Below are 54,506 nucleotides of genomic sequence, written 5' to 3' on the forward strand. Positions count from 1 at the left end.
GCTGGCAATTGACGAGCGGCAACGGCTGGCGGGTCGCCTTCTTCGTTTTCCTGTTCCTGATCGTCCTGATCGTCATTTCGCTGATCGTTCAGCAGGTGACAGGCATCTTCGGTGCCCGCGGCTCTTTCGGCTATCTGATCGGCAGCGTGATCAATTCGGCCGTGTCCGCGGGATTCGGCTTGCTCAACACGGCGGTGCTCGCATCGGTCTATCGGCAATTGGCGGTGCGGGGCGCGGGGGATATTTTCCAATAATCCGTCCCATCGGGACGAAAGATGTAAAGGGCAGTCGGGGTTAACAACAGGGGAAGAGACATGGCCAAAATGAGCATAGGGGCGGCTTTTTCGGAGACGTTCGCCTTTCTGAGCGCCAATTGGGCGCGGATGCTGCTGTATCTGGGCGGGGCGCTGGTGGCGATCGCATTGCTGGGCTGGCTGTTGCTCGGCAGCACCTTCGCGTCGATGATGGCGTCGCCCAATGATCCCTCCATGGTGCTGGGCATCTTCGGCAAGATCTTCTTCTTTGCGATCATCGCAGGGGCGGCGATGTTCGCCGCGAGCCTTCTCGTCTGGCGCAGCGGCCTGGTCGGCGGCGATCCGGCCGCGGACATCGGCTGGTCGCTCGGCGCCGGGGCCGCCTATGTCGGGGCGCTGTTCATCCTCTACATCGGGATGGTCATCGCCATGTATATCATCCTCCTGATCGTCGGACTGTTCGCGGTCGCGCTGTTCGGGGTGAGTGGCCTGTCGCCCGAAATCTTCATGAACGGCGGCGTGTCGGGCGGACTGATCGTCTTTGGGATCATCGTCTACATCGCGATCATCGTCTTTTTCCTGTGGCTGTTCGGGCGGCTGGGGGTCGCGGGACCGTGGATGGCGGCGCACCGCCGGTCGAACCCGTTCGCTGCCCTGGGCGCGTCCTGGAAATTGACCGGCGCGTCGCAGTGGACGATCGTCGGCTTCAACCTGATCATCGCGATCCTGTCGTTCGTTTTCCTGATGGTCGCCAACCTGATCTTCGGCGGCATCGCGGGAGCGGCGGGGGGCATCTTCGGCGCGATGGGCAGCCCCGGCGCGGGCGCGGGCACGATCCTGTTCGCCGTCATTTTCGGCCTGCTGATCTATGTTCCGCTGATCCTGCTGTCGGTTGCGACGCCGGCAGCGATCTATCGCTGCGTCAATACCGACAGCAACGCCGGCGTTTTCGCCTGACCGGGCGCTAATCCGAAACAAGGGCGCTCCGCAGGCGGGGCGCCCTTCTTCCCGTCAGCTCCATTTGGCGAGCGGCGGCAGGCTCATCAGGATCGCGTCGATATTGCCGCCGGTCTTGAGCCCGAACAAGGTTCCGCGATCGTAGACGAGGTTGAACTCGGCATAGCGCCCGCGCCAGACGAGCTGTTCCTCGCGGTCGGCGTCGGTGAAGGGCAGGCCCATGCGCCGCCGCACGACCTGCGGGAAGATGTCGAGGAAGGCTTCGCCGACTCCTTGCGTGAAAGCGAAATTGCGGTCGAACTCGGCATCGTCGCCGCATTCGAGATGGTCGTAGAAGATGCCGCCGACGCCGCGATGCACGCCGCGATGCGGGATATAGAAATAATCGTCGGCCCATTTGGCATAGCGTTCGTAGACGTCGGGGCCATAGGGCGCGCAGGCGGCGCGAAAACGCGCGTGAAAGGCGTCGGTGTCTTCCTGATAAGGGATCGGCGGATTGAGGTCGGCGCCGCCCCCGAACCAGCGCTTCGTCGTCGCGAGGAAGCGCGTGTTCATGTGCACCGCAGGCACATGCGGGTTCGCCATATGCGCGACGAGGCTGATTCCGGTCGCGAAAAAGCTGGGATCCTCGCCCGCGCCGTGGATCGACGCCGCGAAATCGGGCGCGAATTCGCCGCCGACGGTGGAGACGTTGACCCCGACCTTTTCGAAGACCTGCCCCGTCATCACCGCGCGCACGCCGCCGCCGCCCGCGCCGGGCGCGACCCCTTCGGCCTCGCGGTCCCATGGCGTGTAGGTAAAGTGCGCGTCGCTGCCGGCTTCGCGCTCGATCGTCTCGAACGCGGCGCAGATGCGGTCACGCAGCGACTCGAACCAGCCTCGCGCCGCCTGTTGCTGGGGATCGAGCGAGATCATACGGAAAAGCCTTTCGTTTGGCGAAGCGCCTCGGCGAGCGCGATGCCAGCCGCGACCGCGACATTCAAGGAGCGAAAGCCGGGCTGCATCGGAATCGCGACCCGCGCGGCGACGGCCTCGTGGACATGGTGCGGAACGCCGGCGCTCTCTGATCCGAAGAGCAGCACATCGCCTTGATCGAAATCAAAGTCGGGAAGCGGAGTCGCGCCTGCGGTCGAGAGCAGGACGAGGCGTTGGCCGCCGATCTGTGCCCATTGGCGGAACGCGTCCCAGTCGGGATGCCGCCGGACATTGGCGCGCACCGCATAATCCATTCCGGCGCGCTTCAGCGCCGCGTCGCCGAAGGGGAAACCGCACGGCTCGATAATATGCGCGGGCGCCCCGAAACAGGCGGCGGTGCGCAGGATCGTGCCGACATTGCCGGCAATATCGGGCTGAAACAGGGCGATTTCCATGCCGTCGCCATAGTCCCGGCGGGCGAAGGAATCGAGAGCTTAGGGTCCGAAGGGCCGATCGATGGGACGAAGGGGAAATTGCCTGTTGGCAAGCCCGGACTGTGCGGCTATCAGGCCCGCAATTCCCGGAGGGGCCGCCGGGCTGCGCCGTTTTGTGCGCGCGCAACGGGGCGGGCCATCCTTCTTCGGGAACTTTGTCAGTTCACCCATGCAAGGGCAGTCGAATGGCCAGTGAAACCGAAACTACCGCCGGCATCGAAGATGGCGTGCGGCGCCGGGACTTCATCAATATCGCGGCGGTCAGTTTCGCCGGTGTCGGTGCGGCCGCGGTGGTGCTTCCCCTGGTCAACCAGATGAATCCTTCCGCCGACGTGCTCGCGCTGTCGTCGACCGAAATCGACATTTCGGCGATTCAGCCGGGGCAGGCGATCAAGACGAGCTGGCGCAAGCAGCCGGTGTTCGTCCGCAACCTGACCCCGGTCGAGATCGCGGAGGCGAAGAAGGTTCCCTTGAGCGAGCTGCGCGACCCGCAGACAATCGACGAGCGCACCAAGCCCGGCAAGGAAAACTGGCTGATCACGCTCGGCGTCTGCACCCATCTCGGCTGCGTGCCGCTCGGCGCCGCCGAGGGCGAGAATCGCGGCGATTACGGCGGTTATTTCTGCCCCTGCCACGGGTCGCACTACGACACCGCGGCGCGCATCCGTAAGGGCCCGGCACCCAAGAATCTGGCTGTGCCGCCCTATGAATTCAACAGCGACACCGTCGTGACGATCGGCTGAGGAGCGAGATAAGATGAGCTTTCCCTGGGCCAAGCCATATGAACCCCAGCATCCGCTGATGAAGTGGATGGACGAGAAGCTGCCGATTCCGCGGCTTGTCTACAATGCCACCGGTCCCGGCTATCCGGTTCCGCGCAACCTCAACTATTTCTGGAACTTCGGCGTCCTCGCGGGCGCCGCGCTGGTCATCCAGATCGTCACCGGTATCGTGCTGGCGATGCATTATGCCGCCAATGCGGGCGTCGCCTTTAACTCGGTCGAGCATATCATGCGCGACGTGAACGCCGGCTGGTTCATCCGCTACGCGCATATGAACGGCGCGAGCATGTTCTTCATCGTCGTTTATCTGCACATCTTCCGCGGCCTTTATTACGGATCGTACAAGGCGCCGCGCGAAATGGTGTGGCTGCTCGGCGTCGTGATCTTCCTCCTGATGATGGCGACCGCCTTCATGGGTTATGTCCTTCCCTGGGGTCAGATGAGCTTCTGGGGCGCGCAGGTGATCACCGGCTTCTTCTCGGCGATTCCGGTCGTCGGCGATCCGATCCGCGTCTGGCTGCTCGGCGGCTTCGCGCCCGACAATGCCGCGCTCAACCGCTTCTTCTCGCTCCACTATCTGCTGCCGTTCGTGATCGCGGGGGTCATCATCCTGCACATCTGGGCGCTGCACATTCCGGGGTCGTCGAACCCGACGGGCATCGAGGTGAAGGACGAACAGGACACCGTCCCGTTCCACCCCTATTATACTGCGAAGGACGGCTTCGGCGTCGGCGTGTTCCTGCTCGTCTTCGTCGCGCTGACCTTCTTCAGCCCGAACCTGCTCGGTCACGCGGATAACTATATCCCCGCCAACCCGCTCTCGACCCCCGCGCACATCGTGCCCGAATGGTATTTCTGGCCCTTCTACGCGATCCTGCGCGCCTTCACCTTCAACTTCCTGTGGATCGACGCGAAGCTGTGGGGCGTCATCGCGATGTTCGCGGCGATCGCGCTGCTGTTCTTCCTGCCGTGGCTCGACAGCTCGCCGGTGAAATCGTCGAACTATCGTCCGCTCAACCGCATCTTCTTCTGGGTCCTCGTCGTCGACGTGCTGATCCTGGGTTTCTGCGGCAAGAGCCCGGCCGAACAGCCGTACGTGATCATGAGCCAGCTCGCCGCGGCTTATTATTTCGCGCACTTCCTGATCATATTGCCGATCGTCTCGCGGATCGAACGGCCGCTGCCGATGCCGAACTCGATCACGGAAGCGGTCCTCGCAAAGCATGCCGACGAACCGTCGGCGGCCACGGCCTGAGCGCCGGACTTTAATAGGAGCTGATACAGCCATGGTTCGTCCGCTCGGTTTTCTCGTCGGTCTGGGTTTCATCGCAGCCCTGCTGTGCGCGATCTTCACGACACCGCTCTCGAATGAAGCCAATGCTTCGCACGAATTCCACAAGGAGCCGAAGCATCTGGCGCTGTCCAGCGACGGCCTGCTCCCGCATTGGGACAAGGCCAAGCTGCAGCGCGGGATGCAGGTGTATAAGGAAGTCTGTTCGGCGTGCCACAGCCTGAACCTCGTCGCCTTCCGCGACATCGCGGATCTCGGCTATAGCGAGGGGCAGATGAAGAGCTTCGCCAAAAGCTATGACACGATCCCGTCGGTCAATCCCGACACCGGCGAACCGTCGACGCGCACCGGCCTGCCGTCGGATCATTTCCCGGCGCCCTATGCCAATGAAACCGCGGCGCGCGCGGCGAACAACAATGCGCTGCCGCCCGACCTGTCGCTGATCACCAAGGCGCGCGAAGGTGGCAAGAACTATGTCTATTCGCTGCTGACCGGCTTCCAGAATCCCCCGGCGAACCTGCCGAAGGAGCTGCAGCCGCCGACGGGCCTGCACTTCAACCCCTATTTCGCGAACCTCAACCTCGCGATGGCGCCGCCGCTCCACGACGGCCAGGTGACCTTCGCCGACGGTTCGCCGAACGATGTGAAGGCGATGGCCAGCGACGTCGCCGCCTTCCTGGTGTGGACCGCCGAGCCGAAGCTGGTGAAGCGCCATCAGGTGGGCTGGGCAGCCTTCATCTTCCTGCTCATCTTCACCGGCCTGACCTATATGTCGTACCGGAACATCTGGGCCGACAAGAAGCATTGAGGACAGCCGAGGGTTTCCTGGGGGGATGGCGATTGTCACGATGATCGCCCTCCCGCCTCGGCCCGAGCTCGACCTTGCGTCGCTCGTGCGCACGATCCCGGACTTTCCGAAGCCGGGCATCCAGTTTCGCGACATCACCACCCTAATAGGCGAGGCGGCGGGCTTTTCCGAAAGCGTGCGCCGCCTTGCCGTGCGCGCGGCCGCCCATCGCCCCGATTATATCGTCGCGGTCGAAGCACGCGGCTTCCTGTTCGGCGCCGCAATGGCGACCGCGATGGGGATCGGGCTGGTCCCGGTCCGCAAGGCGGGCAAGCTGCCCGGCGTCACGATCGGCGTCGATTACGAACTCGAATATGGCGTCGATCGCCTCGAACTGCACGAGGGCGCGGTAACCGCGGGGCGTCGCGTGGTGCTCGTCGACGATTTGCTGGCGACGGGCGGGACCATCCTTGCCGCCGCGAAGCTGATGCAGAGCGTAGGTGCCGAGGTCGCGGCGGCGCTGTTCGTCATCGATCTGCCCGATCTTGGCGGGTCGCAGCGACTTGAAGCGGCAGGCCTTGCTTGCGAGACGTTGATTGCTTTCGATGGCGATTAGGGTGATGCCGGCTTTGGATTGAAGAACGAGTTGCCACCTCCAAAGTTCAGGAAAGTTCAGCCCAACGCGCGCGCCGGTTTGGAGCTTGCGGCGTGTTGGACGCGCGCAGCACGCCTCGATGTGGCCGCGTCCGGCAAGCCACGCTGCATCCGTCTTATCGACCAGTTGAAAGAGCCGGGTAAAGGCTGACACAGCCGCATAATGTAGGAAAGGCCTATTTGAAGGCGACGGCCGTTTTGGGGTGGGAAGCTGCCCCTGCCCACCTTCGTCATTCCCGCAAAAGCGGGAATGACGAAGGCAAGGGATGAAAGCTGTCGCTCCCGTGCCGCCTATAATCTCTCGTCATCCCGGACTTGATCCGGGATCCATTCACCCGGCACTGAGAGAATGGATCCCGGATCAAGTCCGGGATGACGATGCAAGTTAGGTCCGCTTCCGGTCGTTAGATGCCGCAGGCAAAGAAAAAGCCCGCGCCGAAGCGCGGGCTATGCTCGCCCCCTTGGCAAGCTCTCGGGGCCTTAGAAGGGCACCCAATTCTGCTTCTTGCGGATCTTCATATAGCCGACATTGACCCCCAGTCGCGCGCCGACGCCGACCCGGATCGGGATCAGCACGACGTCGCCGCGGCGCAGATAGCTCGCGTTGAAACCGCCGACGAGATAGGCTGCCCCTTCGCCCGCCGGATAGCGCTTGTAGATATCCTCGGTGTCGAAGAGATTGTAGACGAGGACGAAGGTGCTGCCCGCGTTGGCGCCCGCGTCGAAGCCGATCGACGGGCCGGTCCAGTAAACCGGCCGTTCGCCCTCGATCTTGTGGTGGAGCGTGCCCGAGCCATAGCGAACGCCGATGCCGAGCGCGCCGCCGGCCTCGCGCCCGACGATATAGGCGTTGGGCTCGCCCTGCTTCTTGAGGATGTCCTCGATCAGTCCGGCCAAGCCCTGCGCGCCCTTGCCGAACACGCCTTCGGCGGCGCCGATCAGGTCGTCCTTCTTGTAGGTCGAGCCATCGGAGGCGGCGGTCGTCGCGCCATCGGCGGCGGTGGTCGCGGCACCGGTGTCGGGCGCCGTCGAATATTGTTCGTCGCCGGTGGCAAGGTCGCTGTTCAGGGTCGGATCGGCGGGTGCCGGATCGTTCACCGAAGGCGCCGGAGTCACGGGCTGGGGGTTGTCGAGATCGGAATCGATCGCGGTGTTGGGGTCGACCGAGGTCATCTGGCCATTCGCCGCGACCGGCGCGAGCATCAGCCCGATCGATGCCAGGGTGGTGGCGGCAAAAGTGGCAAGCGTCTTACGCATATGTCCCCCAAATCGGTCGGCGCCTGATGCGCCGGACGGGTTAACCATGACTCCGACTGTGAATCGCGGGCAATGAACGGGCGATGACTTGAGTCGATTTTGCGTTGGACCGAATCCTTTTTGCCGTGAAGCCGTCAAAATAAGGTCGAAAGGGAGCAATGTTAGGCGTTGCGGGGCGCGAAGCGCATGGCTATAGCGACCCGCCTAAGCCAGCCTGCCGTTAGCGCGGCAGACCATGCGGAGACGTGGGTGAGTGGCTGAAACCAACGGTTTGCTAAACCGTCGTACTGGTAAATCCGGTACCGAGGGTTCGAATCCCTCCGTCTCCGCCACCTTTCCCAACACCTTTGCTTTTGAAGTCCGGCCAAAACGGTCATAGGGCTCGCCCATGGCCCGCCACGATCTCCTCTCGCTTCTCGGCATCGATCTGCCGATCGTCCAGGCACCGATGGCGGGGGTGTCGTCGCCCGACATGGCGGCGGCAGTCAGCGAGGCGGGGGCGTTGGGGTCGATCGGGGTCGGCGCGAGCGATGTCGATGGGGCGCGGGGGATGATCGCCGCGGTGCGCGCACGCACGGCGCGGCCGTTTCAGGTCAATCTGTTCTGCCACCGGCCCGCGATCGCCGATACCGGGCGCGAGCGCCGGTGGATCGAACGCTTCCGCCCGTTGTTCGCCGAATTCGATGCCGAACCGCCGGAGACCCTCGGTGAAATCTATCGCAGCTTCGTCGGCCATGACGCGATGCTGAAAATGCTGATCGACGAGCGCCCGGCGGTCGTCAGCTTCCACTTCGGTCTGCCCACGGCCGAAGCGATCGCGGCGTTGCGTGCCGCCGGGATCGTCCTGCTCGCCACCGCGACGAGCCTCGCCGAGGCAGAGGCCGTGACGGCGGCCGGAATCGACGCCATCGTCGCGCAGGGATGGGAGGCAGGCGGCCACCGAGGGATGTTCGACCCCGATGCGCGCGACGACCGGCTCGGGACAGTGGCGCTCACCCGCCTGCTCGCGCGGTCGCTCGACCGGCCGGTGATCGCGGCGGGCGGGATCATGGACGGCGCGGGCATCGCCGCCGCGCTCAGCCTTGGCGCCTCCGCCGCGCAGCTCGGCACCGCTTTCGTCGCCTGTGACGAGAGTTTGGCCGATGCCGCTTACCGCGCCGCGCTGCTCGGCGAGGCCGCGCGTCATACCGCGATGGTGTGCGCCGTTTCGGGCCGGCCCGCGCGTATCCTGTCCAATCGCTTCGCGGCGCAGGACGTCGCGATCGATCCGAACGAAATGCCGGCTTATCCGATCACTTATGATCTGGGCAAAGCGCTGCATGCCGCCGCCAAGGCGCGGGGCGAGCATGGGTATGGGGCGCAATGGGCGGGGCAGGGCGCGCCGCTGGCGCGCGCGATGTCGGCGGCCGATCTCGTCGCGGCGCTGGCGGCGGAGCTCGAAGCGGCGCGGCGCGCGTAGCGGTCAGCGCGCGGTTTTCAATCGCGCCAGTTCGTCGCGCGCGACCGTCTGCAACGCGGCCGCCTGCGCGTCCGACAGGCCGAGCGCATCGGCGCTCTTTTCGTGAGCGCCAAGGCCGGTCGGATCGATGCCGGTGATCGCGCCAAAGGTGACCAGCGCCGACAGATAATAGCCCGCAACGCTCGCGTGATAATGGTCGTAGGTCCAAAGATCGAGCTGGCCATAGGCGATGCCGTCATAGGGGTCGGGGTCGGCGACGCCGGTCGCCATCGCTCGGTTCCACGCCTCGCCCACGGGTAAGATGCCCCGGACGCCGGGGTTGGCGGCGCGGGCCTGTTCGGCGGCGGCGCGCAGGTCGTCGGCCATCGCGCTCACCGGCTTGCCGTACCAATGCCCCTTGGGCGTATAGGTCTGGTCGGCGCGCGTCCAGGTCGCGGCGAGCCGGATGTCGACCGCCGGATTGCGCTTTTCGAACAACGCAGCCATCCGGCCGACGTCGCGGACATAGGCCGCCGGATCGCCGGGCCGGGCGCGGTCGAGAACGCTATATTCCTGGAGGACGACGACGTCCCACGGCTTGTCGAACAGCGCGCGCCGCTCGTCATAATGAAAGCCGAGCGACTTGCCGCCCTGCGTCTCGAGGCTGACGGCGTAGTCTAGCCCCATCTGCTCGCAAAAGGCCTTGAACAGCGCCGGAACCCCGCCAAAGCCGGCGCCGTTGAGGTCGGTGACCGTGTCCGCGTGCCAGTTGCGCGCCGCCGAATGGGCGCCCTGGGTGAAGCTGTTGCCGATGAACAGGATCGTTCGCGGCGCCGCTTTTGGTGCAGGGGCTTGCGAGGCGGGGGAAGTCGCGCCGGCGGCGGTTGGCGCGGGCGCGCTCTCCTTTGCCGTGACCGCCGGCGCGACGGCGAGCCCGGCGCAGCCAATCAGGAGCCAGATACCGGACCCGTGTTTCATCGTCAGAACTCCGTGGTGATCGAGCTGTACCAATAGCGGCCATAGGGGCTGTAGAGCGACCCCAGATAGCCCTCCGACGACAGCGGTGGTTTCTTGTTGGCGATGTTGCGGACGCCGACGCGCCAGCGCATGTCGCCGCCGATCCCGTCCCGGTCGCGGATGCGGACCTGGGCATAGAGGTTCGCGGTAAGCTGCGACTTGACCCGCCACGGATTGCCGTCGGCATCGACGAAGCCGGTTTCATCGACCGCGCCGGTGTAGCGCGCGAAGGCGCCGAGCTGGAACTGGCCGAGCGACCAGGTCAGCGATGCCGAGCCGCGCCATTTCGGGCGGCCGTTGGCCTCGATCAGATCCTCGGTCTCGGGCAGCGGCGTTGCGGCGTTGATGTCGCCCGCCTCGCGCGCGGCGACGAGCATGTCGACCGCGTCGCCCGGCGCGCGGGAGAATTTGAGCAGCCGCGTCGCGTTCACAGCGAGGTTGAACTTGCCGATGCTCGTCTTCGGCGATTGCCAATAGAAAGCGAAATCGAGCCCGCGCACCGTCTGCGGCAACAGGTTGATGAACTGGTCGCGCACCGTCAGGATACGGCCGACCGGCGCGATGCCGGTTCCCGCAAAGGCCGCGACATCGTCGGCGTTGGCGGCGTCGCGGACGACGTTGGGATTCGACGATCCTTGCAGACGCAGCAGATAGTCGAGCGCGATCGCCGTGTCGTTGCCGAGGATGCCGACGATGCCCTTTTGCCGGATCGACCAATAGTCGACCGTGAAGGTCACCCGGCCGAGGTCGGCGGGGAGGAAGGTCGGTTCGAACACTGCGCCGAGATTGTAATTGGTGCTCTTTTCGGGCTTGAGGTCGGGGTTGCCCGACACGCGGCGCGAATAGCCGACATTGTTCCCGCAGGCGGTGAAGCTGTCGATCCGCCCGGCGCGCAGGTCGACCTCGCAGCGCAGGAAATCCTGGCTGGTCGCGAGGCGGGCATATTCGACCGCGTTGACCTGTTCGAGGTTCGGCGCGCGGAAGCCTTGCGAAAAGGAGCCGCGAAAGCGGAGACCGTCGAACACGTCCCACGCCGCGGCGATCTTCGGCCGCGCGACGCTGCCGAAATCGCTGTAATGCTCATAGCGGCCGGCGAGTTGGAGGTCGAAGCGCCGCATCAGCGGGATGTTCATATCCTCCGACACCAAAGGCACCGCCAGTTCGGCATAAGCGGCGGCGACGGTGCGCTTGCCATAGGTGTCGGGATTGTCGCTGACCGCGGCGGCATCGCTGATCGTGATCGCGCCCGACACCATGTCGACGAAGGGATCGGAGCCGTCGACCGCGGCGTCGCGGTCGTCGCGCTGGGTCTCGCGCCGGACTTCGACGCCGAACGCCACGCCGACATCGCCGCCGGGCAGCTTGAACAGGTCGGGGCGCGAGGCGCGGAAATCGCCCATCGTCAGCGTCGTCTTCGACCGGCGCTGAAGCTGGAAGCCGATCGCATCGAGCGCGACCTGCGAACTGGGCGTGCAGTCGCCATAGGTCGTCGCCGTCGCGCAGCCGCCGTTGAACGGATTATAGGCGTCGGGGGTCGACAGCGCGAGGCTCTGCTGCAGCGCCGAACTGCGCACCGCAAAGCTGCTGTCGTGCGCGCTCGCCTCCGAATAGGTGAAGGCGCTGTCCCATTTGAAACCGGCGGTCTCGCCCCGGATGCCGAGCAGCGCGCGAAGCTGCTCGCCGGTGACATGCACCGTCTGCGGTCCAGCATCGACATAGCGGTAGTTGGTGAGCAGCACCGGCAGCCCCTCGTCAGGGACGTTGGTCAGCCCCGGGATGCGGTTGGGGCTGCCGACAGGCCCGAAGGGATTGTAATAGTTGGTCGCCGGAATCCAGATCTGATTGAGGTTGATCACCGCCGGTTGGCCCCGCAGCGTATCCGAATAATAATAGCCGAATTCGCCGAACAGGGTCAGCGTGTCGGTCAGGTCGTAATGCCCGTTGGCGAAGCCGTTGTAGCGCTTGACGCGCGGCATGACGGTGGTGCCGATCGCGGTGTCGTAACGCAGGTTGCGGAACGTATTGTTCGTCGCGAGCGAGGTGTTCACCAGGCAGAGGTCGGGCGAAAGCTGATAGGTGCAGCCGCCGAAGCTCGGCGGGCGGACGGTGAAGGAGCCGGCCGCCGTCGTCATGTTGGTCGAGCCGAGGCGCGGCCGGCCGCCGGCGATCTGAACCTGCAGAGCGGGCCACGGGCCGCGCGTCGCGCGTCCGTCGGGCGTCGTCGAACCGGCGAAATCGGGATAGTCGGCGAACAGCGGACGGAGGTCGGCCGAGGCGGTGAAATCCTGATCCTCCGCGCGCAGGGCCGAGCGATCGGTAAATTCGAACGAGACGGTGATGTTACCGCGATCGAAGCTCTTGCCCGCCAGGATATTGCCCTGAAACTCGCGCAAATGGGTGCCCTCGGCGCCGCCATATTGCGCCTGTAGCCTGAGGCCGTCGTAATTGTCCTTGAGCACGGTGTTGACGACGCCCGCGACCGCGTCCGAGCCATAAAGCGCCGCGGCGCCGTCGAGCAGCACCTCGAACCGCTGGAGCCCGGTCGTCGGGATCGCGTTGGAATTATAGCTCAGCACCGGCACGGTGCCCGTGTCCGACAGTCCCTGACTGGCGGGATGGGTAACGATACGGCGACCGTTGAGCAGCACCAGCGTGTTGCCGACGCCGAGCGAGCGGAGATTGACCGAACCGACGTCGCCGCGCGCCGCATTGCTCGTCTGCGCATTGTTGCCGGGGTTGAAGCTGACGTCGCCCATCTGCGGAATGCTGCGGATCAGTTCGTCGCCGCTGACCACGCCGGCGGCGTCGATCCGGTCCTGATCAAAGACCACCACCGGCAGCGCCTCGGTGACGCGCGCGCCCTCGATCCGCGTGCCGACGACGACGATGTCGGAGCTGTCGCCGCCCTGGCTCTCGCCATCGGCCGCGTCGTCCTGCGCGGTGGGTGCGTTATCCTGCGCCCGGGCGGGAGCACCAGCGAACAGGCAGATCGCCGTGCTCGCGAGCAGCAATGCCGATGTGGAACCCCTCATTATCCTTCTCCCTTTGCTTTCAATCCATGTCCTGTTCGACGGGCGGCGCGGCCAGCGGAGACGGTGCGCCGCCGTCCAGCGCCAGTCGCAGCCGATCGCGATCGAGCGCATTGTCCCAGCGGGCGACGACCACCGTCGCGACCGCGTTGCCGATGAAATTGGTGAGGCTGCGGCATTCCGACATGAAGCGGTCGATGCCGAGGATCAGCGCCATGCCCGCGACCGGAACCGACGGCACGATCGACAGCGTCGCGGCCAGCGTGACGAAGCCCGCGCCGGTGACGCCCGCCGCGCCCTTTGAGCTGATCATCGCGACGAGCAGCAGCGCGACCTGCTGGCCGAGCGACAGGTCGACGTTGCAAGCCTGCGCGATGAACAGCGCGGCGAGCGTCATATAGATGTTGGTGCCGTCGAGGTTGAAGCTGTAGCCCGTCGGTACCACCAGCCCGACGACCGACTTCGCGCAGCCGGCGCGCTCCATCTTTTCCATCAGGCTGGGCAGCGCGCTTTCGGATGAGGAGGTGCCGAGCACGAGCAGCAGCTCGGCGCGCAGATAGCGGATCAGCTTGAAGATCGAAAAGCCCGCGAGCCGCGCCGCGATGCCGAGCACGACCACCACGAAAATCGCCGACGTGAGGTAGAAGGTCGCGAGCAGTCCGGCGAGGTTCGCGAGAGATCCGACGCCATATTTGCCGATGGTGAAAGCCATCGCGCCGAACGCCCCGACCGGCGCAGCGCGCATCAGGATCGCGACGAGCCGGAAGATGACGAGCCCGACGCGCTCGAACAGATCGCGCACCGGCGCGGCGGGTTCGCCGACCATCGACAGCGAAATCCCGAACAGGATCGATACCAGCAAAACCTGGAGCAGCGAATCCCCGGTGAGCGCCGAGACGAGCGTCGTCGGGATCGCCGACATCACGAAATCGACCAGTCCGCTGTGCTTCGCCTTCTCGACATAGCCGGTCACCGCGCCGGCATCGAGCGTCGCCGGGTCGATGTTCATGCCCGCACCCGGCTGCACCGTGTTGGCGACGATCAGGCCGACGATCAGCGCCAGCGTCGAGAAAAAGAGGAAATAGGCGAAGGCCTTGCCCGCGACGCGGCCGACCGAACGCAATTCGGTCATCCCCGCGATGCCGGTAACGAGGGTGATGAAGATCACCGGGGCGATGATCATCTTGACGAGCTTGATGAAGCCGTCGCCGAGCGGCCGCAGCGCCTCGCCCGTCGCGGGCCAGAGATGGCCGATGATCACGCCCAGAAGAATGGCGGCGAGCACCTGGACATAGAGGTGGCGGTAAAGCGGTGTCGCTCCCGCCGGCGCCCGTCCGGTCTCGTCGATTATGATGGCTGCCACGTACATCCTCCCGAGCACGGCCTTTCGCCGTTGCTTCCCTAAAATTATGGCCGGCCCCATCGCCGGTCCACGAACTTCGCATTATCCGAAAAACGGCAGAAAATAAGGCCATTGCGGAGAGGACGGCAATATTCCCCAATTTCAAACGTGCGAATTTCCGCTTATCATGAACTAATATGTGCGATAATCCGCACATATGACGACTCCGGTCATCCTCGATGATTCGCACGCGCCGGGTGCTGGGCGGCGCCTGATCTGGGCGGCCCTGCTCGCCTTGCTGCTGCTGGCGATGATCGCGGTCGCCGCCTTCGGCTGGGCGGCGGGCCATGCGCGCGTCGCATCCGACGCCGCCGCCGAGCAGCAGGCGCGAAGCGCGTCGCGCCGCCTGGCGGGCGAGCTTCAGAAATTCCGCCTGCTTCCGCTGGTGCTCACCGAATATCCCGACGTCCGCACCGTGCTGGGCAGCGGCGATGCCGGGGCGGCGCGGCGGATGAACGACAAGCTCGAACTGCTCGCCGACCGCACCGACGCCGCGGTCATCTATCTGATCGCGCGCGATGGCCGGACGATCGCCGCGAGCAACTGGCGCCGCCCGCAAAGCTTCGTCGGACAGAACTACGGCTTTCGCCCCTATTTTCGTGACGCCATGGCGAAGGGCAGCGCCGAGCTGTTCGCGCTCGGCACCGTCAGTGGCCGGCCCGGCCTGTTCATCGCCCGCCGCGTCGAGGAAGGCGGCCGGGCGCTCGGCGTGATCGTCGTCAAGGTCGAGTTCGGCGGCCTCGAAGCCGAATGGGCGCGCCAGCCGCTCGCAACCTTCGTCACCGACGATCATGGCGTCATCATCATCACCAGCCGCCCCGACTGGCGCTTTCATACCCTCGCGCCGATCGACGAGCGGACGCGCGCGGCGATTCGTGCGGTGCTGCAATTCGGCGATCTGCCGCTCACGCCGCTCCCTCTCGCGAAAGACGGAGCGACTTGGGCGAACGGCGACGCGCGCTACCGCGAAGCGGCGGTTCCGGTGCCGATGGCGGGCGCGCGGCTGCACGCCTTCCAGCCGCTGGCGCCGGCCGAGGCGAGCGCCAATGCGACCGCGCGCACCGCGATTCTGATCGCCTTCATCCTGCTCGCCGCGCTGCTGACCTGGGTGTTCCGCTCGCGCGAGAAGCAGCGGTTGCAGGAGGAAGCACGCCACATGCTGGAGATCGAGGTTGCGGCGCGCACCGCCGACCTGGTCGAGGCGAACCGGCGGTTCCGCGCCGCGCGCGAGGAATTGTCGCAGGCCAGCCGCCTCGGCACGATCGGGCAGATCACCGCGGGTGTCGCGCACGAAATCAACCAGCCGGTCGCGGCGATCCGGGGTTTTGCCGAAAATGCGGGCACGTTTCTCGATCGCGGCGATCCGGGCAAGGCGCGCGACAATATCGGCACGATCGTCGCGCTGACCGAGCGGATCGCCGCGATCATCGCCGAACTGCGCAGCTTCGCGCGGCGCAGCACGCCCGCGCTCGGCCCGGTCGAGATTGTACGGGTGATCGACGGCGCGCTGCTGCTCGTCGGCGATCGTATCCGCGAACATGGCGTCACGGTCGAGCGCGTCGGCGAGGTGCCGGGAATGCGCTGCATCGCCGACCGCGTGCGACTCGAACAGATTCTCGTCAATCTGCTCCAGAATGCCCTCGACGCGCTGACTGGCCGCCCCGATCCGCGCATCCGTATCGAAACGCGAGAGCAGGGCGATATCGCGATCACCGTCGCCGACAACGGGCCGGGGATTGCGCCCGACGTTGCCGACAATCTCTTCACGCCCTTCGTCACCGGAAAGGCTGATGGGCTCGGGCTCGGGCTGGGCATTGCGCGGGATATCGCGCGCGAATTCGGCGGCACGCTCGACAGCGTCGCCTCACCGCTGGGCGGTGCGGCCTTTCGGCTGGAGGTTCGCCGCGCATGAGCGAATTCGTGACTCGCCAGCAGGTCATTTTCGTCGACGACGACGACGCCCTGCGCGCGGCGACGGTGCAGTCGCTGGAACTCGCCGATATCGAGGTCCGGGCCTTCGCCGATGCCGAGACGGCACTCGCGGCGATCGACGATGCGTTCAGCGGCGCGGTGGTCACCGATATCCGTATGCCGCGCCTCGACGGGCTCGAATTCTTTGCGCGCATCCGGGCGATCGATCCCGAAATCCCCGTCATCCTGATCACCGGGCACGCGGACGTGCCGATGGCGATCGGGGCGCTGAAGGGCGGGGCGTTCGACTTTCTCGCCAAGCCCTATGCGACCGATCACCTGATCGCCGCCGTTCGCAAGGCGCTCACCTCGCGGCGCCTGATTCTCGACAATCGGATGCTGCGCGCCGCCGCCGAAACCAGCGTCGACAGCCCGCTGATCGGCGACAGCCCGGTCATGGCGCAGCTTCGCGCGACGATCGTCCAGATCGCGCGCGCCGACATCGACGTGCTCGTCGAAGGCGAGACGGGCACGGGCAAGGAGCTTGCGGCGCTGCTCCTCCATCGCAAGGGGCCGCGCTCGGGCCGCCCGTTCGTCGCAGTCGATTGCGGCGCGCTTCCCGAAGGGCTGGCCGAGGTCGAGCTGTTCGGCCACGACCGCGGCGCCCCCGGCTATGGCCCGATCGCGCGCGAGGGACGGATCGAGCAGAGCCATCGCGGCACTTTGTTCCTCGACGGCATCGACAATATGCCGCTCGCGATCCAGTCGATGCTGCTTCGCGTCGTCGAGGAACGCAAGATCCGGCCGATCGGCGCGAGCGAGCCGCGCGGGGTCGATCTGCGCATCATCGCATCGTCGCGCCGCGACCTGCAGGAGGCGGTGCGCGCCGGCGAGTTTCGCGAAGATCTTTTCTACCGCATCAACGTCGTGCGGCTGCGGATGCCGCCGCTTCGCGAGCGCAAGACCGACATCCCGCAACTCTTCGCGTCGTTCGTCGAGGAAGCGACCGGCCGCATGGGCGCGCGGGATTTCACCCTGGGCGATGCGGCGCGCCGCCACCTGATCGAACATGACTGGCCGGGCAATGTCCGCGAGCTTCGCAATTTCGCCTATAGCGAGGTGCTGGGACTGGATACGCCGGCCCTGGGCGAGGGTGAGGTGCCACCGGCGCTGCCCGAGCGGGTGGCGCAGTTCGAGGCGCACGCCATTCGCGACGCGCTGGCGAGCGCGGGCGGCGATATCGCGGCGACGCTGGCGTTCCTCCGCATCCCGCGCAAGACGCTCTATGACAAGATCGCGCGCCACGGCATCGATCCGAAAATCTATCGCGGCTGAGGTCGTTTCGGGCTCGGCCGATCCGCCCCGGCGCTTTTCGACGGGCCGCGACCGTGATCGCTTAATGCTGCCACTATGGTGCCGTTAAATTCTGCAAATTGGGGATTTTATTCATAATCGCCCGCCATGATTGTTCGAGCGAAGGCCAGTTCGTTGAATTTATGTTAACTGCGATTTCTAGTGCCATTGAATATTATACGGAATTTCGCTAATATTCGGCACCGGCATCGAGATGTTTTGAGTATCGTATGACATATTCTCCTTCTTCCGGTGCTGCTTTCAACGAGGATGGCATGAAGAAACCGCTCCTCTCCAACGCGACGCCCGAGCCGCTATCGCCCGGCGAAACCGATCGCCGCGGCGCCGACCGCTATCGCACCGTGTGGCGCATCGCGAAGGTCACGCGCGATGGCGACGTCGGCCTGTGGCGCGTGCGCAACATGTCCGACAATGGCATGATGCTTGCCGCCGATGTGCCGATCACGGTCGGCGAACAGCTCGAAATCGCGCTTTCGGATGCGGTGACCGTGCGCGGCAAGGTGGTGTGGTCCGAAGGCGGCCGTTGCGGCGTCGCGTTCGACGAGGAGGTCGACGTCGCCGACGTGCTCAAGCAGCTCGCCGCCGAACAGCGAGCGAGCGGCTATCGCCAGCCGCGGCTTCCCGTCCACAGCAGCGCGCAGGTAGTGACCGACGAAGGCACGAGCGAGATCGAACTCGTCGACCTGTCGCAGAGCGGCGCGGGTTTCATCCACGACGGCCATCTGGAGGTCGGCAAGGAACTCGATCTCGTCCTCGCGAGCGGCATCCGCCGCAAGGCGATCGTGCGCTGGTCGCGCGGGACGCGCGGCGGTCTGTGGCTGACCCAGCCGCTCGACCGCGCCGACCTCGAAAGCATCCGCCGCTTTCAGAACTGACCGTTCAGGCCGCGCCCTTCACGATCCTGGCCCAGGGGTTGAGATCGGGTTCGGCAATCTTGCTCAGCCGGTTGTGATCGCGGTGCCGGAACAGCCCCTGATCCTTCACCATCAGCATCGTGTCGGAGACATAGCTCCACGACCCGTCGTCGTGGAAGTCGACGGTCAGTTCATAGCTGTCGGTGCGAAAGGCCTGTTCGAGGAAGGTGGTCGAGCAGATGCCATATTCGGTTTGCCCACGTGTCGCCTTGACGATCAACTGCTTCGCATCGGGCTTGGCGTGCCCCGCCGCGATCGCGATCTGGCCGCGCGGGATGGCGAGCGTCTGGATGATCAGCCCCGTTGCGACCTCATGGAGCCAATAGCCGACCTGATCGTGGAAGGCGATGTCCTCCTCGGGCGTGTTGATATGGACGTGGTAGCGCAGGCCATAGAAAAGCTGCGGACCGTTCGCCTGCGGGTCGATCGGATGCATCTCGATCCGTTCGTAATATTTGCGCGTCTCGGGGCCATCGGCCTTGGGATTCACGTCAACGCCGCGCGTCCCTTCCCAGACGCCCGCGAGCCGCCGCAGCGGGCCGAGATTGGCGAGCGTATCGGGATCGACGTCCTCGGGCTCGGTGAAGATGTCCTTGGGTATGTCCATGCTGCCCCCTTGGGTCTGTCAGATATCTTCGGCCAACCGCGCATAGAGCTGTGGCCGGCGGTCGCGGAAAAAGCCCATGCCGGCGCGATGTTTCGCCGCGCGATCGAGGTCGATCGTCTCGACGAGAACGCCGGTCTCGCTCGCCCCAAATGCGTGCGTCAGATCACCCCATTCATCGGTGATGAAACTGTGGCCATAGAAATTCGCCTCGCCCTCGGCGCCGATGCGGTTCGCCGCGATCACCGGCATACAGTTCGACACCGCATGGCCCTGCATCGCGCGGCGCCACATGCGGCTGGTGTCGAGATCGGCGTCATAGGGCTCCGATCCGATCGCGGTCGGATAGAAAAGCAGTTCGGCCCCCATCAGCGCCATCGCGCGTGCGCATTCGGGATACCATTGGTCCCAGCAGACGCCGACGCCGACCCGCGTCCCGAAGATGTCCCAGACCTTGAACCCCGTATTGCCGGGGCGGAAATAATATTTTTCCTCGTAGCCGGGGCCGTCGGGAATGTGGCTCTTGCGATAGGTGCCCATGATCGCGCCGTCGGGGCCGATCATCGCGAGCGTGTTGTAATAATGCGGGCCGTCTTTTTCGAAAAAGCTGGTCGGGATTGCGACCTTCAGCTTTTCCGCGAGCGCCTGCATCCGGATGACGCTCGGATGCTCGGCGGTCGGCCGTGCGCTGGCGAAGAGTTCTTCCTCCTCGACCTGGCAGAAATAGGGGCCTTCGAAGAGCTCGGGGGGCAGGACGATCTGCGCGCCTTCCGCGGCCGCCTCCTCGACGAGCGCTGTGACCGCGTCGATATTCGGCTGGACGGGGCCGGGCAGGGGGAGCTGCAGCGCGGCGACGGAGATCGTGCGGGTCATGGAGCGGATATAGGCGAGGCGGCGTATCTTGCCAGAGCAAAAGCCAAGGCCGATGCTCCATTTCCGTCAACCCGGCTTTCGCCGGGATGACCGTTAGAGGTGATTATGCCGGAAGCTGCTGGCTCGAACAGTGGAAGCTGCCGCCGCCGCCGATGATCCCGCTCGCCGGCACGCCGACAGCGCGGCGATCGGGAAAGAGCGCGGCGAGCGCATCGACCGCCGCCCGATCGTTCGGTACGCCATAGGTCGGCACGACGACCGTGCTGTTGCCGATGTAGAAGTTCATATAACTCGCCGCCGCAAGCTCGCCGTCCACTTCGACGCGGCCGGGCGAGGGGAGGTCGATGATCTCGATGCCCCCGAACGCCGCGGCGCGGGCGCGCGCATCGGCATAGATTTCGGCATTGGGATCGTTATCGCCCGCCGCGACCGGGATCGCGAGCCGGCCTTCGCCGACGAAGCGCGCCAGATTGTCGACATGGCCGTCGGTATGGTCGCCGATCAGCCCCTTGCCGAGCCACAGCAGCCGCCCGATGCCGAGCGACTGGTGCAGCCTGACCGCGATGTCCTCGCGCGTCAGCGTCGGGTTGCGGTTGCTGTTGAGCAGACATTCCTCGGTGGTGACGCAGAGCCCGGTGCCGTCGACGTCGATCGCTCCGCCTTCGAGCACCCAATCCTGATCGTCGACCGGAAGCCCGCTCGCCGCCGCGAGCGCCGCGCCGATTTCCCGGTCGCCGGGCATGACGAATTTCTCGCCCCACCAGTTGAACTCGAAATTGCGCGCGCGCCGCGCTGTGCCGGCGCCCGCGACGATCGGCCCGGTATCGCGCAGCCAGATGTCGCCGAGCGGCTGGACGAGAATGCGCACCCCCGTATCGACGAGCCCGGCGGCGATGGCCGCCTGGCGCGCATCGTTGACGACCAGCCGCACCTCCTCGCCGCGGCCGCCGTCGTGAATGGCGTTCGCGAAAGCGGCGACATCGGCGCGCGCCGCGTCGATCTGGCCCGCCCACTCCTCGTCGAGGTGCGGAAAGCCGATCCATACCGCTTCGTGCGGCGCCCATTCGGCAAACATGCGCAGCGTCATGGGCGCCGTCCGATTATTTCGCGGGGCGCGACTTGTCGCGCGCGGCGCGGAACTCGTCGTCCTTCACCCAGTTCGGCCAGGCGTCGGTCGAGGCGAGCATCCGCCCGGCGGCATAGAAGAGCTTGAGATCGGCGATCATGCCGTCCCAATTCTTGATCGCCGCATATTCGTCGCCGGGGGCGTGATAGCGGTTCTTCTCATAATCCTCGGCCGCCTTCTTGCCGGCTTCCTTGCCGCCATCGACCAGGTCTTCGCCGGCGCCGAAGTTGAAGAAGGGCACGCCGCGCTTCGCAAAGCTGAAATGGTCGGAGCGGTAATAGAAACCCTTTTCGGGGGTCGGCTCATCGACGATCGTGACCTTTGCCGCCTGGGCGATCTTTTCCAGATAGGTGTCGAGATCGGACTTGCCGCGGCCGACGACGACGATGTCCTTCGCCGGGCCGTTCGGGTTGAGCGCGTCCATATTGACCCCGCCGACCGTCTGCGCGAGCGGGAAGATCGGATTGGCCGCATAATATTCGGAGCCGAGCAGGCCCGATTCCTCGGCCGTCACGGCCAGGAAGACGACGCTGCGATCGGGCGCCCCGGCCTTTTGATAGGCCTGCGCCAGCGTCACGAGCGCGGCGGTTCCCGTCGCATTGTCGACCGCGCCGTTGCAGATATCGTCGCCGTTCACCGGCGTGCAGCGGCCGAGATGATCCCAGTGTGCGGTATAGAGCACATATTCGTCGGGGCGCTTAGCCCCCGGCAGCACGCCGACGACGTTATGCGACATCTTCTTCGCGATCTGGTTGTCGAAGCCGAACGAGGCCTTCACGCCGGTCAGCGGCACCGCCTTGAAGCCCTTCTTGCCCGCCGCGGCGCGCAGCTTGTCGAAATCCTGTCCGGCGCTCGCGAGCAGTTCCTTCGCCTTCGCAAGCTGGATCCAGCCGTTCGCTACGGTCTGGTCGGCGCCGCCGTTCTTGGTCTCGGCCAGATATTGGGTGCCGGTGTTGCTGCTTTCCACGACGTTCCAGCCATAGGCGGCGGGTTCGGTGTCGTGGACGATCAGCGCCGCGGCCGCGCCCTGGCGCGCCGCTTCCTCATATTTATAGGTCCAGCGGCCGTAATAGGTCATCGCGCGGCCGCCGAACTCGCCCTTGGCTTCGGGGGTCTGCCAGTCGGGATCATTGACGAGAATAATGACGGTCTTGCCCTTGACGTCGAGTCCGGCATAGTCGTTCCAGCCCTTTTCGGGGGCGTTGATGCCGTAACCGACGAAGACGACGTCGCTATCCTTGACTTCGGTCTTCGGCTGGACGCGATAGCTGAAGGCGACATAGTCGTTGCCGTAGTTCAGCGTGACCGGCGCCTTGCCGCCGGTGAAGCTCAGCGGCGTCGCATTCTTCGCGGTGATCTCGACCAGCGGCACGTCCTGCGTCCACTTGCCGTTGTTGCCGGGCTTGAGCCCCGCTTCCTCGAACTGCTTGATCAGATAGGCGAGGGTCTTTTCCTCGCCCGCGGTGCCCGGCGCGCGGCCCTCATAGGCGTCCGACGACAATTCCTTGGTCACGTCCTGCAGCGTCTGCAGCGACAACTCGGGAAACTGGACGTCGGGAAGCGAAGCCGCGTCTGGGCCGGCCGCCTTGTCGGAGCCGCTGCATGCGGCAACGGACAGAAGAACCGCGAAAGCCGCGGCGGTACGGGGGAAGCGAAGCATGGAAATTCCTCAGGCTTGGTATTCGATCGCGGACTTGTGCCAGCCCGGCGTTGAAGGCGCAAGCGTCGCTTGCCCCTTCCCGGCGCTTGGAAAAGTGGACGCTGGGCTTTAGGGAAGAGAAAGGGAATTGAATAACAGGGGGATAGAGATGCGGGGGCACCGACTATATTTGCTCGGTTTGGGGATCGTGGCGGGGGCTGCGCAGGCGCAGGAAGGCGACATCGCGCGCCGCTTCGGCACGCTCGACGGCGTCACGCAGGTCAGCCTGTCCCCCGACGGGCAGCGTCTGGCCTTTCTCGCGCCGAACAAGGGGCAGGCAAACGACCTGTTTGTGGTCGACATTGCCGATGGCGCCTCTCCCCGCCGCATCCTGCGTGCCAGCGGCGATCCCGAAATTCTGCGATGGTGCAGATGGGCGACCGACGCACGGTTGATCTGTCAGATCGGCGGCCGGCAAAAGGTCGGCGAGTTCATCTATGGCTTTTCTTCCCTGCTCGCCGTCGATGCGGCGGGCGGCAACGTCAAGACGCTGAGCACGCGGCGGGGCGAAAACGCGCTGGGCTTCGATTTTCGCGGCGGCAGTATCATCGACTGGCAGCCGGGACCGCCCGCCAGCGTATTGATGATGCGCAGCCACGTGCCCGAAGCGAACCGCCATACCGCCTCGCTGATCACCAAGGACGAGGAGGGAATGGGCGTCGATCTCGTGAATGTGGTCGAAGGGTCGGTGAAGATCGTCGAGAAACCGAGACGCGACACCATCGAATATATTACCGACGGCAAGGGCAAGGTGCGTATCATGGGCACCCAGCCGATGACGGGGCGGACGGACAACCTCAGTCCTGTCGTGCGTTATTTCTATAAGTCCGCGGATGGCGGCGACTGGCAACAATTGTCGTCGCTCGACACGCTGTCGCGTGAAGGATTCGAGCCGTGGGCGGTCGATGCCGCAACCAACCGTGCGATCGGTTTCGGCAAGATCGACGGGCGTCTCGCCGTTATGGCGGTCAAGCTCGATGGAACAGGGAGGGGCGAAACGCTCTATCGCCATCCCGAAGTCGATGTCGACGGACTGGTTCGCGTCGGCCGCGATCAGCGCGTCGTGGGCGCGACCTATGCCACCGATCGCCGCCAGATGGTGACGACCGACACGCATGTCGCGGCAATGGCCAGTTCGCTGTCGCACGCGCTCGGCGGTCGGCAGGTTTATTTCATTGATGCGTCGGCCGACGAGTCCCAGTGGCTGCTATGGGCCGGATCGGACGTCGATCCGGGGCGCTATTATCGCTATACGCCCGCGGCGAAGCAACTCCGGCCGTTGCTCGAGGACCGGCCCTTGCTGTCGGAACTGACGCTCTCGCCGGTCAAGGCGATACGCTATCCTGCGTCCGACGGCACGATGATCCCCGGTTATCTGACCCTTCCGCCCGGGCGCAGCGATGCCAAGAGTTTGCCGGCGATCGTGATGCCGCATGGCGGACCTTCGTCGCGCGACGAATGGGGGTTCGACTGGCTCGCGCAATATTTCGCCCAGGCGGGCTTTGCGGTCGTCCAGCCCAATTACCGCGGTTCGTCGGGCTATGGTGACCAATGGTATCAGAACAACGGTTTCCAGTCGTGGAAGGTTGCGATCGGCGACGTGAACGACGCGGGCCGCTGGATCTTGGCGCAAGGGGCCGACCCCGCCAAATTGTCGATCGTGGGCTGGTCCTATGGCGGCTATGCCGCGTTGCAGTCGGGCGTTGTCGCGCCCGACCTGTTTCGCGCCATCGTTGCGATTGCGCCGGTAACCGATCTCGGCAGGCTGAAGACCGAAAGTGCGCGCTATACCAGCGGCGCGATCATTCGCGATTTCATCGGTTCGGGTCCGCATATCCTCGAGGGATCGCCGGCGCGAAATGCCGGCCGCATAGCGGCGCCTGTGCTGATGTTCCACGGCACGCTCGACCAGAATGTCGATATCGACCAGGCGCGGATCATGCGCGGGGCACTGCTCTCGGCAGGAAAGAAGGTCGAGCTGATCGAATATCCCGGGCTGGCGCACAATCTGGGCGACAGCGACACGCGGACTGCGATGCTTGCGCGGATCACCGGATTCCTGCCGCACTGAACGAAAAAGGGGCGGTCCGTTTCCGGGCCGCCCCTCGTAATTTCGCAATCGAACCGATCAGCGCGAATAGAATTCGACGACCAGATTGGGTTCCATCTTCACCGGATAGGGCACTTCGTCGAGCGTCGGAACGCGGACGTAGGTCGTCTTGGTGCCGTCGACCGACAGATATTCGGGCAGGTCGCGCTCGGGCAGGCTCTGCGCTTCGGCGACCAGCGCCATTTCCTGCGCCTTCTTGCCAAGGGTGATTTCGTCGCCCGGCTTCACGAGACGGCTGGCGACGTTGCACTTCACGCCGTTCACATAGACGTGACCATGGCTGACGAGCTGGCGCGCCGAGAAGATGGTCGGCGTGAACTTCGAGCGATAGACGACCGCGTCGAGGCGGCGCTCAAGCAGGCCGATCAGATTTTGGCCGGTATCGCCCTTCATGCGCGAAGCCTCGAAATAGTTCTTCTTGAACTGCTTTTCGGTGATGTCGCCGTAATAGCCCTTCAGCTTCTGCTTCGCGCGGAGCTGGATGCCGAAGTCCGACATCTTGCCCTTGCGGCGCTGACCGTGCTGGCCGGGGCCATATTCGCGGCGGTTGACCGGGCTCTTGGGGCGACCCCAGATATTCTCGCCCATGCGGCGGTCGAGTTTATACTTGGCGCTCTGGCGCTTCGACATTGTCGTCTCCAATATGCTGTGTGCCGAAGGATTTCGGCGGTTCCCGGGTCGCACCATATGGAGATTTCCATATGCGACCGCCGCTTCACCGGGGTGCGGGGTCCATTGCGAAGGCGCGCGACTAGACGGGGAAGCGCGGAAAGTCAAGCGCGGCGCGTGCATCGGCGCGATGCCTCGACAGCGCGGAAAAAGCCGCTAAAGGCAGCGCCTATGACCTCCGCCAAACTTCCCGAGCAGTGCGAAACGATGACCGAAGTCCGCATCGGAGTCGATGAGGTCGACCTCGCGCTGGTCGCGCTGCTCGTCCGTCGCTTCGGTTACATGGACGCCGCCGCGCGCATCAAGAGCGACCGCGGCACCGTTCGCGACGAAGCGCGCAAGGCTGAGGTGCTCGACAATGTCGCCGCCGCCGCCGCCGCCGCCGGCCTCGAGCCCGAGCGGCTTCGCGCGGTGTGGAACGAACTGGTCGAACAGTCGATCGCTTATGAAGCGGTCAAATGGGATCGGCTGCGCGCCGACGATTGATCGCCGGTACGGGCCCCGATCCTAATTGGTCTCGGTGGTCGCCGTCTTTTCGGTGCTGGTCTGCGCTGCTTCATCCTTCGGCTTCGGCGCTTCGACCGTTCGGCATATGCGTTTCGGCACCTGGCTGCCGGTAACCTCTACCTTCTCGCAAATCTTCCTGGGCTTGGCGGGTTTCGCAGGAGCGTCTCCGGTCGCGTTGGCGGAGGTCGCGGCCAGGGCCAGGGACAATATCGTAGAGATCATATATTACTCGCTTTTGAAAGAATGCGAGTCCCTAGGACGGTTTCTTCGTCCGGCCAAGCGCCGTTATGATGCCATGCATCATCCGGATATCATTATGGGACCATCCAGCCTTGGTGAGCGCGGTGCGCAGGGTGCGCAGCGTTGCCTCGGTCCGCTCGGGCGGAAAGAAATAGCCGGCGGCGTCGAGGTCGCGGCTCAGATGCTCGATCAATTGTTCGAGTTCGCCCTGCGGCGCGGGCGGATCGAGCGGCACGTCGGGCGGACTCGCCAGCGCGACACCCTTCGACCATTCATAAGCGAGCAGAATCACCGCTTGCGCCAGATTGAGCGACCCGAACTCCGGGTTGATCGGCACGGTGACGATGGCGTGCGCCAGCGCGACATCGTCGGTTTCCAGCCCCGACCGCTCGGGTCCGAAGACATAGGCCGAGCGGCCCGCGCTCGCGTGAACCTGCTTCGCCGCCGCTTCGGGCGTCAGCACCGGTTTGGTCACCCCGCGTTTGCGCACGGTGGTGGCATAGATGGTCGTGCAGTCGGCAACCGCTTCGGCGAGACTGTCGTAGACTTTGGCCTCGGCCAGCACGACGTCGGCGCCCGATGCTGCCGGACCCGCATCGGGGTTCGGCCAGCCGTCGCGCGGGGCGACAAGGCGCAGTTCGGTGAGCCCGAAATTGAGCATCGCGCGCGCCGCCTTGCCGATATTTTCGCCAAGTTGCGGACGGACGAGAACGATGACGGGGGGCGGGGCGGCCGCGGTCATTTGCTGGGCCGCGCCGCCTCGGTGATCGACGAGGCGAACTCTTCGAAATCCTTGGCTTCGGTGAAGTCGCGATAGACGCTGGCGAAGCGGATATAGGCGACATTATCGAAGCCCTTCAGCGCCTCCATCACCATCGCGCCGATCTGCGACGCCTGCACCTCGTTATCGCCCGAAGTTTCGAGCTGGCGCTGAATGCCCGAGACGAGCCGTTCGATCCGCGCCCCGTCGATCGGGCGCTTGCGGCAGGCGATCTGGACGCTGCGCATCAATTTCTCGCGATCGAAGGGTTCGCGGGTGCCGCCGGCTTTGAGCACCGCGACGTCGCGAAGCTGGATGCGCTCGAACGTCGTGAAGCGCGCGCCGCAGTCCTCGCACTGACGGCGGCGGCGGATCGCGGCGCCGTCCTCGGTCGGGCGGCTGTCCTTCACCTGGCTGTCTTCATGTCCGCAATAGGGGCAGCGCATCGGTCAGCGTTTCACCCGGCTGAGCAGCGCGATGGCCGCGCCCGCGAACAGGCCGACCGGCCACGTCAGGACGGGCAGCGCAAGCCCCGCGACCGCGCCGAGCCCGCCGCCGATCAGCACCGGGCGCGTCGAGGGATGGGCCATGCCCTGCTTGCCCATCGCCTTGACCTCTTCGATCGTCAGCTCGACCAGCGTCGGTTCCTCGGGGTGCTGCCGCGCCATGTCGTCAGCCCTGATAGATGGGGAAGCGCTCGCAGAGCGCGCGGACGCGGCCGCGGACGTCGGCTTCGACATCGGCGTCGCCATGCTCGCCCTTGTCGCGCAGCGCTTCGAGCACGTCCGCGACCATGTCGCCAATCTCCTCGAACTCGGCGATGCCGAAGCCGCGCGTCGTGCCCGCGGGCGAGCCGACGCGGATGCCGCTGGTCTTGACCGGCGGCAGCGGATCGAAGGGGACGCCGTTCTTGTTGCAGGTGATCGCGCTGCGTTCGAGCGCTTCGTCGGCATCGCGGCCGGTGATGCCGAGCGGACGGAGGTCGATCAGCGCGAGGTGCGTGTCGGTGCCGCCCGCGACGACGTCGGCGCCGCGCGCCTTCAGCCGGTTCGCGAGCGCTTGCGCATTGGCGATCGTCGCCTTGGCATAGGCCTTGAACTCGGGGCGCAGCGCTTCGCCGAAGGCGACCGCCTTCGCAGCGATGACATGGACCAGCGGGCCGCCCTGGAGACCGGGGAAGACCGCCGAATTGATACGCTTCGCGATCGCTTCGTCATTGGTCAGGATCATGCCGCCGCGCGGGCCGCGCAGCGTCTTGTGCGTCGTCGTGGTGACGACATGCGCATGTTCCATCGGCGAGGGATGCGCGCCGCCCGCGACCAGCCCTGCGAAATGCGCCATGTCCACCATCAGTAGCGCGCCGACATCGTCAGCGATGGCGCGAAAGCGCGCGAAGTCGAGGGTGCGCGGATAGGCGGAGCCGCCCGCGATGATCAGCGAGGGGCGATGCTCCTTCGCAAGGCGCTCGACCTGGTCGAAATCGACGAGATGGTCGTCGGCGCGCACGCCATATTGGACGGCATTATACCATTTTCCCGACATCGCGGGCGCCGCGCCGTGCGTCAGATGACCTCCCGCATCGAGGCTCATGCCCATGATCGTCGCGCCGGGCTTGGTCAGCGCGAGCATGACCGCGCCGTTCGCCTGCGCGCCCGAATGCGGCTGGACGTTGGCGAAATTACAGTCGAACAGCTGTTTCGCGCGGTCGATCGCCAGCGTCTCGACCTCGTCCGACGGGCCGCAACCCTGATAATAGCGCTTGCCCGGATAGCCTTCGGCATATTTGTTGGTGAAGACGCTGCCTTGCGCTTCGAGAACCGCCTTGGAGACGATATTCTCCGACGCGATCAGTTCGATCTGATGCTGCTCGCGGTCGAGTTCATGTTTCATCGCCGCCGCGACGGCGGGGTCGGTCGCGGCGACGCCGTCGGTGAAATAGCCGGCCGATTTGATGGGCTTGTCGAGCGTTTCGGTGGTCATCGGCTGGTCTCCAGTTGGGGCGGGTTGGACAGTTTATCGACGCGCGGGCCATGGCGGCCGCCGGCGAACGCGCCGACGAGGAAGGATGTGACGCAGGCCTTTGCCATATCCTCGCCGATCAGCCGTGCGCCCATTGCGAGCACATTGGCGTCATTATGCTCCCGGGAGAGCGCCGCCGAATAGGGGTCGCTCACCAATGCGCAGCGCGCGGCGGGATGGCGGTTGACCGCGATCGAAATGCCGATCCCCGAACCGCAGAGCGCGATACCGCGTTCGGCGCGGCCATCGGCGATGGCCTCGGCGAGCTTGTAGCCGAAGTCGGGATAATCCACCCGGTCCGCCGTCGCTGGACCGAGGTCCAGCACGTCGTGATCGAGGTCTCGCAGCCAGGCCGCGAGCACGGCCTTGAGCTCGTAAGCGGCATGGTCAGAGGCTATCGCAATGCGCATCGGGGCGGCTCCCGCAGGGGTGACAGGGAATCGATGAGCGCGCTTTAGGCGAAGCCGCCCGAATTGACCATAAGCCAGGTGGCAAATTTGTGACGCGGGCGATAAAGCCGCCCCATGTCCGACACGATCATGTCTTTGCTGATGCTCGCCGGGGTCGCGCTGACCGGCGGCGCGATCTATATTTTCCGCACCGGCGACCGCAAGCGCGCGCTGCTGATGTTCGTCGCGGCGCTGGTGATGTTCGCGAATATCGCGATCTGGCTGGTGCCGACGAAATAGGCTCCGTCATTGCGAGGAGCGTAGCGACGAAGCAATCTCCAGCGATCGACCTGATGATCGCGAACTGGAGATTGCCGCGTCGCCTTCGGCTCCTCGCAATGACAGGCAATCAGCGAATCGGCGAATCGGGCGCGAGGCGCATATCCAGATAATTATCGAGCGACTTCATCAGCTGATCGAGCTCATGCTCGAAGAAGTGGTTCGCGCGCGGGATTTCGTCGTGGTGGATGGTGATCCCCTTTTGCGTGCGCAGCTTGTCGACCAGCTTCTGGATCGCGGGCGGCGGCACGATCTCGTCCTGTCCGCCCGCGACGATGATCCCCGACGAAGGGCAGGGGGCGAGGAAGCTGAAGTCGTACATGTTCGCGGGCGGCGCGACCGACAGGAAGCCGCGAATCTCGGGGCGGCGCATCAGAAGCTGCATCCCGATCCACGCGCCGAAGCTGAAGCCCGCGACCCAGGTCGTCTGCGCCTCGGGGTGGATCGACTGCACCCAGTCGAGCGCCGAGGCGGCGTCGCTGAGTTCGCCGATGCCGTTGTCGAACGTCCCCTGGCTGCGACCGACGCCGCGGAAGTTGAAGCGCAGCACCGCAAAGCCGCGCGCGACGAAGCTCTTGTACATCGCCTGGGTGATGCGGTCGTTCATGGTGCCGCCGCCCTGCGGGTGCGGGTGGAGGATCAGCGCGACCGGCGCGCGCGGGCGCGGCGGGGGCGAGAAGCGGCCTTCGATACGGCCTTCGGGGCCGGGGAAAATAACGTCGGGCATGGGCGCACCTTCTTTGGTTCGGGGCTGGTCACCGATTCGCCGGACGGCGGGGTGGCGGAGCTGGATGCGCGCCTATATAGAAAATAGGTCTCGACTTGCAACTTTTGCGAATCGTTCGCAATAAGGGGCGCTCAATCCCGGTTCGTCATCCCGGACTTGATCCGGGATCCATTCTCGCAGCGCCGGAATCATGGATCCCGGATCAAGTCCGGGATGACGATGATAAAGAGCTTCGCTCGACACCAAAGGGATTAGCGGGCAAATGCCGCGAATGATTTACCTCGACTACCAAGCCACGACCCCGCTCGCTCCCGAGGCGCGCGCGGCGATGCTGCGCTGGCTCGAAGGGCCGGGAGAGGGCGACGGCTATGCCAACCCGTCGAGCACGCACAAGGCGGGCCGCGCCGCGGCGGCGGCGGTCGAGGTCGCGCGCGATCAGGTCGCGGCGATGCTGCCGGGGGGCGGACGCGTCTTCTTCACTTCGGGCGCGACCGAGGCGCTCAACTGGGCGCTGCTGCGCGGCGCGGAGGCGAAACCGGGCGGGGTCGCGGGGCTGAGCATCGAACATGCCGCGTCGCTGCAATGCCTCGAGCGGCTGAACGCGACGATCCTGCCGGTCGATGGCGCGGGGGTCGCGCTGCCGCCCGATGACGCGCTGATTCCCGAGAACGGCCTTGTCGCGGCGATGCTGGTGAACAACGAGGTCGGGACGATCCAGCCGGTCGCCGCTTTCGCCGCCGCCGCGCACGCGAAGGGGAGCCTGCTGCTCTGCGACGCGGTGCAGGGGTACGGCCGCGTTACCATCCCCGACGGCGCCGACCTGATCGCGCTTTCGGCGCACAAGATTCACGGGCCGAAGGGGATCGGCGCGCTGTGGGTGAAGGACGGTGTCGACCTCGAACCGCTGATGGTCGGCGGCGCGCAGGAACAGGGAATGCGGTCGGGCACCGTCTCCCCGGCTCTGTGCGCCGGGTTCGGCGCGGCGGCGGCGCTCGCGGCCGAGCGCTTCGATGCGGACGCCGCGCATGTCGAGCGGCTCTGGTCGCTGGCGATGGACATGCTGCCCGAATGGACACTCAATGGCGCCGTAACCCCACGCTATCACGGCAATCTCAATGTCCGCCGCGAGGGGGTGAATGGCCTTCGCCTGATGTCCGACGCGCGCAATGTCGCTTTCTCGCTCGGCAGTGCGTGCGGCAGCGGGTCGGGCAAGGTCAGCCATGTGCTGCGCGCGATGGGGGTGAGCGAGGCCGACGCCCGCGCCTCGATCCGGCTCGGCTGGGGACGCTATACCAGCGAAGCGGAATTGCGCGCCGGGCTGACCGCGATCAGGGATGCGGCGCGGCTTCAGGGAGTCAATTGAGTGCGCGTCACCTTCATCCACGCCGACGGCAAGGGGCGCACCGAGGCCGAAGCGAACGCAGGCGACATCCTGCTCGACGTCGCGCAGGCGCATCTGATGCCGCTCGAAGGGACGTGCGAGGGGCAGATGGCCTGTTCGACCTGCCACGTTATCGTCGCCAAAGAGGATTTCGACCGCTTGCCGCCCGCGAGCGAGGAGGAGGAAGATATGCTCGACCTTGCCGCCGGGGTGCGCCGCACCAGCCGGCTTGCCTGCCAGATCGTCCTGACCGACGACCTCGACGGGCTGACCGTCCATATCCCGTCCGAGAGCCGCAATATGCAGGGGCCGCGTTGATGCGCGCGGCCGTTGCCGTCGCCGTGCTGCTTGGCCTGACAGCCTGTTCCGCCGCGTCCGCTCCGGTGCGCGAGCCGACGGGTGATTCGGTGCTTCTCGCCAGGCAACTCACCGACATCGAGCGCCGTTCGGGCGGGCGTCTGGGCGTCGCGGTGACCGACACCACCGGTCGGCTGCTGTTCGGCCACCGCGCCGACGAACGTTTCGCCATGTGCTCGACCTTCAAGCTGCTTCTCGCGGGGCAGGTGTTGCGCGGCGCGGCGAGCGGCGGCCTGCCGCTGCGCACGCCGCTGCCGCTGACCCGCGCCGATCTGCTGCCGCATTCGCCCTATAGCGAGACCCAAGTCGCGGCGGGCGAAGTCAGTCTTGGGGCGGCCGCCGAACATAGCGTCAGGATCAGCGACAATGCCGCGGCCAATCTGATCCTCAAGGCGACGGGCGGGCCCGCGAGCTTTACCCAGCATATGCGCGCGATGGGCGATGCGGTGACGCGGCTCGACCGAACCGAGCCCGAACTCAACGAGAACGTGCCCGGCGATGCGCGCGACACCACCAGCCCCGCGGCGATGGCGAAAAGCGGGGCGATGCTCGTCTATGGCGATCATCTGACCGCCGATGACCGGCGAACGCTGCGCGGCTGGCTGATCGGCAGCGGGACCGGCCGCGCGCGCCTTCGCGCCGGGCTGCCGCCGGCGTGGATCGCCGGGGACAAGACCGGATCATGCGGCACCGCCTATAACGACGTCGCCTTCGTCGAGGCGCCTGACGGCAACAAATATATGGTCGCCGCCTATCTCGACCGTCCGACGGTGAACGGCGACGCCGCGGACGCGATCCTTGCCGATGTGGCCCGCGCGATTGTTGAGAATCCGTTCGTCTGACCGCGCGGCTTGCATTTCCGCGCCGCCGCCGCCATATGCGCGCCGGGAGTCGGGCGGACGCAGTCTTCGCCAACCCGGTCAGGTCCGGAAGGAAGCAGCCGCAACGAATTCGCTGCGGGTCGTTCCGGCTCCCACCTCCAAGCCATCTATTGTCGACCGTCACCCCGGACTTGATCCGGGGTCCCGCTTGTCGATGTCGCTGAGCGGGACCCCGGATCAAGTCCGGGGTGACGAGGGATTGGGTTGGCCGTCCGCATTCCCCTTCGACAAGCGTCCCTGGCCCCCCTAAGACGGACCCCATGAGCGATTCCGCCGACGACGATACCCCCATACTGGGGATGGATTTGCCGGAGACTCCGGCGCCCGCATCGAGCGGGCCGTACCGCGTCCTTGCCCGCAAATACCGCCCGCAGACCTTTGCCGAGCTGATCGGCCAGGATGCGATGGTCAAAACGCTGGGCAACGCCATCGCGCGCGACCGGCTGGCGCACGCCTTCCTGATGACCGGGGTGCGCGGGGTGGGCAAGACCTCGACCGCGCGGCTGATCGCCAAGGCGCTGAACTGCATCGGCCCCGACGGGCAGGGCGGGCCGACGATCGACCCGTGCGGCGTCTGCGAGCCGTGCCGCGCGATCACCGAGGGCCGCCACATCGACGTGATCGAGATGGACGCCGCGTCGAACACCGGCGTGGATGACGTGCGCGAGATCATCGAGGCGGTGCGCTATGCGGCGGTGTCGGCGCGCTACAAGATCTACATCATCGACGAAGTGCACATGTTGTCGCGCAACGCCTTCAATGCATTGCTGAAAACATTGGAAGAGCCGCCGCCGCACGTCAAATTCCTGTTCGCGACCACCGAGGTCAACAAGGTGCCGGTGACGGTGCTGTCGCGCTGCCAGCGCTTCGATCTTCGCCGTATCACCCCCGACATGCTCTTCGCGCATTTCAGCGCCATTCTGCAAAAGGAAGGCGTCGAGGCCGAGGCGCCCGCGGTCTGGCTGATCGCGAGCGCCGCCGAAGGATCGGTGCGCGACGGCCTGTCGATCCTCGACCAGGCGATTGCCCATGCCGACCTGGAAGCTGGAGGAGGGGGCGGCGGCAGGATCGGCGCCGAACAGGTGCGCGCGATGCTCGGTCTGTCCGATCGCTCGTCGATCGCGCAATTGATGGCGGCGATATTGGAAGGCGACAGCGGCGGCGCGATCGACCTCGCCCGCGCGCAATATGCGCTGGGGATCGAGCCGGTCGCGATGGTGCGCGGGCTGATGGACCTGACCCATGCGGTCACGCTCGCCAAGGTGTCGCGCCACGACGATCCCGCGCTGGCCGAGGCTGATCGCGAGCGGATCGGCGACTGGGCGAAGAAGCTGGGGTTCGCGCCGCTGAACCGCCTCTGGCAATTGCTGCTCAAGGGGCATGACGAGGTGTTGCGCGCGAACAATCCGCTTGAACATCTCGAAATGCTGCTGCTGCGCGTGATCTACGCCGCGTCGCTGCCCGATCCGGGGGAATTGGCGAAGCTGCTCGAAAAGGGCGGCGTGCCGACGAAGCCGCTTTCCGCGCCGCCGGCGCCGGGCGGGACGGAGCACGCGGCGGCCGAACCGGTTGCCGAAGCCCCGGCGGCGCCTCACAGCGAAGCGCCCGCGTCGCTGACCATCGCGCAGATTCACCAGCTCCTCGAAAGCACAGGAAATCATCAGCTTGCGCTGCAAGTCTACGATCATCTCCAGCTTGTCGAACTCGAACCCGGCTTGATCGTCTATGCCGCGGCGCCCGCGCTCGACGGCGATTTCGCGCGCAAGCTCGGCGAAGCACTGCTGACCCAGACGGGGAGCCGTTGGCAGGTTCGCACCGGTGAAGGCGACGCCCGCCCGAGCCTGGGACAGATGAAGGCCGCGAAACTGGCCGATAATGACGCACGCATCCGCGAACTGCCCGTCGTGAAGGCCGCTCTGGCGGCTTTTCCTGACGCGAGGCTTGTCGAAGACGACAACAACCATCATAGGTCCAATCCATGAAATCGATCGAAGAAATGATGAAGGCGGCTCAGGAAGCCGCCGCCACCGTGCAGGCGCAGATGCAGGAGGCGCAGACGAAGCTCGACACCCTCGAGGTCGAGGGGGTTTCGGGCGGCGGCCTCGTCAGGATCGTCGCGACCGCCAAGGGACGCATCAAGGCGATCCATATCGACGACAGCCTGATCGTTCCGTCGGACAAGCAGATGCTCGAAGACCTGCTCGCCGCCGCGTTCAACGATGCGCGCGAAAAGGCCGATGCGTTGAGCAACGAGGAAATGGGCAAGATGACGAGCGGCCTGCCGCTGCCGCCGGGGTTCAAATTGCCGTTTTGACCACCTGATCCTCCCTGCGGCGTAGCCGTGGGGAGGGGAACCGCCGCGAAGCGGGGGTGGAGGGGTATAACGCGGGGCGCTCGCTTTGCTCGCGGCCCCTCCGTCAGCCCTTAGGGCTGCCACCTCCCCATCGCTACGCGACAGGGACGAGTGGATCGTCCATTCACCCCACCGTCATTGAATGCGCGGCAAGTTACGCCATATTAGCGATGAACACCCTATAAGAAGGGCGGAGCCGCCGAAGCCGGGGCTCGCTCAGGAGCCGTAATGACGCAATCTTTTCCCCTGTTGCCGCTGCGCGATATCGTCGTTTTCCCGCACATGATCGTGCCGCTCTTCGTCGGCCGCGACCGTTCGGTCGCCGCGCTCGAAGCCGCGATGGAAGCCGACAAGGAAATCTTCCTCGTCGCCCAGCTCGATCCGGGCGAGGACGACCCGCAGCGCGACGACCTTTACGACACTGGCGTGATCGCCACCGTGCTGCAGCTTTTGAAGCTGCCCGACGGCACCGTCCGCGTGCTTGTCGAGGGCAAGGAGCGCGCGAAACTGCTGAAGCTGGAAGATGACGGCAAGGCGGTGATGGCAAGCGTCAAGCCGGTCGCCGATGCGATCGACGACAGCGTCGACACCGCCGCGCTGATGCGTTCGGTCGTCGACCAGTTCGAAAGCTATGCCAAGCTCAACAAGAAGATGCCCGCCGAAACCGCGGTGCAGCTGTCGCAGATCGACGACGCCTCGCGCCTTGCCGACTCGGTCGCGGGCAATCTCAACATCAAGGTGTCCGACAAGCAGGCGTTGCTCGTCGAGGATGCGCCCGCGAAGCGGCTCGAAATGGTCTTCGCCTTCATGGAGGGCGAGCTCGGCGTGCTGCAGGTCGAAAAGAAGATTCGCGGCCGCGTGAAGCGGCAGATGGAGAAGAGCCAGCGCGAATATTATCTCAATGAGCAGTTGAAGGCGATCCAGCGCGAACTCGGCAATGACAGCGGTGAGGGCGGCGGCGACCTCGGCGAACTGCAGATCAAGATCGACGGCCTCAAAATGTCGAAGGAGGCCAAGGCCAAGGCGAACGCCGAGCTCAAGAAGCTGCGCGCGATGGCGCCGATGTCGGCCGAGGCGACGGTGGTGCGCAACTATCTCGACACGCTGATCGGCCTGCCGTGGGGCAAGAAGTCGAAGCTCAAGAAGGATATCGCCAAGGCGCAGGCCGTCCTCGACGACGACCATTATGCGCTCGAAAAGGTCAAGGACCGGATCGTCGAATATTTGGCGGTGCAGGCGCGCACCAACAAGCTCAAAGGCCCGATCCTGTGTCTCGTCGGCCCTCCGGGCGTCGGCAAGACCTCGCTCGGCCGCAGCATCGCGAAAGCCACGGGCCGCGAATTCGTGCGCCAGTCGCTCGGCGGCGTGCGCGACGAGGCCGAGATTCGCGGTCACCGCCGTACTTACATCGGCTCGCTGCCGGGCAAGATCGTGACCAACCTCAAGAAGGCCGGCACGATGAACCCGCTGTTCCTGCTCGACGAGATCGACAAGCTGGGCCAGGATTTCCGCGGCGATCCGGCGTCGGCGCTGCTCGAAGTGCTCGATCCCGAACAGAATGCGAAGTTTCAGGACCATTATCTGGAGGTCGATGTCGATCTTTCGGACATCATGTTCGTTACCACCGCGAATTCGCTGAACCTGCCGCAGCCCTTGCTCGACCGCATGGAGATCATCCGCCTCGAAGGTTACACCGAGGACGAGAAGGTCGAGATCGCGAAGCGTCACCTGATCGCGAAGCAGATCGAGGCGCACGGACTGAAGCCGCATGAGTTCGAGCTGACCGACGAAGGGCTGCGCGACCTCATCCGCTATTATACCCGCGAGGCGGGCGTCCGCACGCTTGAGCGCGAGATTGCGCGGCTGGCGCGCAAGGCGCTGCGCAAGATTCTGGAGGGCAAGGCGGAGAGCGTCGTCGTCACCCCGGACAATCTGTCGGAGTTCGCGGGCGTGCGGAAATTCCGCCACGGCGTCTCGGACGGCGAGGATCAGGTCGGCGCGGTCACCGGCCTCGCCTGGACCGAGGTCGGCGGCGAACTGCTGACGATCGAGGCGGTCACCGCGTCAGGCAAGGGGCAGGTTCGCACCACCGGCAAGCTGGGCGAAGTGATGACCGAGTCGGTGCAGGCCGCGCTGTCCTTCGTGAAGGCGCGCGCGCCGGCCTATGGCATCAAGCCCAGCCTGTTCGCGCGCAAGGATATCCATATCCATCTGCCCGAGGGCGCGGTGCCGAAGGACGGCCCGTCGGCGGGTGTCGGCATGGTCACCGCGATGGTGTCGACGCTCACCGGGATCGCGGTGCGCAAGGATGTCGCGATGACCGGCGAAGTCACGTTGCGCGGCCGCGTGCTCGCGATCGGCGGCCTCAAGGAAAAGCTGCTCGCGGCGCTGCGCGGCGGGATCACGACCGTCCTCATTCCCGAAGAGAATGAAAAGGATCTGGTTGAAATTCCGGCAAACATCACGGCGAAGCTCAAGATCATTCCGGTGAGCCACGTCGACCAGGTGCTGGCCGAGGCGCTGGTCTCACCGGTCGAGCCGATCGAGTGGACCGAAGCCGATGAGCTTGCCGCGTCGCCCCCGATCGTGGCCGGCGGCGATCCCGACAGGGCGATTCGCCACTGATCGACCGACGATGGGCCTCATTTCATCCTGATTCGTCGCAAAATTGGCGTTTTGGAGCGGTTTTCTGCGATTTTTGCTTTGACAACCCGATGTGAAACATCGTTAGTGGCGCGCCATGGCTTCGGGCCATGAATCATTCTATCCACCTATGCAGGGGTTCCTTAGGCATGAACAAACAAGACCTGATCGCCGCCGTCGCTGACTCGAGCGGCCTCACCAAGGGCGATGCGAGCAAGGCGGTCGAAGCCGTGTTCGATTCGATCACCGGCGCGCTCAAGAAGGGCGGCGAAGTCCGTCTCGTCGGCTTCGGCACTTTCGCGGTCAGCAAGCGCAAGGCGTCGACCGGCCGCAACCCGCGCACCGGCGAAACGATGACCATCGCGGCGTCGAACCAGCCGAAGTTCAAGGCCGGCAAGGCCCTCAAGGATGCCGTCAACTAAGTTGACCGCGCCTTTGGGTGACATCATTTCGGGCCGTGGCGCAAGCCGCGGCCCGATTTGATTCCGGGCGATCCCGCACGATCGATGTCGAATGGGCGTTGCATTACCTGCGCGAGCGGCTATGGACGGCCGGCTTTCGGAAGCCGTCGGCTTTTCGGTCGGCATGGAATGGGCGCGTAGCTCAGCGGTAGAGCACACCCTTCACACGGGTGGGGTCACAGGTTCAATCCCTGTCGCGCCCACCATTCCCCCGACCCGACCCGACCGGCGCGGCGCAGAGGCCGAATATCGGCTGACCGCTTCATTCATCGCTTATTCAATGCGTTCGCATTAGAAGCACGGGCCATGATCCGCACCCTGTTCCTCTCGCTCGCTTCCGTCCTGCTCCTTGCCGCTTCGCCCGCGTCGGCGCGCGTCGAGCGCGATCAGGACAATATGCGCGACGCCGCGGCGCAGGGGCAGGTCATTCCGCTCAACCGGCTGGTGGCGGAAGTGAAGGCGCGGCCGCCCTACAACGGCATGACCTATCTCGGCGGGCCGCAGTTCGACTCCAGCCGGATGATCTATGCGCTCAAATTCATGGACGGCTCGCAGGTCGTCATCGTCTATGTCGACGCCCGCACCGGCCGGATCGTCGGCCGCAAACCCTGACACCCCTTTACCGAACGAGGACCGCAACGACATTTTGCGATGATCGTTCGGACTTGATACACAGTCGTGACACGGCGGCCGGAATGCCGGTGCGCAAAGGAAAGGCGCCTGAATGCGGATTTTGATTGTCGAGGACGAGCCCACGCTGGGCCCGCAGCTCAAGGCTACGCTGGAAGGTGCCGGTTACGCCGTCGACCTCGCGACCGATGGCGAGGACGGCCATTTCCTCGGCTCGACCGAAAATTACGACGCGGCGATCCTCGACCTCGGGCTTCCCGAGATCGACGGGCTGACGGTGCTCGACCGCTGGCGGCGCGAGAAGCGCAACTTCCCCGTGCTCGTCCTCACCGCGCGCGATAGCTGGTCGGACAAGGTCGCGGGGCTCGACGCGGGCGCCGACGATTATCTGGCGAAGCCGTTCCAGACCGAGGAACTGATCGCCCGCCTGCGCGCGCTGATCCGCCGCGCCTCGGGCAATGCGTCGAGCGAGTTGATCGCGGGCAAGGTCCGCCTCGACACCCGCTCGGGCCGCGTGACGCTCGATGGCGAGCCGGTCAAGCTGACCGCGCAGGAATATAAGCTGCTGTCCTATCTGCTCCATCACAAGGGCAAGGTCGTGTCGCGCACCGAGCTGATCGAGCATATCTACGATCAGGATTTCGACCGCGATTCGAACACGATCGAGGTGTTCGTGACGCGCATCCGCAAGAAGCTGGGCGCCGACATCATCACCACGATCCGCGGCCTCGGCTACCAGCTCGACGATCCGCAGGGCTGATCCGCGCGTGGCGGACGCCGCCCCGGCCGCCGTGACCGAAACGCCGCCGCGGCCCGCGGCGCTGACCAGCCGCGTCACCGGCAGCCTTGCGCGGCGCATGATCGCGATCGCGGCGATCTGGATTTCGGTGCTGCTGATCGGCGGCGGCTTCGCGCTCGACCGGGTGCTGACCGGGGCGATCACGCGCAATTTCGATTCGAGCCTCGAATATGTATTGATCGCGATGATCCGCTCGTCCGAAATCGGCCCCGACGGCGAGGTGCGGCTGATCGAGCCGCTCGGCGATCAGCGTTTTCTCGAGCCCTATAGCGGTCTGTATTGGCAGATCAGCGGTGCAGGGCAGGAGCCTTATCGCTCGCGTTCCTTATGGGAGCGCACGTTGCGGCCGCCGCGCGAGCATGTCGATACGGCGCTCCACACCTATAACAGCAATCAGTTTCCCGACGAGGAACTGCGCGTCCTCGAACGCAACGTCATCCTGCCGGGCAGCAAGACCAACTGGCGCTTCCAGATCGCCCAGTCACGCGACGCGCTCGACCTTCAGGTCCGCGCGGTGCGCGCGACGCTGATCCCCAGCCTGGCGCTGCTCGGCCTCGGGCTGATCATCCTCGCGGCGCTCCAGACTTTCTATGGCCTGCTGCCGCTGCGCCATATCCGCCGCGCGATCGCGGCGATGCGCGGCGGGCAGAACCGCCGCGTCACCGCGCCGCTGCCACTCGAGGTGCAGCCGATGGTCGACGAACTCAACGCGCTGCTCGCGCATAATGAAAAACAGGCCGAGGAAGCGCGGCTGCACGCGGGCAATCTCGCCCATGCGCTCAAGACGCCGCTGACCGTGCTGGTAAACAGCGCGACCGGCTCCGACAGCGACCTCGCGAACACGGTGCGGCGCGAGGCGGCGACGATGCAGCGGCAGGTCGAGCATCATCTCGCGCGCGCGCGCGCGGTCGGCCGCCGCGGCGCGGCGCAGGCGCGCGCCAATGTCCGCGAGAGCGTCGACAGCGTCTCGCGCGCGGTTGGACTGCTCTATCCCGATGTCCGCCTCGACGCGGCAGGCGACCGCACCTTGGTCGCGCGGCTGGAGCGGCAGGACCTCGACGAGTTGATTGGAAATCTTCTCGAAAATGCGGCCAAATATGGCGGTGGCAGCGTCTTCGTCACGATCCAGCGCGACGGCAATATGGCCGAGATATTGGTCGAGGACGATGGCGCGGGTATCTCGCCCGCCGATCGCGAGCGGGTGATCGACCGCGGCGTGCGGCTCGACAGCGGCAAGCCGGGAACCGGGCTGGGGCTCGCGATCGTCCGCGATGTGGCAGAGATTTACGGCGGCAGCATCGCGCTGGAAGAGAGCGAGGATCTGGGCGGGCTGCTCGTGCGGCTCAGGCTGCCGGCGGGATAGGCGGCTTTGGGGTGGGGAGCGGCCGTAGTCTCCTCTCCCCTTGAGGAAGCTTGGAGAGGGGGACGACGCCAGCGGACGCAAAACCCCCTCTCAACTTCGGCTAGGCAGCAAGCTGCCAAGCCTTCGTATCTCTCCCTCAAGGGGAGAGAGTAGGATCCTTACCCACGTCCGCAATCGCTCGTTTCAGGACATTTTCCGTCCCGGTTATCGCAACCGAAATCATCGCGCTTTGGATGAACTGGTCTCCATGCTACCTTCCCCGCGCTGTTTGTGGTTCACCTTTGGGGAAGGGGGAATTATGATGCACGGGGCCTTCAAATTAGCCGCGATCTTCGGGATCGGGTTTTCGCTTTCAAGCTCTACGACCTTGCCTGTTTTTTCGGCCGCGGCGCTGGAGGCTCTCGATCCCAGCCGTCTTGCCACCCTGCTCTGTGGGGCGGAAAAGGCAGGGTCCACCTTGGCTCGCGAGCTTCTGATCGCCTCGGCGTTCGCGGCGCCGGCAAGCGAGGCGGGGCCGATTCCGCTTTTCGCCGATCTCGCCGCATCGCCGTTTCCCGTTTCGACCCGCGATCCGCAGGCGCGGCGCTATTTCAGCCAGGGGCTGCTTCTGACCTATGGCTTCAACCACGCGGGCGCGGTGCGCTCGTTCCGCGAGGCGCAGCGGCTCGACCCGAAATGCGCCATGTGCTGGTGGGGCGAAGCGGTGGCGCTCGGCCCGAACATCAACGCGCCGATGGACGACCGCGACCATGCGGCGGCGCTCGACGCGATGGACCGGGCGATGGCGCTGCGCGACGGGGCATCTTCCATGGAACGGGCGCTGATCGAGGCCGTCGCGCATCGCTATTCGCGCGATCCGGGGGCGGATCGCGCGGCGCTGGACATGGCCTATGCCGACGCGATGCTCGATGTCGCGCGCCGCTTTCCGGGTGACGACGATGTCGCTGTACTCGCCGCCGAAGCCGCGATGGACACCAGTCCGTGGAATTATTGGGAGAGCGACAAGAAGACGCCGGTGGGTCGCAGCGGCGAAGCGGTGCGGCTGATCGAAACGGTGCTGGGCCGCAACCCCGCGCATGTTCAAGCGAACCATCTCTATATTCACCTGATGGAAGCGAGCGATCCGCAGCGTGCCGAGGCCGCCGCGGACCGGCTGTCGAACCCGCGTGCGCCGAGCGCGGCGCATCTCGTGCACATGCCGGGGCATATCTATCAGCTGCGCGGGCGCCACGCCGATTCGATCCGGGTGAATGTCGCGGCGGCACGCGCCGACGAAGCCTTCATTCGCAGCGCCGGCGATCATGGCCTCGTCCGCTACGGCTATTATCCGCACAATATCCACTTCATCGTGACGTCGGCGCAGATGGCCGGCGACATGCCGACCGCGATCCGCGAGGCGCAGCGGCTCGGCACGGTGCTCGACCCCACGACGTCGGAACGGATCGCGTGGATCCAGTCGATCGACGCGGCGCCCTATCTGGCGATGGCGCAATTTGCCGAACCGAAAGCGATATTGGCGATGACAGCGCCCGATACGCGCCTCGCTTACCCGACCGCGATGCGCCATTATGCCCGCGGCATCGCTTATGCCCGCCTCCGCGATCGTGCCGGTTTCGATCGCGAACTGGCGGCGATGGCGCGGCTCAGAACATCGGACGCCATGAAGGGCATGATCGATCAGGGCGTGCCGGCCGACGATCTGGTGGCGCTCGCCGAACTGGTCGCGCGCGGCCGTTTTGCCGCGGCCGAGCGGCGCCATGACGAGGCGATCGCCTTCTATCGGCAGGCGATCGCGATCGAGGGGCGGATTCCCTATCAGGAGCCCGCTTACTGGTATTATCCGGTCCGGCAGTCGCTGGGTGCGGCGCTGTTTCAGGCGGGGCGTTATGCCGATGCCAGCGAGGCGTTTCGCGGCGCGCTGACGCAGACGCCGAACAATGGCTGGGCGTTGTACGGGCTAAGCCGCAGCGAGGCCAGGCAGGGGAACAAGCTGGAAGCCGCGGCGGCCGACAGGGCGCTGTCGAAGGCCTGGCTCGGCGACGCGCGCTGGCTCCGGATGGATCGGCTGTAGCTCTCTGCGTCAGGCGGCGCAGACCTCCAGTCCGCGCTGCACGGCGGGCCGCGCCAGCCCGCGGTCGAGCCACGCCTGGACGTTCTTGAACCGTTCGAACCCGACGATCTCCGCCGCGTCGTAAAAGCCGATCAGGTTGCGCACCCAGCCGAGCAGCGAGATGTCGGCGATGCTGTAATCCGCGTCCATGATCCAGGTGCGCCCGGCGAGCCGGCCGTCGAGAACGCCGAGCAGCCGTGCCGATTCCGCCGCGTAGCGGTCGCGCGGGCGCTTGTCTTCATAGTCGCGCCCGGCGAATTTGTGGAAGAAGCCGAGCTGGCCGAACATCGGCCCGGCGCCGCCCATCTGCCACATTAGCCACTGGATCGCCTCGTAGCGCTGGCCGGCATCCTCAGGAAGGAACTGCCCCGTCTTGTCGGCGAGATAGATCAGGATCGCGCCCGATTCGAACAGCGCCAGCGGTTTGCCGCCGGGGCCGTCGGGGTCGTAGATCGCGGGAATCTTGCCGTTCGGGTTGAGCGACAGGAAAGCGGGGTCGTGGCTTTCGTTCGCCCCGATGTCGATGCGGTGCGCCTCATAAGGCAGGCCGCATTCCTCCAGCATGATGCTGACCTTGACGCCGTTCGGCGTCGGCAGGCCGAAAAGCTGGAGCCGGTCGGGGTGCCGGGCCGGCCATTTGGCGAAGATCGGATGGGTCATGCCTCGCTCTCCCTTTTGGCTTGCTCGTGGTGGCGGATCACTTCGTCGATGATGAAGCGCAGGAATTTTTCGGTGAAATCGGGGTCGAGATCGGCGTCGCGGGCCAGGCTGCGCAGCCGCTCGACCTGCCGCGCCTCACGGTCGGGGTCGGCGGGGGGCAGATCGATCCGCGCCTTGAGCTCGCCGACCGCCTTCGTCACCTTGAACCGCTCCGCCAGCATATAGACCAGCGCCGCGTCGATATTGTCGATGCTCTGGCGGTAACGGCTGAGTTGATCGTCCATGCGCGGCTCCTCCTATGCCCGGCCCGCTTGGCACCGGGCGGGGGACCAAGGCAAGCCGAAAGTCGTTGCAAATTTGCAGGCGCACGGCCAAGGCGGCGCTTGTCATGACTGCGGACATCCACTTGCTCCACGGCGACCGGCCGCCCTCGCTCGACCCGATGATGGCGCTCGTCGCCGCCGATATGAACGAGGTGAATGCGGTCATTCTCGACCGCATGCAGTCCGAAGTGCCGCTGATCCCCGAGCTTGCGGGGCATCTGATCGCGGGCGGGGGCAAGCGGATGCGGCCGATGCTGACGCTCGCCTGCGGCAAGCTGCTCGACTATCCGGGCCATCGCCATTGCAAGCTCGCCGCCGCGGTCGAGTTCATCCATACCGCAACCCTGCTCCACGACGATGTTGTCGATGGGTCGGACCTGCGCCGCGGCCGCAAGACCGCGAACATCATCTGGGGCAACAGCGCCTCGGTGCTGGTCGGCGACTTCCTGTTCAGCCGCGCTTTCGAGGTGATGGTCGAGGACGGGTCGCTGAAGGTGCTGAAGATTCTCTCGCGCGCCTCGGCGGTGATCGCCGAGGGCGAGGTCAACCAGCTTTCGGCGCAGCGCCGGATCGAAACGAGCGAGGACCAGTATCTCGCGATCATCAACGCCAAGACCGCCGAGCTGTTCGCCGCCGCATGCAAGATCGCCGCGGTCGTCGCCGAGCGCGACGACGCGACCGAAGCCGCGCTCGACGCCTATGGCCGCAACCTCGGAATCGCCTTCCAGCTCGTCGACGATGCGATCGACTATGTGTCGGACGCGGAGACGATGGGGAAGGGGGTCGGCGATGACTTTCGCGACGGCAAGGTTACGCTGCCCGTCATCCTCGCCTATGCGCGCGGCAGCGCCGAGGAGCGCGAGTTCTGGAAGCAGGCGATTGTCGGCCACCGCACGTCGGACGCGGACCTTGCCCATGCGAAAAGCCTGCTGCTCAAGCACGACACGATCGCCGACACGTTGGCGCGGGCGCGCCATTACGGCCAGCGCGCGGTCGATGCGATCGGCGGTTTTCGCGCGAGCCAGGCGAAGAACGCGCTGACCGAAGCGGTCGCCTTCGCGGTCGCGCGCGCTTATTAGGCTTTTTCACCCATTTCTCATATGCATGTTCCCCCGCGAAGGCGGGGGTCCATCTCCGGCCGGTGCAAGGTGGAACCGGCAGAAGATGGGTCCCCGCCTTCGCGGGGACACGGGTTGGAATATCGCAAGGTTGGCGTTGTGATGATGAGGCCAGTAACGCGCCCATGAAAAAAATTCCGCTCCCCATCGATGCGGTGCTGCCCGACATCATGGCGGCGCTGCTGCTGAAGCCCAATGCCGTCGTCGTCGCACCGCCGGGGGCGGGCAAGACGACGCGGGTCGCGCCCGCGCTGCTGGGTCAGCCGTGGTGCAAGGGTTCGGTGTGGCTGCTGTCGCCGCGCCGGCTTGCGGCGCGCGCGGCGGCCGAGCGGATCGCCGAGGAGATGGGCGAGGTGGTCGGCGGGCGCGTCGGCTATGCCACCCGGCTCGACAGCAAGCAGTCGGCGGCGACGCGGCTGCTGGTGATGACGCCGGGGCTGTTCCGCAACCGCATCCTCGCCGACCCTGAACTCGCGGGCGTGTCGGCGGTGCTGTTCGACGAGGTGCACGAACGCAGCCTCGACGGCGATTTCGCGCTCGCGCTGGCGATCGACGCGCAACAGGGGCTGCGCGACGACCTGCGTCTCGTCGCCATGTCGGCGACGCTCGACGGCGCGCGCTTCGGGGCGCTGCTCGGCGATGCGCCGGTGGTGAGGAGCGAGGGCAAGAGCTGGCCGCTTGATCTCCGCCATGCGAGCCGCCGCTCCGAGGATCGACTGGAAGCGAGCGTGCTCATGGCGGTGCGGCAGGCGATGGCCGATGAAGGGGAGGGTGACATGCTCACCTTCCTGCCCGGCGCCGCCGACATCGAGCGCGCGGCGGCGGCGGTCGAGGCGGCAGGGCTGCCGCTCGTCGTCCACCGGCTGCACGGGCAGATCGACCCGGCGGCGCAGCGCAAAGCGCTTGTCCGCGATCCCGATGGTGGGCGCAAGCTGATCCTCGCCACCAGTATCGCCGAGACGAGCCTGACCATCGAAGGCGTGCGGATCGTCATCGACGCGGGATTGTCGCGGCGCCCGCGCTTCGACAAGGCCGCGGGAATCGCGCGGCTCGTCACCGAGCGCGCAAGCCAGGCATCGGCGACCCAGCGCGCGGGCCGCGCGGCGCGGCAGGGGCCGGGGGTCGCCTATCGCTTGTGGGAAGCCGCGGCGACGGCGGGAATGCCGCCCTTCGACCCGCCCGAAATCCACGAGAACGACCTGATGCCGGTCGTGCTCGACTGCGCGAGCTGGGGCATCGTCGATCCGCGCCAACTGGGCTGGCTCGACCCGCCGTCGCCCGCCGCCGTCGCCGAAGCCAAGGCGCGGCTTCAGGCGATCGGTGCGCTCGGCGACGACGGGCGGATCGCCGCGCATGGCAAGGCGCTCGCGGCGATTCCGCTGCCGGTGCCGCTCGCGCATATGCTGCTCGACGCCGCGCGCGCGGGGGAGGCGGATATGGCGGCAAAGCTCGCGGTCCTGCTGACCGAGCCGGGGCTCGGCGGACGCGGGGTCGATGTCGAGGCGCGGCTTTCGCGCTGGCGGGGCCTGAAGGGTGACCGTGCCGAAGGCGCGTGGCGGCTCGCGCGGCGGCTGGCGGGGCTTGGCGAACGGCTGGCGGCGAATGCGGGCGCGCTCGACGAGCGGTCGGTCGGCGGCTGGATCGCGACCGCGTGGCCCGATCGCGTCGCGCGCCAGCGCGCGGGACAGCGCGGCGACTATCTGAGCGCGGGCGGCCGCGCGTACAAGCTCGATCCGCTCGATCCGCTGGCCAACAGCGAATGGCTCGCCATCGCCGATGCGCAGGGGCACGCGGCGGGCGTCCGTATTCTCGGCGCGGCGGCGATTACGCTCGCGGAGGTTGAGGCGATTTTCGCCGATCAGATCGTCAGCCGCTCGGCGAGCCGCTACGATGCGGACAGCGACCGCGTCGATCACCGCCGCGAGCGTCGCCTCGGCGCGATCGCGCTGACGAGCGGGCAGGCGGGACGGACCGAAGGCGCCGAGGATGATGTCGCGGTACGCCTCGCGGCGGTGCGCGAGAAGGGGCTCGGGTTGATCGGCTGGGGGCCGGTGTCGCAGGCGCTGCGCCAGCGCGCGTCGTTCGCGGGGCTCGACACGCTGTCGGCGCCCGCGCTCGCCGACAGCCTCGACATCTGGCTCGCGCCCTTGCTGGAGAATACGCGCGGGCTGCGCGATATCGGCGACCAGCGGCTCGCCGACGCGCTGTCGGGGCTGCTCGACTGGCCCGCGCGGCAATTGCTCGAAAAGCTCGCTCCCGCCGATTATGCGACCCCCGCGGGCAGCCGCCATGCGATCGACTATGGTGCCGACGGCGGGCCGACGGTCAGCGTGCGCGTGCAGGAGATGTTCGGGCTCGCGCGGCACCCGGCAATCGGCGATCCGCCGGTGCCGCTCGTCCTCGCGCTGACCTCGCCCGCACACCGCCCGATCCAGACGAGCCGCGACATCGCCAGCTTCTGGACCGGAAGCTGGTCCGAGGTCGCGAAGGAGATGCGCGGACGCTATCCCAAGCATAGCTGGCCCGATGACCCGGCGACCGCGCGGCCGACTTTGCTCACCAAGGCGGCGCAGGCGCGGCGCGATGGGCAATAGGCCTCTTTTCGTGGACGTAGCTTGGCGCTAAGGCGGCGGCAGAGTCACCCTGTCAGGACGAGTGTCGATGAAAGCGCGTATCTTCCAGAAACCCAAGAATGCGATGCAGTCGGGCCGTGCCGGCACGCAGCGCTGGATGCTGGAATATGCGCCCGCCGAGACACGCAAGGCCGATCCGCTGATGGGCTGGGCGGGCAGCGGCGACACGCGGCGCCAGCTTCGCCTGGGCTTTGCGACCCGCGACGAGGCAGTCGCCTATGCCGAGAAGAACGGCATCGAGGTCGAGATCGCGCCGACGCCGGTCCGGACGCTGAAGATTCAGGCCTACGCCGACAATTTCCGCTGAGTTCTGATTAATCGTCATTGCGAGGAGCCGAAGGCGACGCGGCAATCTCCAGCTATCGTCCTTGCGCAAGGACGATAGCTGGAGATTGCTTCGCTGCGCTCGCAATGACGAGGTTGGTATTATTCCGCGTCCGGCTGCAACAGCTTGTGCAGGTGGACGACGACATATTTCATTTCGGCATCGTCGACGGTGCGCTGGGCTGCGCTGCGCCACGCCTTTTCGGCGGATTTATAATCGGGGAACAGGCCGACGACGTCGAGCGCGTTCAGGTCGACGAAATCGAGGCCCTGCGGATCGCTGACGCGTCCGCCGAACACGAGGTGCAATTTGCTCATGGCTAGCTTTCCTTGCGGGTTAGCGCTGGGGAGGGGAGGATGGGCGCCCCTACCAGCGCTTTGCCGCTACGGCAAGTCGGCTCATTCCTCGTCGTCGGCGCGATCCCTGCGAACCGATTTCGGCAGCAGCGAACCGAGCAGCGCGCCGATCGCGACGGCCCCCGCGACGAGCGCCAGCGGCTGCTTCTCGGCCGCCGTCTTGAGCTTGCTGTTCGCGCGTTTTGCCTGCGCCTTGCCCTTTGCATAAGCCTCGCCAGCGGCTTCGCGCGCGGCATCGGCCTGTTCGCCTGCTTTCGCGGCAAGCTCGCTCGTCGCGGCGCGGGCGCGGCCATAGCCGTCCTGGATGCGCGCCTTCGCCGCCTCGGCAGTCGCGCGTGCATTTTCGGCGGTTTTCTCCGCAAGTTCACTCGCTTTCGCGCGGGCGTCGTTGGCGGTTTCACTCAGCGGCTTCATCGTCTTCCTCCAGATATGGCTCGGCCGCGTCGGGCCGGAATTTGTCCAGGACGGCGTCGGCCAGATCCTGCGCCTTCTGCGCCAGCTTCGGCACATGGTCCTTGATCGGTTCGCGAAACAGCCATGCCACGCCCGCCACCGCGGCGAGCGCGATCGGCAGGCGATTGTCGCGAAATTCCTGCCGCACGATATGTGCGGCATCGTCGACCTTCTCGCCCACGCGATATTTCCCGCGATCGAGGAGCGCCTTTGGCTTGAACGCCGCCTTGGCGACGTCGAGCCGCCGGCGCAGTTCGGCGCGCTGAAGCATCGAACGGCGCGCGGCGTTGATCAGGCGGTTGCGCGTCCCCGGCATCAGTCGTCGCCCCTTTCGCTGGTCAGGTCGCGCCGCAGTGCGGTGCGGATGTCGCCATAGCTGCGCTGCGCGCGCCACCCCGCGAAGGCGGCGATGGCGAGCAGGACGCCGACGACGATCAGCGTCGCGAGCAGCGGGCCGATGCGCGGGGCGAGCACCAGGATCGCTCCGAAAGCGAGTGCGAGCATCGCGATACCCAGCGCCGAGGCCGCGATCGCGCCCCACGCCGCGGTCCAGCTTGCGCCGTGCAGCGCCAGCTCGCTGCGCGCTTCGAGCAGGGCCAGTTCGGCCTTCGCCGTCGCCGAGAGATTGTCGATGACGTCATCGACGATCTTCTCGAGCGGCACCGGCGGCGGCGCGACGGGCCGTCCGTCGGGCGCATAGCCGTGGCTGACGCCGTCGAAGCTGCGCGGCCCGGAAGCGGGCGGGAGGTTGGGGTCGGAGGACGGCAAGCGGCTGTCAGTCGTTCGAGCCGCCCTTGAGCATCCGCGCCAGCACGAAGCCGATCACCGCCGCAGCCCCGACCGCGACCGCCGGATTCTTCTTGACCATGTCCTTGGTCGAGGCGGCGAGCTCGTCGAGATCCTTCTTGTCGAGCGTCGTGGCGAGGCCGGCGACGGTTGAGGCGGCCGAACGGGCATAGTCGCCATATTGCTTGCCGAACTTGCTGTCGACGGTGCCGGCGCTGTCCTCGAGCATCCGGGCGAGGCTGCCGACGGCTTCGGCGGCCTTGTCCTTGCCTTTGGTCGCGGCGTCGCGGGCCTTGGCCGATGCCTGGTTCTTCAGCGTCGTCGCCTCTTCCTTCAGCGACGCGGCCTTCTTCGACGCTTCCGACTTGATCGTGTCGCGCGTCGCCGCGAGCTGATCGCGGATCGGATGATCCTTGGCCGTCGCCTTCGCGGCGGCGGGCTTGCGCGCGGGCGCGGCCTTGGTTGCGGCGGCTTTCGCGGGCGCTTTGGGCGTGGCTTTCTTGGCGGCGGGAGTGGCGGCTTTGGCCATGGGGCACTATCCTCTTCTTTTATCGAGCCTCGTGCCGTCAGGGGAGCGCCGGTCGTGAGCCCTTTTTGGTCCTGTCCAGATATATAGCAAGGCACGCCCAATGGTTCCATAGCTTCGCAAAATTCGGTGGTGACGTGGTTTGATTTTCAAGGGCGCAATCACCTCTTCGTCACCCCGGACTTGATCCGGGGTCCCGCTCAGCGGCGGTGACAAGCGGGACCCCGGATCAAGTCCGGGGTGACGGGGAACAGCATCACTTCCAGCTTTTCAAATTACGTCGCCCCCCAAAATTCCTATGCGGTGGTTGCACTAGCGGCACGGCGCCGATAACAGGCGGGCGCTTTCTCCAATGCCCCGCCGTGCGGGCTTCAGCAGGACGACCTCCATGACCGCCATCATCGACATCCACGGCCGCGAAATCCTCGACAGCCGGGGCAATCCTACCGTCGAAGTCGATGTGCTGCTCGAAGACGGCAGCTTCGGCCGCGCCGCGGTGCCCTCGGGTGCCTCGACCGGCGCGCACGAGGCGGTCGAGCTTCGCGACGGCGATACGGCGCGCTATCTCGGCAAGGGCGTGACCAAGGCGGTCGCGGCGGTGAACGGCGAGATCGCCGAGGCGCTGATCGGCCTCGATGCCGAGGATCAGCGCGAGCTCGACATGGCGATGATCGACCTCGACGGCACGGCGAACAAGGGCCGTCTCGGCGCCAATGCGATCCTCGGCGTCAGCCTCGCCGCCGCAAAAGCAGCAGCGGATGCGCGCGGCCTGCCGCTCTACCGCTATGTCGGCGGCGTCTCGGCGCGCACCTTGCCGGTGCCGATGATGAACATCATCAACGGCGGCGAACATGCCGACAATCCGATCGACGTGCAGGAATTCATGATCATGCCCGTCGGCGCTGGCAGCATTGCCGACGCGGTGCGCTGGGGCAGCGAGATTTTCCACACGCTGAAGAAGGGTCTCGCGCAAAAGGGGCTGTCGACCTCGGTCGGCGACGAAGGCGGCTTTGCCCCGAACCTCGCCTCGACGCGCGACGCGCTCGATTTCATCGCGGCCTCGGTCGAGCAGGCGGGCTTCAAGCTCGGCAGCGACGTCGTGCTCGCGCTCGATTGCGCCGCGACCGAATTCTTCCGGAACGGCAAATATGAGATCAGCGGCGAGAGCCTGTCGCTGAGCCCCGAACAGATGGCCGACTATCTTGCCGCGCTGGTCAAGGATTACCCGATCAAGTCGATCGAGGACGGGATGAGCGAGGATGATTTCGCGGGCTGGAAGGCGCTGACCGACCTGATCGGCGACAAGTGTCAGCTCGTCGGCGACGACCTGTTCGTCACCAATCCGCTGCGGCTGGAGGAAGGCATCAAAACCGGTCTCGCCAACTCGCTGCTCGTCAAGGTCAACCAGATCGGCACGCTCAGTGAAACGCTCGACGCGGTCGATATGGCGCACCGCGCGCGCTACACCGCCGTCATGTCGCACCGTTCGGGCGAGACCGAGGATTCGACGATCGCCGACCTCGCGGTCGCGACGAACTGCGGCCAGATCAAGACCGGCAGCCTTGCGCGCTCGGACCGGCTCGCCAAATACAACCAGCTCATCCGTATCGAGGAGGAACTGGGCGATATGGCGCGCTATCCGGGGATGGCGATTTTCGGCTGATCGGCTCGCGGGCTATTCGGCCTCGAACAGCGCCACGTCGATCGTGAAGGAGCCATCGCGCTCGATCGCATAATGCGCCGTGACATCGCGGCTCGCGGCCTGCTGGAGCGCGCGGATGGCGTCCGCCTGCACCGGCGGGGTCCGCATTCTTGCGGTCCAGCCGGCGAAATCCATGCGCAGTCGCGACCGCGTCAGGGCCCGGATCGAGAAACCGGCCCGCGCGAGCATGGCGGCCCATTCCGCGACGGCATAATCGCGGACGTGCGAAGGATCGCGCAGCACCTCGACCGCCTGCAAATGGGTGTCGAGCGCTGCGCCGCCGGGGGCGACGACGTCGGCGAAAATGGCCGGCGCGCCATCGGCCAGAACGCGCCGCGCCTCGCGCAGTCCGGCTTCGGCGTCGCGCCAATGATGTGTCGAAAAGCGGCAGGCGAGGAAATCGAAGCTGCCGTCGGCGAAGGGCAGGGCCTCGGCCGCCGCCGCCGCGACCGCGATATTGCCGAGGTCGCGCCGGCCGGCTTCGGCGGTGACCGCGGCCAGCATGTCGGGCGAGAGATCGCACGCGACCACCTCTTCGGCATGGGGCGCCAGCGCATAGGCGACATGGCCGCCGCCCGCGCCCAGGTCGAGCGCGCGGCGGGGACGCGCGCTCGCCGCGCGCTCGCCGATGCGGACCAGGTCGGCGCCCGCCGCGTGGACGCTGCTGGCGACATAGGCGTTGGCGGTGGGGCCGAACTGATCCTGGACGATCTGGTCGTGGTGGGCGGTCATGCGTATTTTCTCCAACGGGTTTCGCCGCGATGATCGCTGTAAATTACCCTGTTACAATAGAGATAATTATCCTGTTATAAATTGATTCATGCAGACGGACGAACAACGCAGGCTGCTCGGCGCCTTCGTGCGCGCCCGGCGCGAATCGATGGCGCCGGCGGGGGCGTCGCGCCGCCGCCGGACGCCGGGCCTGCGCCGCGAGGAACTGGCCGACCTTGCCGGGATCGGGACGACATGGGTGGCATGGATCGAGCAGGGGCGCGACGTCCGTGCTTCGGCGCCGACGCTGGCCCGCCTCGCCGTCGCGCTGCGCCTGTCCCGCGCCGAGCGCGATTATATGTTCGCGCTCGCCGACCGGCGCGACCCCGACCTGACCCCCGCCTTTCCGGCGGAGGCCGCGCCGCCCGCGCTGGCGGCGGCGGTCGAGGCGCTGCCCTGGCCGGCCTATGGTCTCGACCCCGCCTGGCACGTCTGCTGCGCAAACGCTGCGGCGCGCGCCCTGTTCGTCGGCCTGTTCGACGGCGAGACCCAGCCCAATCTGCTCCATTACATGTTTCTTCATCCCGCCGCGCGCGCGCTGCTTCCCGACTGGCACGCGCGCGCCGAGCGCCTTTTGTCGGAGTTCCGCCACGATTATGGCCGGTCGCTGGCCGATCCGCGCGTGCGCGCTGTCGTCGAACGACTGCGAGCCGACAGCACGGAGTTCGCGTCGTTATGGGAGCGGCAGGCGATCCTGGCGCACGAGGGCGGTGCGCGGGGTTTCGACCATCCCGCGGGGGGACCACTGAATTTCTTCCAGTTCACGCTCGCCGACGTGGAGCGCGGCGATTTCCGGCTGGTCTTCCTGCGACCGGCCTGACGGATGCTGGCGCATTGAGGAAAAGCCGGGAGCGGAGGCCTTTTCCTTTCAACGCGGTTTGATGCCTTGACGCCGTGAATCAACTCTGATTCAAGGGCCGAAATGACGCAGCGCCATAAATTCCGCAAATCGATGAATCGGGCCATTGGTCCCGCGGTGGCGCTGATCGCGGTGCTGGCGATGATCGGCTATGCGATCTTCGGGCCGACGGGGCTTTATGCCTGGGGCGACTACAGCCAGTCGGTCGAGAAAAAGCGCGTCGTGCTGAACCAACTCGCCAAGAAGCAGGGCGAATTGCAGAACCGGGTCAATCTGCTCGACCGGCGCCGCGTCGATCCCGATCTTGCCGACGAATATGTGCGCGAGAAGCTGGGGGTCATGCATCCAGACGAGATCGCCATTCCGATGGACGACAAGGAATAGGGCGCTTTCCGCCTCTCCTCTTCAGAGGAGGGGCTTCTTTCCCAGCCCCCGATTGCAGAAAATGCATACGTAACGCCGGGCCCTCTGCCCGCCC

55 protein-coding genes, 2 tRNA genes and 1 other RNA gene (1 of these 58 only partly in view) are annotated in these 54,506 nt (G+C 66.0%); 33 read left to right on the top strand and 25 right to left on the bottom strand.

Going from position 1 to position 54,506, the window contains the following annotated elements:
- Together VHO04_RS11550 and VHO04_RS11555 are read left to right on the top strand one after the other, a co-directional pair.
- Window positions 1-254: the end of a glycerophosphoryl diester phosphodiesterase membrane domain-containing protein gene (locus tag VHO04_RS11550; RefSeq protein WP_329628425.1), read on the top strand. Its footprint begins 490 nt before the window's first position; the window shows 254 of its 744 coding nt (coding positions 491-744); its start codon lies off the left edge, out of view; its stop codon occupies window positions 252-254.
- A 60-nt stretch (window positions 255-314) separates the two neighbouring features.
- Window positions 315-1,211: a hypothetical protein gene (locus tag VHO04_RS11555; protein WP_329628426.1), complete on the top strand. Its 897-nt coding sequence runs from the start codon at window positions 315-317 to the stop codon at window positions 1,209-1,211.
- 54 nt (window positions 1,212-1,265) lie between these two features.
- On the opposite strand, the gene hemF is transcribed toward VHO04_RS11555, so the two are convergent.
- Together hemF and VHO04_RS11565 are read right to left on the bottom strand one after the other, a co-directional pair.
- Window positions 1,266-2,126 (bottom strand): oxygen-dependent coproporphyrinogen oxidase, encoded by an 861-nt coding sequence (gene hemF / locus VHO04_RS11560; protein ID WP_329628427.1) that lies wholly within the window; start codon window positions 2,124-2,126, stop codon window positions 1,266-1,268.
- Complete coding sequence (locus VHO04_RS11565) at window positions 2,123-2,581, bottom strand: tRNA (cytidine(34)-2'-O)-methyltransferase (protein ID WP_329628428.1); 459 nt, start codon at window positions 2,579-2,581, stop codon at window positions 2,123-2,125. Before VHO04_RS11565 ends, hemF begins: the two co-directional genes overlap by 4 nt.
- A gap of 224 nt (window positions 2,582-2,805) precedes the next feature.
- Between VHO04_RS11565 and petA the strand changes: the two genes are divergently transcribed.
- From petA to VHO04_RS11585, 4 genes are read left to right on the top strand one after another with little or no spacing between them, the layout of a single operon-like run.
- Window positions 2,806-3,363 carry a ubiquinol-cytochrome c reductase iron-sulfur subunit gene (gene petA / locus VHO04_RS11570; protein WP_297661676.1) on the top strand — a complete coding sequence of 186 codons (558 nt, stop codon included), beginning with the start codon at window positions 2,806-2,808 and terminating at the stop codon, window positions 3,361-3,363.
- A gap of 13 nt (window positions 3,364-3,376) precedes the next feature.
- Window positions 3,377-4,657: a cytochrome b/b6 gene (locus tag VHO04_RS11575; protein WP_329628429.1), complete on the top strand. Its 1,281-nt coding sequence runs from the start codon at window positions 3,377-3,379 to the stop codon at window positions 4,655-4,657.
- 31 nt (window positions 4,658-4,688) lie between these two features.
- Entirely contained in the window at window positions 4,689-5,501 is an 813-nt protein-coding gene (locus VHO04_RS11580) for a cytochrome c1 (RefSeq protein WP_329628430.1), read from the top strand.
- A gap of 40 nt (window positions 5,502-5,541) precedes the next feature.
- Complete coding sequence (locus VHO04_RS11585; protein WP_329628431.1) at window positions 5,542-6,096, top strand: adenine phosphoribosyltransferase; 555 nt, start codon at window positions 5,542-5,544, stop codon at window positions 6,094-6,096.
- Window positions 6,097-6,614: 518 nt separating this feature from the next.
- On the opposite strand, the gene VHO04_RS11590 is transcribed toward VHO04_RS11585, so the two are convergent.
- Window positions 6,615-7,391, bottom strand: a complete 777-nt coding sequence (locus tag VHO04_RS11590; RefSeq protein WP_329628432.1) for a DUF1134 domain-containing protein — start codon at window positions 7,389-7,391, stop codon at window positions 6,615-6,617.
- Between the two features lie 239 nt (window positions 7,392-7,630).
- Between VHO04_RS11590 and VHO04_RS11595 the strand changes: the two genes are divergently transcribed.
- Together VHO04_RS11595 and VHO04_RS11600 are read left to right on the top strand one after the other, a co-directional pair.
- Window positions 7,631-7,723: transfer RNA gene (locus tag VHO04_RS11595), tRNA-Ser, on the top strand.
- A 56-nt stretch (window positions 7,724-7,779) separates the two neighbouring features.
- On the top strand, window positions 7,780-8,850 hold the full coding sequence (locus tag VHO04_RS11600) for a nitronate monooxygenase (RefSeq protein ID WP_329628433.1): 1,071 nt from the start codon (window positions 7,780-7,782) through the stop codon (window positions 8,848-8,850).
- A 3-nt stretch (window positions 8,851-8,853) separates the two neighbouring features.
- Here VHO04_RS11600 and VHO04_RS11605 read toward each other — a convergent pair whose 3' ends face one another.
- The 3 genes from VHO04_RS11605 to VHO04_RS11615 are packed head-to-tail and all read right to left on the bottom strand — an operon-like array spanning window position 8,854 to window position 14,244.
- On the bottom strand, window positions 8,854-9,807 hold the full coding sequence (locus VHO04_RS11605; protein WP_329628434.1) for a DUF4886 domain-containing protein: 954 nt from the start codon (window positions 9,805-9,807) through the stop codon (window positions 8,854-8,856).
- A gap of 2 nt (window positions 9,808-9,809) precedes the next feature.
- Entirely contained in the window at window positions 9,810-12,878 is a 3,069-nt protein-coding gene (locus VHO04_RS11610) for a TonB-dependent receptor plug domain-containing protein (RefSeq protein WP_329628435.1), read from the bottom strand.
- A 19-nt stretch (window positions 12,879-12,897) separates the two neighbouring features.
- Window positions 12,898-14,244 carry a dicarboxylate/amino acid:cation symporter gene (locus VHO04_RS11615; protein ID WP_414713109.1) on the bottom strand — a complete coding sequence of 449 codons (1,347 nt, stop codon included), beginning with the start codon at window positions 14,242-14,244 and terminating at the stop codon, window positions 12,898-12,900.
- Window positions 14,245-14,434: 190 nt separating this feature from the next.
- Here VHO04_RS11615 and VHO04_RS11620 point away from each other — a divergent pair, with 190 nt between their 5' ends.
- From VHO04_RS11620 to VHO04_RS11630, 3 genes are all read left to right on the top strand, one after another.
- Window positions 14,435-16,189, top strand: a complete 1,755-nt coding sequence (locus VHO04_RS11620) for a sensor histidine kinase (RefSeq protein ID WP_329628436.1) — start codon at window positions 14,435-14,437, stop codon at window positions 16,187-16,189.
- Window positions 16,186-17,523, top strand: a complete 1,338-nt coding sequence (locus VHO04_RS11625; protein ID WP_329628437.1) for a sigma-54 dependent transcriptional regulator — start codon at window positions 16,186-16,188, stop codon at window positions 17,521-17,523. The genes VHO04_RS11620 and VHO04_RS11625 overlap by 4 nt, the downstream gene beginning before the upstream one ends.
- A gap of 293 nt (window positions 17,524-17,816) precedes the next feature.
- Window positions 17,817-18,437 carry a PilZ domain-containing protein gene (locus VHO04_RS11630; protein WP_329628438.1) on the top strand — a complete coding sequence of 207 codons (621 nt, stop codon included), beginning with the start codon at window positions 17,817-17,819 and terminating at the stop codon, window positions 18,435-18,437.
- 4 nt (window positions 18,438-18,441) lie between these two features.
- On the opposite strand, the gene VHO04_RS11635 is transcribed toward VHO04_RS11630, so the two are convergent.
- From VHO04_RS11635 to VHO04_RS11650, 4 genes are all read right to left on the bottom strand, one after another.
- The gene (locus VHO04_RS11635) at window positions 18,442-19,083 is read right to left on the bottom strand and encodes an FABP family protein (RefSeq protein ID WP_329628439.1); all 642 of its coding nucleotides are present in this window, start codon (window positions 19,081-19,083) and stop codon (window positions 18,442-18,444) included.
- Window positions 19,084-19,101: 18 nt separating this feature from the next.
- On the bottom strand, window positions 19,102-19,953 hold the full coding sequence (gene aguB / locus VHO04_RS11640; RefSeq protein ID WP_329628440.1) for an N-carbamoylputrescine amidase: 852 nt from the start codon (window positions 19,951-19,953) through the stop codon (window positions 19,102-19,104).
- Between the two features lie 103 nt (window positions 19,954-20,056).
- Window positions 20,057-21,040 carry an agmatine deiminase family protein gene (locus VHO04_RS11645; RefSeq protein WP_329628441.1) on the bottom strand — a complete coding sequence of 328 codons (984 nt, stop codon included), beginning with the start codon at window positions 21,038-21,040 and terminating at the stop codon, window positions 20,057-20,059.
- 13 nt (window positions 21,041-21,053) lie between these two features.
- Window positions 21,054-22,739: a M28 family metallopeptidase gene (locus VHO04_RS11650; RefSeq protein WP_329628442.1), complete on the bottom strand. Its 1,686-nt coding sequence runs from the start codon at window positions 22,737-22,739 to the stop codon at window positions 21,054-21,056.
- A 187-nt stretch (window positions 22,740-22,926) separates the two neighbouring features.
- Between VHO04_RS11650 and VHO04_RS11655 the strand changes: the two genes are divergently transcribed.
- Window positions 22,927-24,849: a S9 family peptidase gene (locus tag VHO04_RS11655; RefSeq protein WP_329628443.1), complete on the top strand. Its 1,923-nt coding sequence runs from the start codon at window positions 22,927-22,929 to the stop codon at window positions 24,847-24,849.
- Window positions 24,850-24,906: 57 nt separating this feature from the next.
- Here VHO04_RS11655 and rpsD read toward each other — a convergent pair whose 3' ends face one another.
- On the bottom strand, window positions 24,907-25,518 hold the full coding sequence (gene rpsD / locus VHO04_RS11660; RefSeq protein ID WP_257550473.1) for a 30S ribosomal protein S4: 612 nt from the start codon (window positions 25,516-25,518) through the stop codon (window positions 24,907-24,909).
- Between the two features lie 210 nt (window positions 25,519-25,728).
- Between rpsD and VHO04_RS11665 the strand changes: the two genes are divergently transcribed.
- Window positions 25,729-26,043 (top strand): chorismate mutase, encoded by a 315-nt coding sequence (locus tag VHO04_RS11665; protein WP_329628444.1) that lies wholly within the window; start codon window positions 25,729-25,731, stop codon window positions 26,041-26,043.
- Between the two features lie 274 nt (window positions 26,044-26,317).
- Here VHO04_RS11665 and VHO04_RS11670 read toward each other — a convergent pair whose 3' ends face one another.
- From VHO04_RS11670 to rpiB, 5 genes are read right to left on the bottom strand one after another with little or no spacing between them, the layout of a single operon-like run.
- Window positions 26,318-27,046 (bottom strand): RNA methyltransferase, encoded by a 729-nt coding sequence (locus VHO04_RS11670; protein ID WP_329628445.1) that lies wholly within the window; start codon window positions 27,044-27,046, stop codon window positions 26,318-26,320.
- Window positions 27,043-27,510 carry a transcriptional regulator NrdR gene (nrdR, locus tag VHO04_RS11675; protein ID WP_329628446.1) on the bottom strand — a complete coding sequence of 156 codons (468 nt, stop codon included), beginning with the start codon at window positions 27,508-27,510 and terminating at the stop codon, window positions 27,043-27,045. Before nrdR ends, VHO04_RS11670 begins: the two co-directional genes overlap by 4 nt.
- A 3-nt stretch (window positions 27,511-27,513) precedes the next feature.
- Window positions 27,514-27,732, bottom strand: a complete 219-nt coding sequence (locus tag VHO04_RS11680; protein ID WP_329628447.1) for a hypothetical protein — start codon at window positions 27,730-27,732, stop codon at window positions 27,514-27,516.
- A gap of 4 nt (window positions 27,733-27,736) precedes the next feature.
- Window positions 27,737-29,044, bottom strand: a complete 1,308-nt coding sequence (gene glyA, locus VHO04_RS11685) for a serine hydroxymethyltransferase (protein WP_329628448.1) — start codon at window positions 29,042-29,044, stop codon at window positions 27,737-27,739.
- Window positions 29,041-29,493 carry a ribose 5-phosphate isomerase B gene (rpiB, locus tag VHO04_RS11690; protein ID WP_329628449.1) on the bottom strand — a complete coding sequence of 151 codons (453 nt, stop codon included), beginning with the start codon at window positions 29,491-29,493 and terminating at the stop codon, window positions 29,041-29,043. Before rpiB ends, glyA begins: the two co-directional genes overlap by 4 nt.
- A 114-nt stretch (window positions 29,494-29,607) precedes the next feature.
- On the opposite strand from rpiB, the gene VHO04_RS11695 reads away from it, so the two are divergent.
- Window positions 29,608-29,772, top strand: coding sequence for a hypothetical protein (locus VHO04_RS11695; RefSeq protein ID WP_329628450.1), 165 nt, complete (start codon window positions 29,608-29,610; stop codon window positions 29,770-29,772).
- 109 nt (window positions 29,773-29,881) lie between these two features.
- Here the strand turns inward: VHO04_RS11695 and VHO04_RS11700 are convergent, their stop codons facing one another.
- Window positions 29,882-30,538, bottom strand: coding sequence for an alpha/beta hydrolase (locus VHO04_RS11700; RefSeq protein ID WP_297661633.1), 657 nt, complete (start codon window positions 30,536-30,538; stop codon window positions 29,882-29,884).
- Window positions 30,539-30,809: 271 nt separating this feature from the next.
- Here VHO04_RS11700 and VHO04_RS11705 point away from each other — a divergent pair, with 271 nt between their 5' ends.
- From VHO04_RS11705 to VHO04_RS11765, 13 genes are all read left to right on the top strand, one after another.
- On the top strand, window positions 30,810-31,901 hold the full coding sequence (locus tag VHO04_RS11705; RefSeq protein ID WP_329628451.1) for a cysteine desulfurase family protein: 1,092 nt from the start codon (window positions 30,810-30,812) through the stop codon (window positions 31,899-31,901).
- Window positions 31,902-32,237 (top strand): 2Fe-2S iron-sulfur cluster-binding protein, encoded by a 336-nt coding sequence (locus tag VHO04_RS11710; protein WP_329628452.1) that lies wholly within the window; start codon window positions 31,902-31,904, stop codon window positions 32,235-32,237.
- A complete protein-coding gene (bla, locus tag VHO04_RS11715) occupies window positions 32,237-33,118 on the top strand; it encodes a class A beta-lactamase (RefSeq protein WP_329628453.1) in 882 nt (293 codons plus the stop codon). The genes VHO04_RS11710 and bla overlap by 1 nt, the downstream gene beginning before the upstream one ends.
- Window positions 33,119-33,159: 41 nt before the next feature.
- Window positions 33,160-33,257, top strand: an RNA gene (gene ffs / locus VHO04_RS11720) — signal recognition particle sRNA small type.
- 160 nt (window positions 33,258-33,417) lie between these two features.
- The gene (locus tag VHO04_RS11725; protein ID WP_329628454.1) at window positions 33,418-35,139 is read left to right on the top strand and encodes a DNA polymerase III subunit gamma/tau; all 1,722 of its coding nucleotides are present in this window, start codon (window positions 33,418-33,420) and stop codon (window positions 35,137-35,139) included.
- Window positions 35,136-35,471, top strand: a complete 336-nt coding sequence (locus tag VHO04_RS11730; protein WP_329628455.1) for a YbaB/EbfC family nucleoid-associated protein — start codon at window positions 35,136-35,138, stop codon at window positions 35,469-35,471. Before VHO04_RS11725 ends, VHO04_RS11730 begins: the two co-directional genes overlap by 4 nt.
- Before the next feature lie 267 nt (window positions 35,472-35,738).
- Window positions 35,739-38,135, top strand: a complete 2,397-nt coding sequence (lon, locus tag VHO04_RS11735) for an endopeptidase La (protein ID WP_329628456.1) — start codon at window positions 35,739-35,741, stop codon at window positions 38,133-38,135.
- 167 nt (window positions 38,136-38,302) lie between these two features.
- Window positions 38,303-38,575 carry an HU family DNA-binding protein gene (locus tag VHO04_RS11740; RefSeq protein ID WP_003044445.1) on the top strand — a complete coding sequence of 91 codons (273 nt, stop codon included), beginning with the start codon at window positions 38,303-38,305 and terminating at the stop codon, window positions 38,573-38,575.
- A 170-nt stretch (window positions 38,576-38,745) separates the two neighbouring features.
- Window positions 38,746-38,820: transfer RNA gene (locus VHO04_RS11745), tRNA-Val, on the top strand.
- 100 nt (window positions 38,821-38,920) lie between these two features.
- Entirely contained in the window at window positions 38,921-39,226 is a 306-nt protein-coding gene (locus VHO04_RS11750) for a hypothetical protein (protein ID WP_257550428.1), read from the top strand.
- Window positions 39,227-39,338: 112 nt separating this feature from the next.
- Window positions 39,339-40,004 (top strand): response regulator transcription factor, encoded by a 666-nt coding sequence (locus VHO04_RS11755; RefSeq protein WP_106000501.1) that lies wholly within the window; start codon window positions 39,339-39,341, stop codon window positions 40,002-40,004.
- 97 nt (window positions 40,005-40,101) lie between these two features.
- On the top strand, window positions 40,102-41,406 hold the full coding sequence (locus VHO04_RS11760) for a HAMP domain-containing sensor histidine kinase (protein WP_329628630.1): 1,305 nt from the start codon (window positions 40,102-40,104) through the stop codon (window positions 41,404-41,406).
- Window positions 41,407-41,707: 301 nt separating this feature from the next.
- Complete coding sequence (locus VHO04_RS11765) at window positions 41,708-43,477, top strand: hypothetical protein (RefSeq protein ID WP_329628631.1); 1,770 nt, start codon at window positions 41,708-41,710, stop codon at window positions 43,475-43,477.
- A gap of 9 nt (window positions 43,478-43,486) precedes the next feature.
- On the opposite strand, the gene VHO04_RS11770 is transcribed toward VHO04_RS11765, so the two are convergent.
- Window positions 43,487-44,176, bottom strand: a complete 690-nt coding sequence (locus tag VHO04_RS11770) for a glutathione S-transferase N-terminal domain-containing protein (protein ID WP_329628457.1) — start codon at window positions 44,174-44,176, stop codon at window positions 43,487-43,489.
- On the bottom strand, window positions 44,173-44,460 hold the full coding sequence (locus VHO04_RS11775; protein ID WP_329628458.1) for a chorismate mutase: 288 nt from the start codon (window positions 44,458-44,460) through the stop codon (window positions 44,173-44,175). Before VHO04_RS11775 ends, VHO04_RS11770 begins: the two co-directional genes overlap by 4 nt.
- Before the next feature lie 104 nt (window positions 44,461-44,564).
- On the opposite strand from VHO04_RS11775, the gene VHO04_RS11780 reads away from it, so the two are divergent.
- The 3 genes from VHO04_RS11780 (at window position 44,565) to VHO04_RS11790 (ending at window position 48,557) form a co-directional block, all read left to right on the top strand.
- Entirely contained in the window at window positions 44,565-45,578 is a 1,014-nt protein-coding gene (locus VHO04_RS11780; protein ID WP_329628459.1) for a polyprenyl synthetase family protein, read from the top strand.
- A 164-nt stretch (window positions 45,579-45,742) separates the two neighbouring features.
- A complete protein-coding gene (gene hrpB, locus VHO04_RS11785) occupies window positions 45,743-48,211 on the top strand; it encodes an ATP-dependent helicase HrpB (protein WP_329628460.1) in 2,469 nt (822 codons plus the stop codon).
- 67 nt (window positions 48,212-48,278) lie between these two features.
- Entirely contained in the window at window positions 48,279-48,557 is a 279-nt protein-coding gene (locus VHO04_RS11790; protein ID WP_329628461.1) for an ETC complex I subunit, read from the top strand.
- A gap of 119 nt (window positions 48,558-48,676) precedes the next feature.
- Here VHO04_RS11790 and VHO04_RS11795 read toward each other — a convergent pair whose 3' ends face one another.
- The 5 genes from VHO04_RS11795 to VHO04_RS11815 all read right to left on the bottom strand — a co-directional run bounded on the left by VHO04_RS11795 (window position 48,677) and on the right by VHO04_RS11815 (window position 50,699).
- Window positions 48,677-48,892, bottom strand: a complete 216-nt coding sequence (locus VHO04_RS11795; RefSeq protein ID WP_106000506.1) for a DUF4170 domain-containing protein — start codon at window positions 48,890-48,892, stop codon at window positions 48,677-48,679.
- An 81-nt stretch (window positions 48,893-48,973) separates the two neighbouring features.
- Window positions 48,974-49,345 carry a hypothetical protein gene (locus VHO04_RS11800; RefSeq protein WP_297662556.1) on the bottom strand — a complete coding sequence of 124 codons (372 nt, stop codon included), beginning with the start codon at window positions 49,343-49,345 and terminating at the stop codon, window positions 48,974-48,976.
- Window positions 49,329-49,700 carry a hypothetical protein gene (locus VHO04_RS11805; protein WP_329628462.1) on the bottom strand — a complete coding sequence of 124 codons (372 nt, stop codon included), beginning with the start codon at window positions 49,698-49,700 and terminating at the stop codon, window positions 49,329-49,331. Before VHO04_RS11805 ends, VHO04_RS11800 begins: the two co-directional genes overlap by 17 nt.
- A complete protein-coding gene (locus VHO04_RS11810) occupies window positions 49,700-50,152 on the bottom strand; it encodes a phage holin family protein (protein ID WP_329628463.1) in 453 nt (150 codons plus the stop codon). Before VHO04_RS11810 ends, VHO04_RS11805 begins: the two co-directional genes overlap by 1 nt.
- Before the next feature lie 7 nt (window positions 50,153-50,159).
- The gene (locus tag VHO04_RS11815; RefSeq protein WP_329628464.1) at window positions 50,160-50,699 is read right to left on the bottom strand and encodes a hypothetical protein; all 540 of its coding nucleotides are present in this window, start codon (window positions 50,697-50,699) and stop codon (window positions 50,160-50,162) included.
- 385 nt (window positions 50,700-51,084) lie between these two features.
- Between VHO04_RS11815 and eno the strand changes: the two genes are divergently transcribed.
- Window positions 51,085-52,359 (top strand): phosphopyruvate hydratase, encoded by a 1,275-nt coding sequence (gene eno / locus VHO04_RS11820; protein WP_329628465.1) that lies wholly within the window; start codon window positions 51,085-51,087, stop codon window positions 52,357-52,359.
- A 12-nt stretch (window positions 52,360-52,371) separates the two neighbouring features.
- Here the strand turns inward: eno and VHO04_RS11825 are convergent, their stop codons facing one another.
- Complete coding sequence (locus VHO04_RS11825; protein WP_329628466.1) at window positions 52,372-53,130, bottom strand: class I SAM-dependent methyltransferase; 759 nt, start codon at window positions 53,128-53,130, stop codon at window positions 52,372-52,374.
- A gap of 88 nt (window positions 53,131-53,218) precedes the next feature.
- On the opposite strand from VHO04_RS11825, the gene VHO04_RS11830 reads away from it, so the two are divergent.
- Together VHO04_RS11830 and VHO04_RS11835 are read left to right on the top strand one after the other, a co-directional pair.
- Entirely contained in the window at window positions 53,219-53,989 is a 771-nt protein-coding gene (locus tag VHO04_RS11830) for a helix-turn-helix transcriptional regulator (protein ID WP_329628467.1), read from the top strand.
- 132 nt (window positions 53,990-54,121) lie between these two features.
- On the top strand, window positions 54,122-54,412 hold the full coding sequence (locus VHO04_RS11835) for an FtsB family cell division protein (RefSeq protein ID WP_329628468.1): 291 nt from the start codon (window positions 54,122-54,124) through the stop codon (window positions 54,410-54,412).
- Window positions 54,413-54,506 lie beyond the last annotated feature (94 nt).

This window comes from Sphingopyxis sp. (assembly GCF_036261875.1).
Classification (GTDB): domain Bacteria; phylum Pseudomonadota; class Alphaproteobacteria; order Sphingomonadales; family Sphingomonadaceae; genus Sphingopyxis.

Excerpts from the sequence above, each read along its gene's own strand:
- VHO04_RS11555 (WP_329628426.1), top strand. The coding sequence starts at position 315 with ATGGCCAAAATGAGCATAGGGGCGGCTTTTTCGGAGACGTTCGCCTTT.
- hemF (WP_329628427.1), bottom strand. The coding sequence starts at position 2,126 with ATGATCTCGCTCGATCCCCAGCAACAGGCGGCGCGAGGCTGGTTCGAG.
- VHO04_RS11565 (WP_329628428.1), bottom strand. The coding sequence starts at position 2,581 with ATGGAAATCGCCCTGTTTCAGCCCGATATTGCCGGCAATGTCGGCACG.
- petA (WP_297661676.1), top strand. The coding sequence starts at position 2,806 with ATGGCCAGTGAAACCGAAACTACCGCCGGCATCGAAGATGGCGTGCGG.
- VHO04_RS11575 (WP_329628429.1), top strand. The coding sequence starts at position 3,377 with ATGAGCTTTCCCTGGGCCAAGCCATATGAACCCCAGCATCCGCTGATG.
- VHO04_RS11580 (WP_329628430.1), top strand. The coding sequence starts at position 4,689 with ATGGTTCGTCCGCTCGGTTTTCTCGTCGGTCTGGGTTTCATCGCAGCC.
- VHO04_RS11585 (WP_329628431.1), top strand. The coding sequence starts at position 5,542 with ATGATCGCCCTCCCGCCTCGGCCCGAGCTCGACCTTGCGTCGCTCGTG.
- VHO04_RS11590 (WP_329628432.1), bottom strand. The coding sequence starts at position 7,391 with ATGCGTAAGACGCTTGCCACTTTTGCCGCCACCACCCTGGCATCGATC.
- VHO04_RS11600 (WP_329628433.1), top strand. The coding sequence starts at position 7,780 with ATGGCCCGCCACGATCTCCTCTCGCTTCTCGGCATCGATCTGCCGATC.
- VHO04_RS11605 (WP_329628434.1), bottom strand. The coding sequence starts at position 9,807 with ATGAAACACGGGTCCGGTATCTGGCTCCTGATTGGCTGCGCCGGGCTC.
- VHO04_RS11610 (WP_329628435.1), bottom strand. The coding sequence starts at position 12,878 with ATGAGGGGTTCCACATCGGCATTGCTGCTCGCGAGCACGGCGATCTGC.
- VHO04_RS11615 (WP_414713109.1), bottom strand. The coding sequence starts at position 14,244 with ATGTACGTGGCAGCCATCATAATCGACGAGACCGGACGGGCGCCGGCG.
- VHO04_RS11620 (WP_329628436.1), top strand. The coding sequence starts at position 14,435 with ATGACGACTCCGGTCATCCTCGATGATTCGCACGCGCCGGGTGCTGGG.
- VHO04_RS11625 (WP_329628437.1), top strand. The coding sequence starts at position 16,186 with ATGAGCGAATTCGTGACTCGCCAGCAGGTCATTTTCGTCGACGACGAC.
- VHO04_RS11630 (WP_329628438.1), top strand. The coding sequence starts at position 17,817 with ATGAAGAAACCGCTCCTCTCCAACGCGACGCCCGAGCCGCTATCGCCC.
- VHO04_RS11635 (WP_329628439.1), bottom strand. The coding sequence starts at position 19,083 with ATGGACATACCCAAGGACATCTTCACCGAGCCCGAGGACGTCGATCCC.
- aguB (WP_329628440.1), bottom strand. The coding sequence starts at position 19,953 with ATGACCCGCACGATCTCCGTCGCCGCGCTGCAGCTCCCCCTGCCCGGC.
- VHO04_RS11645 (WP_329628441.1), bottom strand. The coding sequence starts at position 21,040 with ATGACGCTGCGCATGTTTGCCGAATGGGCGCCGCACGAAGCGGTATGG.
- VHO04_RS11650 (WP_329628442.1), bottom strand. The coding sequence starts at position 22,739 with ATGCTTCGCTTCCCCCGTACCGCCGCGGCTTTCGCGGTTCTTCTGTCC.
- rpsD (WP_257550473.1), bottom strand. The coding sequence starts at position 25,518 with ATGTCGAAGCGCCAGAGCGCCAAGTATAAACTCGACCGCCGCATGGGC.
- VHO04_RS11665 (WP_329628444.1), top strand. The coding sequence starts at position 25,729 with ATGACCTCCGCCAAACTTCCCGAGCAGTGCGAAACGATGACCGAAGTC.
- VHO04_RS11670 (WP_329628445.1), bottom strand. The coding sequence starts at position 27,046 with ATGACCGCGGCCGCCCCGCCCCCCGTCATCGTTCTCGTCCGTCCGCAA.
- nrdR (WP_329628446.1), bottom strand. The coding sequence starts at position 27,510 with ATGCGCTGCCCCTATTGCGGACATGAAGACAGCCAGGTGAAGGACAGC.
- VHO04_RS11680 (WP_329628447.1), bottom strand. The coding sequence starts at position 27,732 with ATGGCGCGGCAGCACCCCGAGGAACCGACGCTGGTCGAGCTGACGATC.
- glyA (WP_329628448.1), bottom strand. The coding sequence starts at position 29,044 with ATGACCACCGAAACGCTCGACAAGCCCATCAAATCGGCCGGCTATTTC.
- rpiB (WP_329628449.1), bottom strand. The coding sequence starts at position 29,493 with ATGCGCATTGCGATAGCCTCTGACCATGCCGCTTACGAGCTCAAGGCC.
- VHO04_RS11695 (WP_329628450.1), top strand. The coding sequence starts at position 29,608 with ATGTCCGACACGATCATGTCTTTGCTGATGCTCGCCGGGGTCGCGCTG.
- VHO04_RS11700 (WP_297661633.1), bottom strand. The coding sequence starts at position 30,538 with ATGCCCGACGTTATTTTCCCCGGCCCCGAAGGCCGTATCGAAGGCCGC.
- VHO04_RS11705 (WP_329628451.1), top strand. The coding sequence starts at position 30,810 with ATGATTTACCTCGACTACCAAGCCACGACCCCGCTCGCTCCCGAGGCG.
- bla (WP_329628453.1), top strand. The coding sequence starts at position 32,237 with ATGCGCGCGGCCGTTGCCGTCGCCGTGCTGCTTGGCCTGACAGCCTGT.
- VHO04_RS11725 (WP_329628454.1), top strand. The coding sequence starts at position 33,418 with ATGAGCGATTCCGCCGACGACGATACCCCCATACTGGGGATGGATTTG.
- VHO04_RS11730 (WP_329628455.1), top strand. The coding sequence starts at position 35,136 with ATGAAATCGATCGAAGAAATGATGAAGGCGGCTCAGGAAGCCGCCGCC.
- lon (WP_329628456.1), top strand. The coding sequence starts at position 35,739 with ATGACGCAATCTTTTCCCCTGTTGCCGCTGCGCGATATCGTCGTTTTC.
- VHO04_RS11740 (WP_003044445.1), top strand. The coding sequence starts at position 38,303 with ATGAACAAACAAGACCTGATCGCCGCCGTCGCTGACTCGAGCGGCCTC.
- VHO04_RS11750 (WP_257550428.1), top strand. The coding sequence starts at position 38,921 with ATGATCCGCACCCTGTTCCTCTCGCTCGCTTCCGTCCTGCTCCTTGCC.
- VHO04_RS11755 (WP_106000501.1), top strand. The coding sequence starts at position 39,339 with ATGCGGATTTTGATTGTCGAGGACGAGCCCACGCTGGGCCCGCAGCTC.
- VHO04_RS11760 (WP_329628630.1), top strand. The coding sequence starts at position 40,102 with ATGATCGCGATCGCGGCGATCTGGATTTCGGTGCTGCTGATCGGCGGC.
- VHO04_RS11765 (WP_329628631.1), top strand. The coding sequence starts at position 41,708 with ATGCACGGGGCCTTCAAATTAGCCGCGATCTTCGGGATCGGGTTTTCG.
- VHO04_RS11770 (WP_329628457.1), bottom strand. The coding sequence starts at position 44,176 with ATGACCCATCCGATCTTCGCCAAATGGCCGGCCCGGCACCCCGACCGG.
- VHO04_RS11775 (WP_329628458.1), bottom strand. The coding sequence starts at position 44,460 with ATGGACGATCAACTCAGCCGTTACCGCCAGAGCATCGACAATATCGAC.
- VHO04_RS11780 (WP_329628459.1), top strand. The coding sequence starts at position 44,565 with ATGACTGCGGACATCCACTTGCTCCACGGCGACCGGCCGCCCTCGCTC.
- hrpB (WP_329628460.1), top strand. The coding sequence starts at position 45,743 with ATGAAAAAAATTCCGCTCCCCATCGATGCGGTGCTGCCCGACATCATG.
- VHO04_RS11790 (WP_329628461.1), top strand. The coding sequence starts at position 48,279 with ATGAAAGCGCGTATCTTCCAGAAACCCAAGAATGCGATGCAGTCGGGC.
- VHO04_RS11795 (WP_106000506.1), bottom strand. The coding sequence starts at position 48,892 with ATGAGCAAATTGCACCTCGTGTTCGGCGGACGCGTCAGCGATCCGCAG.
- VHO04_RS11800 (WP_297662556.1), bottom strand. The coding sequence starts at position 49,345 with ATGAAGCCGCTGAGTGAAACCGCCAACGACGCCCGCGCGAAAGCGAGT.
- VHO04_RS11805 (WP_329628462.1), bottom strand. The coding sequence starts at position 49,700 with ATGCCGGGGACGCGCAACCGCCTGATCAACGCCGCGCGCCGTTCGATG.
- VHO04_RS11815 (WP_329628464.1), bottom strand. The coding sequence starts at position 50,699 with ATGGCCAAAGCCGCCACTCCCGCCGCCAAGAAAGCCACGCCCAAAGCG.
- eno (WP_329628465.1), top strand. The coding sequence starts at position 51,085 with ATGACCGCCATCATCGACATCCACGGCCGCGAAATCCTCGACAGCCGG.
- VHO04_RS11825 (WP_329628466.1), bottom strand. The coding sequence starts at position 53,130 with ATGACCGCCCACCACGACCAGATCGTCCAGGATCAGTTCGGCCCCACC.
- VHO04_RS11830 (WP_329628467.1), top strand. The coding sequence starts at position 53,219 with ATGCAGACGGACGAACAACGCAGGCTGCTCGGCGCCTTCGTGCGCGCC.
- VHO04_RS11835 (WP_329628468.1), top strand. The coding sequence starts at position 54,122 with ATGAATCGGGCCATTGGTCCCGCGGTGGCGCTGATCGCGGTGCTGGCG.